47 protein-coding genes and 2 pseudogenes are annotated in these 57,296 nt (G+C 71.3%); 16 read left to right on the plus strand and 33 right to left on the minus strand.

Annotation, left to right across the window (positions count from 1 at the left end; all coding sequences use genetic code 11):
- The first annotated feature begins 278 nt into the window (after positions 1-278).
- Positions 279-2,354: a family 43 glycosylhydrolase gene (locus ABZU32_RS35105; protein ID WP_354929436.1), complete on the plus strand. Its 2,076-nt coding sequence runs from the start codon at positions 279-281 to the stop codon at positions 2,352-2,354.
- 69 nt (positions 2,355-2,423) lie between these two features.
- Positions 2,424-4,763 carry a beta-L-arabinofuranosidase domain-containing protein gene (locus tag ABZU32_RS35110; RefSeq protein ID WP_354929439.1) on the plus strand — a complete coding sequence of 780 codons (2,340 nt, stop codon included), beginning with the start codon at positions 2,424-2,426 and terminating at the stop codon, positions 4,761-4,763.
- A gap of 248 nt (positions 4,764-5,011) precedes the next feature.
- On the opposite strand, the pseudogene ABZU32_RS35115 reads toward ABZU32_RS35110, so the two are convergent.
- A pseudogene (locus ABZU32_RS35115) lies at positions 5,012-7,936 on the minus strand (cellulose-binding domain-containing protein).
- A 446-nt stretch (positions 7,937-8,382) separates the two neighbouring features.
- Between ABZU32_RS35115 and ABZU32_RS35120 the strand changes: the two are divergent.
- Complete coding sequence (locus ABZU32_RS35120) at positions 8,383-9,453, plus strand: LacI family DNA-binding transcriptional regulator (RefSeq protein WP_354929442.1); 1,071 nt, start codon at positions 8,383-8,385, stop codon at positions 9,451-9,453.
- On the opposite strand, the gene ABZU32_RS35125 is transcribed toward ABZU32_RS35120, so the two are convergent.
- From ABZU32_RS35125 to ABZU32_RS35135, 3 genes are all read right to left on the minus strand, one after another.
- Positions 9,443-10,285 (minus strand): carbohydrate ABC transporter permease, encoded by an 843-nt coding sequence (locus ABZU32_RS35125; RefSeq protein ID WP_354842952.1) that lies wholly within the window; start codon positions 10,283-10,285, stop codon positions 9,443-9,445. The two genes, ABZU32_RS35120 and ABZU32_RS35125, sit on opposite strands and share 11 nt — an antisense overlap.
- 10 nt (positions 10,286-10,295) lie before the next feature.
- A complete protein-coding gene (locus ABZU32_RS35130) occupies positions 10,296-11,255 on the minus strand; it encodes a sugar ABC transporter permease (RefSeq protein ID WP_354842954.1) in 960 nt (319 codons plus the stop codon).
- A 76-nt stretch (positions 11,256-11,331) separates the two neighbouring features.
- On the minus strand, positions 11,332-12,612 hold the full coding sequence (locus ABZU32_RS35135) for an extracellular solute-binding protein (RefSeq protein WP_354842957.1): 1,281 nt from the start codon (positions 12,610-12,612) through the stop codon (positions 11,332-11,334).
- 414 nt (positions 12,613-13,026) lie between these two features.
- On the opposite strand from ABZU32_RS35135, the gene ABZU32_RS35140 reads away from it, so the two are divergent.
- Entirely contained in the window at positions 13,027-14,067 is a 1,041-nt protein-coding gene (locus tag ABZU32_RS35140; protein ID WP_354842960.1) for a LacI family DNA-binding transcriptional regulator, read from the plus strand.
- A 50-nt stretch (positions 14,068-14,117) separates the two neighbouring features.
- Here the strand turns inward: ABZU32_RS35140 and ABZU32_RS35145 are convergent, their stop codons facing one another.
- From ABZU32_RS35145 to ABZU32_RS35165, 5 genes are read right to left on the minus strand one after another with little or no spacing between them, the layout of a single operon-like run.
- Positions 14,118-14,834: a hypothetical protein gene (locus tag ABZU32_RS35145; RefSeq protein WP_354929445.1), complete on the minus strand. Its 717-nt coding sequence runs from the start codon at positions 14,832-14,834 to the stop codon at positions 14,118-14,120.
- Positions 14,831-16,471 carry an extracellular solute-binding protein gene (locus ABZU32_RS35150; RefSeq protein WP_354929448.1) on the minus strand — a complete coding sequence of 547 codons (1,641 nt, stop codon included), beginning with the start codon at positions 16,469-16,471 and terminating at the stop codon, positions 14,831-14,833. The genes ABZU32_RS35145 and ABZU32_RS35150 overlap by 4 nt, the downstream gene beginning before the upstream one ends.
- Positions 16,472-16,508: 37 nt before the next feature.
- Positions 16,509-17,387, minus strand: a complete 879-nt coding sequence (locus ABZU32_RS35155; protein ID WP_354929451.1) for a carbohydrate ABC transporter permease — start codon at positions 17,385-17,387, stop codon at positions 16,509-16,511.
- Positions 17,381-18,361 carry an ABC transporter permease subunit gene (locus ABZU32_RS35160; RefSeq protein WP_354929454.1) on the minus strand — a complete coding sequence of 327 codons (981 nt, stop codon included), beginning with the start codon at positions 18,359-18,361 and terminating at the stop codon, positions 17,381-17,383. Before ABZU32_RS35160 ends, ABZU32_RS35155 begins: the two co-directional genes overlap by 7 nt.
- Positions 18,361-18,492 carry a hypothetical protein gene (locus tag ABZU32_RS35165; RefSeq protein WP_354929457.1) on the minus strand — a complete coding sequence of 44 codons (132 nt, stop codon included), beginning with the start codon at positions 18,490-18,492 and terminating at the stop codon, positions 18,361-18,363. The genes ABZU32_RS35160 and ABZU32_RS35165 overlap by 1 nt, the downstream gene beginning before the upstream one ends.
- 345 nt (positions 18,493-18,837) lie before the next feature.
- Between ABZU32_RS35165 and ABZU32_RS35170 the strand changes: the two genes are divergently transcribed.
- Positions 18,838-19,848 carry a LacI family DNA-binding transcriptional regulator gene (locus ABZU32_RS35170; RefSeq protein ID WP_354842976.1) on the plus strand — a complete coding sequence of 337 codons (1,011 nt, stop codon included), beginning with the start codon at positions 18,838-18,840 and terminating at the stop codon, positions 19,846-19,848.
- A 53-nt stretch (positions 19,849-19,901) separates the two neighbouring features.
- Here the strand turns inward: ABZU32_RS35170 and ABZU32_RS35175 are convergent, their stop codons facing one another.
- The 4 genes from ABZU32_RS35175 to ABZU32_RS35190 form a co-directional block, all read right to left on the minus strand.
- Positions 19,902-20,810 carry a PmoA family protein gene (locus ABZU32_RS35175; RefSeq protein ID WP_354929460.1) on the minus strand — a complete coding sequence of 303 codons (909 nt, stop codon included), beginning with the start codon at positions 20,808-20,810 and terminating at the stop codon, positions 19,902-19,904.
- Positions 20,803-21,936, minus strand: coding sequence for a Gfo/Idh/MocA family oxidoreductase (locus tag ABZU32_RS35180; protein WP_354929463.1), 1,134 nt, complete (start codon positions 21,934-21,936; stop codon positions 20,803-20,805). The genes ABZU32_RS35175 and ABZU32_RS35180 overlap by 8 nt, the downstream gene beginning before the upstream one ends.
- 162 nt (positions 21,937-22,098) lie before the next feature.
- A complete protein-coding gene (locus ABZU32_RS35185) occupies positions 22,099-23,235 on the minus strand; it encodes a LacI family DNA-binding transcriptional regulator (RefSeq protein ID WP_354929465.1) in 1,137 nt (378 codons plus the stop codon).
- A gap of 195 nt (positions 23,236-23,430) precedes the next feature.
- Positions 23,431-25,824, minus strand: coding sequence for an alpha-glucuronidase (locus ABZU32_RS35190; RefSeq protein ID WP_354929468.1), 2,394 nt, complete (start codon positions 25,822-25,824; stop codon positions 23,431-23,433).
- A gap of 426 nt (positions 25,825-26,250) precedes the next feature.
- Here ABZU32_RS35190 and ABZU32_RS35195 point away from each other — a divergent pair, with 426 nt between their 5' ends.
- Positions 26,251-28,317, plus strand: coding sequence for a beta-galactosidase (locus ABZU32_RS35195; RefSeq protein WP_354929471.1), 2,067 nt, complete (start codon positions 26,251-26,253; stop codon positions 28,315-28,317).
- A gap of 19 nt (positions 28,318-28,336) precedes the next feature.
- On the opposite strand, the gene ABZU32_RS35200 is transcribed toward ABZU32_RS35195, so the two are convergent.
- Together ABZU32_RS35200 and ABZU32_RS35205 are read right to left on the minus strand one after the other, a co-directional pair.
- Positions 28,337-29,446: an aldo/keto reductase gene (locus tag ABZU32_RS35200; RefSeq protein WP_354929474.1), complete on the minus strand. Its 1,110-nt coding sequence runs from the start codon at positions 29,444-29,446 to the stop codon at positions 28,337-28,339.
- Positions 29,447-29,668: 222 nt separating this feature from the next.
- Entirely contained in the window at positions 29,669-30,274 is a 606-nt protein-coding gene (locus ABZU32_RS35205; RefSeq protein WP_354929477.1) for a TetR/AcrR family transcriptional regulator, read from the minus strand.
- Between the two features lie 242 nt (positions 30,275-30,516).
- On the opposite strand from ABZU32_RS35205, the gene ABZU32_RS35210 reads away from it, so the two are divergent.
- Positions 30,517-31,743 carry an MFS transporter gene (locus tag ABZU32_RS35210; RefSeq protein WP_354929480.1) on the plus strand — a complete coding sequence of 409 codons (1,227 nt, stop codon included), beginning with the start codon at positions 30,517-30,519 and terminating at the stop codon, positions 31,741-31,743.
- Here ABZU32_RS35210 and ABZU32_RS35215 read toward each other — a convergent pair.
- Positions 31,714-32,964 carry an anhydro-N-acetylmuramic acid kinase gene (locus ABZU32_RS35215; protein ID WP_354929483.1) on the minus strand — a complete coding sequence of 417 codons (1,251 nt, stop codon included), beginning with the start codon at positions 32,962-32,964 and terminating at the stop codon, positions 31,714-31,716. The genes ABZU32_RS35210 and ABZU32_RS35215 overlap by 30 nt on opposite strands.
- Before the next feature lie 298 nt (positions 32,965-33,262).
- Here ABZU32_RS35215 and ABZU32_RS35220 point away from each other — a divergent pair, with 298 nt between their 5' ends.
- Positions 33,263-33,919: a glycosyltransferase family 2 protein gene (locus ABZU32_RS35220; RefSeq protein WP_354929486.1), complete on the plus strand. Its 657-nt coding sequence runs from the start codon at positions 33,263-33,265 to the stop codon at positions 33,917-33,919.
- Positions 33,916-34,647 carry a TIGR04282 family arsenosugar biosynthesis glycosyltransferase gene (locus ABZU32_RS35225; protein WP_354929489.1) on the plus strand — a complete coding sequence of 244 codons (732 nt, stop codon included), beginning with the start codon at positions 33,916-33,918 and terminating at the stop codon, positions 34,645-34,647. Before ABZU32_RS35220 ends, ABZU32_RS35225 begins: the two co-directional genes overlap by 4 nt.
- Positions 34,648-34,752: 105 nt before the next feature.
- Here ABZU32_RS35225 and ABZU32_RS35230 read toward each other — a convergent pair whose 3' ends face one another.
- The 9 genes from ABZU32_RS35230 to ABZU32_RS35270 all read right to left on the minus strand — a co-directional run bounded on the left by ABZU32_RS35230 (position 34,753) and on the right by ABZU32_RS35270 (position 43,494).
- Positions 34,753-35,316, minus strand: a complete 564-nt coding sequence (locus ABZU32_RS35230) for a hypothetical protein (protein ID WP_354929492.1) — start codon at positions 35,314-35,316, stop codon at positions 34,753-34,755.
- Complete coding sequence (locus tag ABZU32_RS35235; protein ID WP_354929495.1) at positions 35,313-36,479, minus strand: molybdopterin-dependent oxidoreductase; 1,167 nt, start codon at positions 36,477-36,479, stop codon at positions 35,313-35,315. The genes ABZU32_RS35230 and ABZU32_RS35235 overlap by 4 nt, the downstream gene beginning before the upstream one ends.
- A gap of 378 nt (positions 36,480-36,857) precedes the next feature.
- Positions 36,858-38,096: a hypothetical protein gene (locus ABZU32_RS35240; protein WP_354929498.1), complete on the minus strand. Its 1,239-nt coding sequence runs from the start codon at positions 38,094-38,096 to the stop codon at positions 36,858-36,860.
- A complete protein-coding gene (locus tag ABZU32_RS35245) occupies positions 38,084-39,193 on the minus strand; it encodes a ThiF family adenylyltransferase (RefSeq protein WP_354843019.1) in 1,110 nt (369 codons plus the stop codon). Before ABZU32_RS35245 ends, ABZU32_RS35240 begins: the two co-directional genes overlap by 13 nt.
- A gap of 97 nt (positions 39,194-39,290) precedes the next feature.
- Complete coding sequence (locus ABZU32_RS35250) at positions 39,291-39,434, minus strand: hypothetical protein (protein WP_354843022.1); 144 nt, start codon at positions 39,432-39,434, stop codon at positions 39,291-39,293.
- A gap of 243 nt (positions 39,435-39,677) precedes the next feature.
- Entirely contained in the window at positions 39,678-40,916 is a 1,239-nt protein-coding gene (locus ABZU32_RS35255; protein ID WP_354929501.1) for an MFS transporter, read from the minus strand.
- A 297-nt stretch (positions 40,917-41,213) separates the two neighbouring features.
- Positions 41,214-42,236 carry a hypothetical protein gene (locus tag ABZU32_RS35260; protein ID WP_354929504.1) on the minus strand — a complete coding sequence of 341 codons (1,023 nt, stop codon included), beginning with the start codon at positions 42,234-42,236 and terminating at the stop codon, positions 41,214-41,216.
- Complete coding sequence (locus ABZU32_RS35265; RefSeq protein ID WP_354929507.1) at positions 42,229-42,789, minus strand: hypothetical protein; 561 nt, start codon at positions 42,787-42,789, stop codon at positions 42,229-42,231. Before ABZU32_RS35265 ends, ABZU32_RS35260 begins: the two co-directional genes overlap by 8 nt.
- A gap of 228 nt (positions 42,790-43,017) precedes the next feature.
- Positions 43,018-43,494 carry a MarR family transcriptional regulator gene (locus tag ABZU32_RS35270; RefSeq protein WP_354843040.1) on the minus strand — a complete coding sequence of 159 codons (477 nt, stop codon included), beginning with the start codon at positions 43,492-43,494 and terminating at the stop codon, positions 43,018-43,020.
- A gap of 62 nt (positions 43,495-43,556) precedes the next feature.
- Here ABZU32_RS35270 and ABZU32_RS35275 point away from each other — a divergent pair, with 62 nt between their 5' ends.
- Entirely contained in the window at positions 43,557-44,315 is a 759-nt protein-coding gene (locus ABZU32_RS35275; RefSeq protein WP_354929509.1) for an SDR family NAD(P)-dependent oxidoreductase, read from the plus strand.
- 54 nt (positions 44,316-44,369) lie between these two features.
- Here the strand turns inward: ABZU32_RS35275 and ABZU32_RS35280 are convergent, their stop codons facing one another.
- Together ABZU32_RS35280 and ABZU32_RS35285 are read right to left on the minus strand one after the other, a co-directional pair.
- On the minus strand, positions 44,370-44,771 hold the full coding sequence (locus ABZU32_RS35280; protein WP_354929512.1) for an NUDIX domain-containing protein: 402 nt from the start codon (positions 44,769-44,771) through the stop codon (positions 44,370-44,372).
- 34 nt (positions 44,772-44,805) lie between these two features.
- Positions 44,806-45,021 (minus strand): annotated as a pseudogene (locus ABZU32_RS35285) (IS256 family transposase); the annotation flags it as partial.
- 350 nt (positions 45,022-45,371) lie between these two features.
- Here ABZU32_RS35285 and ABZU32_RS35290 point away from each other — a divergent pair.
- From ABZU32_RS35290 to ABZU32_RS35300, 3 genes are all read left to right on the plus strand, one after another.
- Positions 45,372-45,734, plus strand: a complete 363-nt coding sequence (locus ABZU32_RS35290; protein ID WP_354929515.1) for a nuclear transport factor 2 family protein — start codon at positions 45,372-45,374, stop codon at positions 45,732-45,734.
- A gap of 302 nt (positions 45,735-46,036) precedes the next feature.
- Positions 46,037-46,510 carry a hypothetical protein gene (locus tag ABZU32_RS35295; protein WP_354929518.1) on the plus strand — a complete coding sequence of 158 codons (474 nt, stop codon included), beginning with the start codon at positions 46,037-46,039 and terminating at the stop codon, positions 46,508-46,510.
- 355 nt (positions 46,511-46,865) lie between these two features.
- Positions 46,866-47,852, plus strand: a complete 987-nt coding sequence (locus tag ABZU32_RS35300; RefSeq protein ID WP_354929521.1) for an NAD-dependent epimerase/dehydratase family protein — start codon at positions 46,866-46,868, stop codon at positions 47,850-47,852.
- Between the two features lie 172 nt (positions 47,853-48,024).
- Here the strand turns inward: ABZU32_RS35300 and ABZU32_RS35305 are convergent, their stop codons facing one another.
- Positions 48,025-49,869 (minus strand): serine hydrolase domain-containing protein, encoded by a 1,845-nt coding sequence (locus ABZU32_RS35305; protein ID WP_354929524.1) that lies wholly within the window; start codon positions 49,867-49,869, stop codon positions 48,025-48,027.
- A 167-nt stretch (positions 49,870-50,036) separates the two neighbouring features.
- On the opposite strand from ABZU32_RS35305, the gene ABZU32_RS35310 reads away from it, so the two are divergent.
- Positions 50,037-51,188 (plus strand): histidine kinase, encoded by a 1,152-nt coding sequence (locus ABZU32_RS35310; protein ID WP_354929527.1) that lies wholly within the window; start codon positions 50,037-50,039, stop codon positions 51,186-51,188.
- Entirely contained in the window at positions 51,166-51,819 is a 654-nt protein-coding gene (locus tag ABZU32_RS35315) for a response regulator transcription factor (protein WP_354929530.1), read from the plus strand. Before ABZU32_RS35310 ends, ABZU32_RS35315 begins: the two co-directional genes overlap by 23 nt.
- 328 nt (positions 51,820-52,147) lie before the next feature.
- Here ABZU32_RS35315 and ABZU32_RS35320 read toward each other — a convergent pair whose 3' ends face one another.
- On the minus strand, positions 52,148-53,146 hold the full coding sequence (locus ABZU32_RS35320) for a pentapeptide repeat-containing protein (protein ID WP_354929533.1): 999 nt from the start codon (positions 53,144-53,146) through the stop codon (positions 52,148-52,150).
- 153 nt (positions 53,147-53,299) lie between these two features.
- Positions 53,300-53,983, minus strand: coding sequence for a hypothetical protein (locus tag ABZU32_RS35325; protein ID WP_354929536.1), 684 nt, complete (start codon positions 53,981-53,983; stop codon positions 53,300-53,302).
- A 286-nt stretch (positions 53,984-54,269) separates the two neighbouring features.
- Here ABZU32_RS35325 and ABZU32_RS35330 point away from each other — a divergent pair, with 286 nt between their 5' ends.
- Positions 54,270-54,614, plus strand: a complete 345-nt coding sequence (locus ABZU32_RS35330) for a hypothetical protein (RefSeq protein WP_354929539.1) — start codon at positions 54,270-54,272, stop codon at positions 54,612-54,614.
- Positions 54,615-54,708: 94 nt separating this feature from the next.
- On the opposite strand, the gene ABZU32_RS35335 is transcribed toward ABZU32_RS35330, so the two are convergent.
- The 3 genes from ABZU32_RS35335 to ABZU32_RS35345 all read right to left on the minus strand — a co-directional run bounded on the left by ABZU32_RS35335 (position 54,709) and on the right by ABZU32_RS35345 (position 56,679).
- Positions 54,709-54,999, minus strand: a complete 291-nt coding sequence (locus ABZU32_RS35335) for a hypothetical protein (protein WP_354853976.1) — start codon at positions 54,997-54,999, stop codon at positions 54,709-54,711.
- A 173-nt stretch (positions 55,000-55,172) separates the two neighbouring features.
- Complete coding sequence (locus ABZU32_RS35340; RefSeq protein WP_354929542.1) at positions 55,173-56,156, minus strand: helix-turn-helix domain-containing protein; 984 nt, start codon at positions 56,154-56,156, stop codon at positions 55,173-55,175.
- 70 nt (positions 56,157-56,226) lie between these two features.
- On the minus strand, positions 56,227-56,679 hold the full coding sequence (locus ABZU32_RS35345; protein WP_354929545.1) for a hypothetical protein: 453 nt from the start codon (positions 56,677-56,679) through the stop codon (positions 56,227-56,229).
- Positions 56,680-57,296 lie beyond the last annotated feature (617 nt).

Raw genomic sequence — 57,296 nt, forward strand, 5'->3', positions numbered from 1 at the left:
AGACCGTCGACCCCTGCAACCTGCAACTGCTCTACCAAGGCCGCAGCCCCAGCTCCAACGGCGTCGACTACGGCCTGCTGCCCTACCGCCCGGGCGTGCTGACCCTCCAGCGCTGAGCCCCGACGAGACCCGCCCCGGGTGCGGCGGACCTGACCCCGCCGCACCCGAGGCGCCGCCCGCCGGTGCCGCACCGCGGCCCGGCGGGCCGCAAGATCGCGGACGTCGAACCCCGCGGCGTCAGTGACTCCCGTCGATCCGAATCCCCCTGGAGGGCTTCCGTGCGTGCCAAACGATGGCGGCGCCTGCTCGTGGCCGCGACAGCCGTCTTTCTCAGCCTCGCCGGAGTCATGACCGCGGTCTCCGCCCAGGCCGCCGCGGGGTGCCGGGTCGGCTACACCGTGACCAACCAGTGGCAGGACGGCTTCGGCGCCAACGTCGAGATCACCAACCTGGGCGACGCGGTCGACGGCTGGCGGCTCACCTGGTCGTTCCCCGCCGGGCAGAGCATCACCCAGTTGTGGAACGGGACCTCCGCCCAGTCGGGCTCCCAGGTCACCGTGACCAACGCCGCCTACAACGCCGCCATCCCCGCGGGCGGCAGCGTCTCCTTCGGGTTCAACGGAAGCTGGACCGGATCCAACCCGGCGCCGACCGACTTCGCCCTCAACGGCACCACCTGCAACGGCCCCGCCACCCCGACGCCCACCCCCACGCCTACGCCGACCCCGACGCCGACCGTCACCCCGACGCCCACGCCCACGCCGACGGTCACCCCCACGCCGACGCCCACCCCGACTCCTACGCCGACCCCCACGCCGACCCCCACGCCGACGCCGACGGGCCCGTGGCCGCCGTCGTCGCAGTACGCCAACCCGGTGTTGTGGGAGGACCTGGCGGACATCGACGTCTTCCGGGTGGACGACACCTACTACTACTCGGCCTCGACGATGCACTACTCGCCGGGCGCGCCGATCCTGCGCTCCTACGACCTGGTCAACTGGGAGTACGCCGGCCACTCGGTGCCCAAGCTGGACTTCGGCTCCAAGTACGACCTCAACGGCGGGCGGGCCTACATCGACGGCGTCTGGGCGTCGTTCCTGAACTACCGCAAGAGCAACAAGACGTTCTACTGGGGCGGCTGCATCGACTTCAGCAAGACCTACATCTACACCGCGAGCTCGGTCGAAGGGCCGTGGAACCGGCACACCACGATCAACAAGTGCTACTACGACGCCGGCCTGCTGATCGACGACAACGACACGATGTACGTCTCCTACGGCAACACCAGCATCAGCGTGGCCCAGCTCTCGGCCGACGGGAAGTCCGAGGTGCGCTCCCAGCAGGTGTTCCAGACGCCCTCCAGCGTCGGCACCCTGGAAGGCTCCCGGATGTACAAGCGGAACGGGAACTACTACATCTTCCTCACCCGCCCGGCCAACGGCCAGTACGTCCTGAAGTCCTCCAGCCCGTTCGGACCGTACGAGATGCGCCAGGTGCTGCTGAACATGTCCGGGCCGATCTCCGGTGGCGGCGTGCCGCACCAGGGCGGGCTGGTGCAGACCCAGAACGGCGCCTGGTACTACATGGGCTTCCAGGACGCCTACCCCGGCGGCCGGGTGCCGGTGCTGGCCCCGATCACGTGGACCTCCGACGGCTGGCCCACCGTGCAGACGGTCAACGGCGCGTGGGGCACCAACTACCCCTACCCCAACGTCCCGCGCCCGCCGCGCCAGGTGAAGCCGCCCACCGGGACCGACACCTTCGCCGGGACCACGCTCGGCCCCGAGTGGGAATGGAACCACAACCCCGACACCACCAAGTACAGCGTGAACAACGGTCTGCGGCTGCAGACCGCCACCGTGACCAACGACCTGTACGCCGCCCGTAACACCCTGACCCATCGCATCCTCGGCCCCACCTCGACGGCGACGATCGAGCTGGACTACTCGGCGATGCGGGACGGGGACCGGAGCGGCCTGGCGATGCTGCGCGACTCGTCGGCCTGGATCGGCGTCAGACGCGACAACGGGCAGATCCGGGTGGTCATGACCAACGGCCTGAGCATGGACTCCAACTGGAACACCACCGGCACCGGCACCGAAGCCGCGAGCGCGGCGGTCTCCGGCGGACGGATCTGGCTGCGCGTCAACGCCGACATCCGCCCCGGCACCGGCAGGCAGGCCCGCTTCTCCTACAGCACCGACGGAACCAACTTCACCACCCTCGGCCCGGCCTTCACCATGGGCAACGCCTGGCAGTTCTTCATGGGGTACCGCTACGCGATCTTCAACTACGCCACCCAGTCGCTCGGCGGAGCCGTCACCGTTCCCCGGTTCACCATGACCACCCCCTGACGGACCCCCACACCACGGGCCGGCGCGCGCCCGCGCCGGCCCCTCCTCCCTCGATGTCCTGGAGCAGAAGTGTCCCCCTCATCACTGAGCCGCCGTCAGCTCTTCCAGGCCGCGGGCGTCGCCGTCGCCGCCTCCGCCGTCTCCACTGCCGGGCAGGTCGCCGGCGCCTCGGCCGCCTCGGCCGCGGTCGCCCCGGCCCGGCCCGACATCGGCGTGTCGGCGTACATGTTCGACCTCGGGCAGGTGCGGCTGACCTCCGGCCGCTGGCTGGACAACCAGAACCGCACGCTGTCGTACCTGCGGTTCGTCGACGTGGACCGGATGCTGTACGTCTTCCGGGCCAACCACCGGCTGTCCACCAACGGCGCCGCCTCCAACGGAGGATGGGACGCGCCCTCGTTCCCGTTCCGCAGCCACATGCAGGGGCACCTGCTCACCGCGTGGTCCCAGGCCTGGGCCGTGCTGGGCGACACCACCTGCCGGGACAAGGCCACCTACATGGTCGCCGAGCTGGCCAAGTGCCAGGCGAACAACGGCGCGGCCGGGTTCGCCTCCGGATACCTGTCCGGCTTCCCCGAGTCCGACTTCAGCGCCCTGGAGGCGCGCACGCTGAGCAACGGCAACGTGCCGTACTACGTCATGCACAAGACCCTGGCCGGCCTGCTCGACGTATGGCGCCTCATCGGCAGCACCCAGGCCCGCGACGTGCTGCTCTCGCTCGCCGGCTGGGTGGACCAGCGCACATCCCGGCTCAGCTCCAGCCAGATGCAGAACATGCTGGGCACCGAGTTCGGCGGCATGAACGCGGTGCTGACCGACATCTACCAGCAGACCGGCGACGGGCGCTGGCTCACCACGGCGCAGCGCTTCGACCACGCCGCCGTGTTCAACCCGCTCGCCTCGAACCAGGACCAGCTCAACGGCCTGCACGCCAACACCCAGGTGCCGAAGTGGATCGGCGCGGCGCGGGAGTACAAGGCCACCGGCACCACCCGCTACCGGGACATCGCGAACAACGCCTGGAACATCACCGTCGGCGCGCACACCTACGCGATCGGCGGCAACAGCCAGGCGGAGCACTTCCGGGCGCCCAACGCGATCGCCGGGTACCTCACCAACGACACCTGCGAGCACTGCAACAGCTACAACATGCTCAAGCTGACCCGCGAGCTGTGGCTGCTGAACCCCAACCAGGCGTCCTACATGGACTTCTACGAGCGGGCGCTGTTCAACCACATCCTCGGCGCGCAGAACCCCGCTGACAGCCACGGGCACGTCACCTACTTCACCCCGCTCAAGCCCGGCGGCCGCCGCGGGGTGGGCCCGGCGTGGGGCGGCGGCACGTGGAGCACCGACTACAACTCGTTCTGGTGCTGCCAGGGCACGGGCGTCGAGGTCAACACGGCCCTGATGGACTCCATCTACTCCTACAACGGCACCACGCTGTTCGTGAACATGTTCCAGCCCTCCACCCTGAACTGGTCACAGCGCGGGATCACGGTCACCCAGACCACCTCCTACCCGGCGAGCGACACCACGACCCTGCAGGTCACCGGCGGCGCGGGCGACTCCTGGACGATGCGCGTGCGCATCCCGTCCTGGACCACGGGCGCCACGATCAGCGTCAACGGCACCCAGCAGAGCGTGGACACCACCCCCGGCTCCTACGCCACCCTCACCCGCTCGTGGACCTCCGGCGACACCGTGACGGTGCGCCTGCCCATGCGGGTGGTCATGAAGGCCGCCAACGACAACCAGAACGTCTCGGCGATCACCTACGGGCCGCTCGTCCTGTCGGGGAACTACGGCAACACCTCGCTGTCGTCGCTGCCGAGCCTGAACACCTCCTCGATCACCCGGACCAGCACCACGGCGCTCACCTTCACGGCGACCGCCAACAACGCGACGGTCAACCTGATCCCCTTCTACGACGCGCAGGGGCACAACTACACCGTCTACTGGAACGCCAACGGGCAGAGCGGAGGCGGGACGACGAGCTACCGGCTGGTCAACGCCGCCAGCGGTCTGGTCCTCGGCATCCAGAACATGTCCACCGCGGACGGCGGCCTCGCGCTGCAGTGGACCGACAGCGGCACCGCCGACCACAACTGGGTGATGGTCACCGACGGTGACGCGGTGCGGTTCCGCAACGTCAACAGCGGCAAGGTGCTGGGCGTGGAGAACATGTCCACCGCCGACAACGCCCGCGTCCTGCAGTGGTCCGACAACGGCACCGCCGACCACCGGTGGACCATGGTCAACAACGGCGACGGAACCTACAAGATCCGCAACGTGAACAGCGGCAAGCTGCTCGCCATCCAGAACAACTCCACCGCCAACGGGGCCCAGGCCGTCCAGGACTCCGACAACGGAACCGCCGACAACCGGTGGCGGCTGGTCGCCAACTAGACCCGCCGGCCGAACCGGGAGCCGGTCGCCTGGGCGAGAGGCACCGTTCAGGGGACCACACCGAGCGCCGGGCCGCGTTGGCGGCCCGGCGCTCTTCCATGCCGGACGCCCGGTGGCGGGGCGCTCGTCCGTCCCGGGCGTCCGGCGGTCCGGAGGTGCGGCGGTGCGACGGAGCGGCAGGGCCGCGGGCCGCGGGCCGCGGGGAAAGGCCCCGGCCGCCGGTGGGCGCCGGCGGCCGGGGCGGGGGGTCAGCGGACGCCGATGGTCCGGCTGCCCAGGACCTTGGGCGCGGTCGCCGGGGTGCCGGTGACCGGCCAGTAAGGCAGGGCGGTGGTGGGCGCCGAGGCCCGCTGGATCAGATAGGACGTGCCGGCCCGCGTGGGAACGGCGAAGGTCGTCCCGGTCTGATCGCTCAGCACGGTGGCGCCGGAGCCGTCCACGACCGTGACGTTCTGGCCGGGCCAGGGGTTGCGTACGGTGATGGCGCCGTCCGCTCCTGCCTGGACCGCGACGGTGACCAGGTTGCCGTTGCGGATCTGGACGTGCGCCTTGCCCTTGTGCTGGATGTACACCGTCCCGTCGGCGCTCCAGGTGCTCGGCCAGCCGGGCGCGACGCGCAGCGTGCCGTCATAGTCCTGGACCAGCGCCTCGCCGATCGCCGCGGCGGTGACGCCCATCTGCTCCAGGTACGGGTTGGTCGTCTTGCTGACATCCCAGCTGGCGAACCCGTTGGCGAAGACCTGGTACTTGTTGACGTTGGCGATGAGGGCGGTCCTCATGTCGTTGCCCAGGCCCAGCCGGGCCGCGTGCAGCGCGTCGTAGCTCCAGTCGGTCTCGGTGATGTAGCTGCGGTGGCTGAAGGTGCGCTTGGCCAGGTCCGACTGGTTGCCGCTGTCGCCGATCAGGTTGTAGGGCCACACCGCCTCCAGGCCGAGGTTCTCCACGTTGTGCCTGGCCGCCGTCGGCTGGGCGGACAGGGCGATCATGTCGTTGCCGCCCGCGTCGCTGGACGGGGTGAGCACCTGGGTCTGCCCGAAGTCGGTGCGGGGCAGCGGCCGGATCTTGGGGATCGCCGCCTGCAGCCGGCCGACCAGGTCCGAGTCGAGGCCGAGGGTCTGCGCCGCCGACACCGTGACCGGGAACAGCGCCTGCATCGCGGCCACGTCGGTGACCGGGTCGTTGACCGCCCACTGGGTCTCGTGGGCGTTGGAGGTGGTGTGCAGCAGGCCGTCGGATCCGGTCTTGGCGTGCGACAGCAGGAACTTGGCCGAGTCCCGCATGACGGGGTAGTTCGCCGACAGGAACGAGCGGTCGTCGGTGGCCAGGTAGGTCTGCCAGATCCACAGCCCGATCTCGGCGCCGCTGGTGACGGTCTGGGAGTTGTACGACGGGGCGATGCGCGACTCGCAGGACTCGTTGCCCGAGTACCAGGTGCCGTTGCCGTTGAACCGCATCGTCTCGGGCACGCAGATGCCCTCGTGACCCGGGTAGTGGGCGCTGGTCCAGGCCGTGATGTTGCTCAGGTTGGTGCGGTACAGGGTGAACATCGGCGAGTTCAGGGCGAAGGCGCCGGCCGAGAGGTTGGCCTGCATCATCATCCGCAGGTTCCAGAACCAGTACCCCGCCGGGTACCAGGGCTGGGTGTCCTGGCCGACGTTGAACAGGTTGGCCTCACCGGCCTGGGTGCCGGGGAGGGCGTCCCGGTTGCTCGCGGCGATGCTGAACAGGTACAGCGTCCGCATGTTCTCGAAGTACTCGCCGGACCCGTCGCTGGAGGTGATCTTGATCAGTCCGGTCGAGCTCCAGTAGTCGTGCCACCACGACAGGGTGCTCGCGGCCAGGTCCGCCGAGGCGCGGGTCAGGTCGCCTCCCAGCAGTGTGGTCGCGGTGGTGAGGGCGTTGCCGCCGGTCCAGCCCGGGGACACCACGATGACCCGGAACGAGCCGTCGCCGTTGGGCTGGAAGCTCACCTGCGCGGTCCGCGAGTCGGGGTTGGTCGCCCGGACGTTGCGCCCGCCCGCGCTGAGGCCCGCCATGGTCCCGAACGTCCTGCCGGAGGTGCCGTTGCCGCCGTTGCCGTCGGTCCAGGTCTCCGAGAGCGTCGCCACCGAGCCGGACGCCTGGGCGCTCGGGTTGCGCGGGCTCCACAGCTTCACCTGCGCCGTCTGGGAGCTGTTCGGGTCGGCGCCGGTGACGTCCACCACGAGCTGCGCGGTGTCGGCGCGCACGTAGGCCTTCAGCGTCATGCCGCCGCCGGACTCGTACAGCGTCCCGTCGTACATGTCCAGGTAGCCCTTGAAGTCCGAGGCGCCGGTGAGCCGGCTCAGCCCCGGGATGTACACCTGACCCGGCGACTTGCGGTCGGGGAAGGTGTCGTTGCGGTTCAGCTGCGCGGTGAACCCGTTGGCTCCCCACGCCGCCACTCCCAGAGTGCCGTTCCCCAGCGGGATGAACTGGGTGGAGCTGGTGTTGGCCCGGTTGAGCACGATGTTCGACCGGCGCACCACGTTCGGGGTGTCCACCACGAAGGCGCCGTTCTGCCACGCGGTCGTGGTGGCCCCCGGTGACGGAGAGACCGACGGGCTCGGCGTGGGGGTGGGGGTGACCGTCGGCGTCGGCGTCGGCGTCGGCGTGGGGGTGACGGTCGGGCTCGGCGTGGGGGTGGGGGTGGGGGTGGCGGGGCCGTTGCAGGTGGTGCCGTTGAGGGCGAAGTCGGTCGGCGCCGGGTTGGATCCGGTCCAGCTTCCGTTGAACCCGAAGGAGACGCTGCCGCCCGCGGGGATGGCGGCGTTGTAGGCGGCGTTGGTCACGGTGACCTGGGAGCCCGACTGGGCGGAGGCTCCGTTCCACAACTGGGTGATGCTCTGCCCGGCGGGGAACGACTAGGTCAGCCGCCAGCCGTCGACTGCGTCACCCAGGTTGTTAACGCTAACATTTGCTCCGAAGCCGCCGTCCCACTGGCTGGAAACGGTGTAGGTGACACGGCAGGCGACGGCCGCGACGGCGGAGGTCACCGGGGTGACCACGGCGGCGACGGCGGCGAGCGCGGCCACGATGGCCATCAGCGCCGACCGCGGCCGGTGGGGGATGACTCGCATGCGGGTTCCTCGGAGACGGTGGACGGATGCGCGGGACACGGGAGGGTGGTCACGAGCTGTTGTTAGCGCTAACATCCTTGTTCGGTCCGCACGGCGGCTCCGAGCGTGGAAGGCGCTGTGCGCGGAGCCAATCCGACGCCGCGAGGTACGTCAACGATCCGCGCTCGCACCCGTGCGGCGTTCGGGCCCGCACCAGGCCCCGACCTGCGGTTGAGGCCGCGTACACGGCCAAGGCCGTCGGGGCGCGGTCTGTAAGTTTCACTATCGCGGGCATCAACGTACGGATTCCCCGGCCCGGGGCCGGTGCCGCATAACCTGCGACGCCGCGATCGAGGATGTGCGGGCGTGGTCTGCTGCCGGTGACGGCCATCACCGGACAGCGGCCTGCGTGCCCGATGACGACAGAAAGCCTCGCCGCCATTTCGACACGTATTCACGCCGTGTCCGGTGAGCGCGTTTCATGGAGAAGCCGTAAGGGCGGAAATTGGCTGGTGCAAGTTGTTCGCTCTTAAACTACTGGCATGACCGCTTTGGAAGAGTCATCCGCGTTCGGCGCCGAACCGCTGACCATCGCGGAGCTCGCCCAGCTCGCCGGGGTGTCCACGGCGACGGTCTCCAAAGTGGTGAACGGCCGCTCGGCCGTCGCGCCGGAGACCCGCGCCCTGATCGAGGGCCTCATCCGCGAGCACGGCTACCGCAGGCAGCGGCGCCGGATCAACCCGGCCGCCCAGGTGGAGCTGCTGTTCCACGAACTGGCCGGCGACTATCCCACCCAGATCATCAAGGGGGTCGGGCGGGTGGCCCGCCAGCACCGCCTGGCCGTGACGGTCTCCGAGCTGCGCAGCGGCCACGGCAGCGGCGGCGACTGGGTCGAGGACGTGCTCAGCCGCCGCCCGACCGGCGTCATCGCGGTCTTCTCCAGCCTCACCGACCTGCAGCACGACCGGCTCGCCACCCGGGGCATCCCCCTGGTCCTGCTCGATCCCCTGGGCGACCCGGCCCAGCCGGTCCCCTCGGTGGGCGCGGGCAACTGGACCGGCGGGCTCGCGGCCACCCACCACCTGCTCGAACTCGGCCACCGGCGGATCGCCGTGATCACCGGTCCGCCCCACGCGCTGTCCAGCCGCGCGCGGCTCGACGGCTACCGCGCGGCCCTGGACACGGCCGGCGTGCCGGCGGACCCCGACCTGATCTGCCAGGGCGACTTCCAGATCCAGGACGGCGTGACCAACACCCACCGGCTGCTGCGCCTGGCCGACCCGCCCACCGCCGTCTTCGCCTGCAACGACGGCCAGGCCATAGGCGTCTACCGCGCGGCCTACGAGCTGGGGTTGCGCATCCCGGACGACCTGAGCGTCGTGGGGTTCGACGACATGCCCCAGACGCGATGGACGGTCCCGCCGCTGACCACGGTCCACCAGCCGCTCACCGAGATGGCCGCCGCCGCCGCCGACATGCTGCTGACGCTCGCCGGAGGCGAACCTCTGGCGCGCGACCGCATCGAGTTCGCCACCGACCTGGTCGTCCGCGACAGCACCGCTCCTCCCCGGCGCCAGGGCCCGGCGGGGCGACGCCAGGGGGTCAGCCCTTGAAGGCGCCGTCCATGATCCCGGCCACCATGCGCCGTCCGACGAAGACGAACAGGACGATCAGCGGCAGGGTGGCCAGGAAGGAGCCGGACATCGCCAGCCCGAGGTCGATGCTGAAGTTCGTCTGCAGCGCCTTGATCGCGATCTGGACGGTGTACATCTCCGGCGACTTCAGCACCACGAACGGCCACAGGAAGTCGTTCCAGGCGTAGACGAACCCGATCAGGCCGAGAACGAACGCGGCCGGGCGCACCAGCGGGAACGCGATGCGCCAGAAGATCTGCCAGGTGGTCGCCCCGTCGATGCGGGCCGCCTGGAGGATCTCGTCGCTGATGGCGTTGGCCATGTGCTGGCGCATCCAGAAGATCCCGAACGCGTTGGCCAGGCCCGGAACGATCAGCGCCTGCAGGGTGTCCACCCAGCCCAGCGAGGAGATGATCATGTACTGCGGGACGATGGCGAGCTGGGTGGGCACGGTCATCGTCAACACGACGAGCAGGAACAGCAGGTCGCGGCCGCGGAAGCGCAGTTTGGCGAACGCGAAGCCCGCCAGCGCGCAGAACAACGCCTGACCGATGGCGATCGTCCCGGCCACGACCAGGCTGTTGATGATCGACCGGACGAACGGCACGGTCGAGAAGACCAGGCCCGCGAGGTGGAAGAAGTTGCCGCCCGGGACGACTCTGGGGGGCAGCTCCGTGGCCGCCGCGGTGTCGGTGGTGGCGACGACGAACATCCAGTAGAGCGGGAACACGCAGGCGAACGCGGCCAGGACCAGCAGGGCGTAGACCCACCATCGCAGGCGGTCGCCGGACCGCGGTGTCGTCCTACTCATGATGGCTCCCTCATGCCCTCTCCGGGCGGGTCCGGGTGGACAGGAAGTAGTTGAGGCCGGCGAGCGCCACGACCATCACGAACAGCGCCACGCCGATGGCCGCCGCGTACCCGAACTTGAACTGGGTGAAGCCCTGCTCGAACAGGAAGAGGGTCAGCGTCTGGCACTGGCGGATCGGCCCGCAGGTGCTCGGCGCGCTCCGGGAGATGAGCAGGGGCTCGGTGAAGGTCTGCAGCCCGTAGATGGTCGAGGTCACGATGGTGAACACGATGACCGGCCGCAACGCCGGGATGGAGATGTGCAGGAACTGCCGCAGCGTGCCGGCGCCGTCGACGGCGGCCGCCTCGTAGATCGTCCGGGGGACGGCCTGCAGGGAGGCGAGGTAGAGCAGCGCCGTGTAGCCGAACCACCGCCAGGTGATCATCACGGCGATCAGCACGTGGCTGCCCGCCACCGACTGGATGAAGTCGATGTGCCCGATGCCCACCAGGCCGAGCAGCCAGTTCAGCAGCCCGTAGTCGCGGTCGAACATCTGGGCGAAGACGATCGCGGTGGCGGCCACCGAGGTGATGTACGGCACGAGCATCGACATGCGGAAGAGCGTCGCGAAGCGCAGCCGGACGTGGTTGAGCAGGTGCGCCAGCACGAGCGCCACCAGCAGTTGCGGCACGGTCGACAGCACCCAGATGCTGACGGTGTTGCGCGCCGCGTTCCAGAACCGCACGTCCTGGAACAGCCGCGTGAAGTTGTCCAGGCCGACGAACACGTGCTCGCCGATCGGGTTCCAGTCGAACAACGCCACGTAGAAGGTGAACAGCAGCGGGATGAGGCCGAAGATCGCGAAGAGCACGAAGAACGGGGCGATGTAGGCGTAGGGGGCCACCAACTCGGTGAGGCCGCCCCGGGAGGTCTTGGTCACCGGCGCAGGTGGGGGCGGCGCCGCCTTGGCAGGGCTGATGCTCGTCGTCACGGATGTGGTCGCTTCCCCGCCGCCGGTGCCGGGCGTCCGGGACGCCCGGCGCCGGCGGCGCTCGTGGCAGGGGGTCCTAGCCGCCGATCGCGTTCTTGATGTTGGTGACCGCCGCGTCCCACGCCTTCGCGGGATCGCCCTTGCCCTGCTCGACGTTCTGCAGGGCGTTGCCGAACTCCGTGCCGATCGTCGTGCTGTCCGGCCCGATGAGGAAGGGCTTGAGGCCGAGCAGTGAGTCGGTGTAGATCTTGCCGAGGGGCGCGCCGGAGAAGAACGGGTCCTCGACCGAGGTGAGCTTCGGGTCCTTGTAGACCGACGGGGTCGCGGGCAGCGACCTGGCCTGGGCGAAGTGGTCGAGCTGGCCCTGCGGCGACTGCGTGGTGGAGATGTAGTCCCAGGCGGCCTTCGGGTTCTTGGCACCCTTGGGGATGGCGAGGAAGCTGCCGCCCCAGTTGCCCGAGCCGCCGGGGATGGTGGCGACGTCCCAGTCGCCCTTGGTGTCGGGGGCGTTGTCGCGGATGGCGCCGAGCATCCAGACCGGTGCGGCGATGGCGGCGAAGTCCCCCTTCTTCATCGCGGCGCTCCAGCCGTCGGTGAAGGTGCTCTGCTTGGCGGTGATCCCGGCGGCCATTGCCTTGAGCGCCTCGTCGAAGGCCGTCTTGACCTGCGGGCTCCGCTCGTACACCAGACCGCCGGAGGGGTCGTAGTACTTCTCCTGCCCCTGGTTGACCACCTGCGCGAACACGCTCGTGGCGGCGTTGTCGACGAACGCCTTGCCGGTCGCGGCGGTGTACTTCTTGCCGGTCTCGATGAAGGCGTCCCAGGTGGGCCAGAGCTTGCCCACCTCCTCGCGGCCGGTCGGCAGCCCGGCCTTCTTGAACAGGTCGGCGCGGTAGGCGATGGCCATGCCGCCGACGTCGGTCGGGATGCCGATGATCGAGCCGTCCTTGGCCGTGGGCTGGCTGATCACCCAGTCGAGGTAGTCGCCCTTGACCTTGTCGGCGCCCAGCGTGCGCAGGTCGACGAAGTTCTGCGGCTGCTGGACGAACTTGGGCAGGTCATCGCCCTGGATCAGCACCAGGTCGGGGACCTTGCCGCCGGCGAGCGCCGTCGTGAGCGCCTGCGCCGTCTCCTGCGCGTTCCCCACCTCGGTCAGCTTGATCTGGATGTCCGGCCTCTTCGCCTTGTACTCGGCGGCGGACCCCTTCGCGTTGATCCCGGTGAACGACCAGAACTCGAACGTCTTGGCGTCCGCCGCTCCTCCGGAGGCCGTCCCGGTCGATGAGCCGGAACAACCTGCCATGGCGAGAGTGGTGGCCGCGGCGATCGCGGCCACGGAGACGATGCGGGACTTCACGGCGACCTCTTTCACATGCTGTGGTCAGGGGGTTGGGGTCGTCAGAACCGGTACGAGGGGCTGCGGTGCGTTCAGCACCCTTGCGGGGGACGCGAGATCGGAGCGAAGGGGGTGCGGTGCATTTCTGCGCTCCTCACATTTCGGCCGCGAGACCGACCGAAACCAGGCCAGAGCTACACCGATCTATGCCGAGTTCCGCGTCGGCAGGCCTGTTCAGGCCCGCGACTGTGGCACCGGCTGGCTTCGGAGCTCGGCCCGAATAACGGCGGAAGGGTGGGCCGAAAACTGCCGAGCGCCATGCCGATCGTTAGTTCGGGACCCTAGGCCCGGGTCAAGGCGAGCGTCAATAATGTTCAGGCAACACCTCTGAAACAATCGGCTTGTAGCCGCAAGTTTCGGAACTACACTGCGGCCATGAGCGCGATGACAGAGCCCGCCTCTCCCGCAGATCCGCCCCATGCGCTCACCCTCGCGCAGATAGCCGAACTGGCGGGCGTGTCCACGGCCACGGTGTCGAAGGTCCTCAACGGCAGGACCGAGGTGGCCCCCGCGACCCGCACCCTGGTGGAGGGGCTGATCCGCCGGCACGGCTACCGGCGGCAGAAGAAGCGGCCGAAGGCGGCGGCCCTGATCGAGGTGGCCTTCCACGAGATGGACGGCCCGTGCGCCATCGAGATCATCAAAGGCGTCCAGCGCGTGGCGCGCGAGAACCACCTGGCCGTGGTGCTCTCGGAGATGCGCGAGCGGCCCACACCGCCCCGCGGCTGGGTCGAGGAGGTGCTCAGCCGCAGGTCATGCGGGGTGATCGCCATCTTCTGCGAGCTCACCGACGCCCAGCGCGCGCAGTTGCGCACGCGCGACATCCCCGTGGTGCTGGTCGATCCGGCCGGGGCCCCCAACCGCGTGCCGTCGGTCGGCGCCGGGAACTGGTCCGGCGGCCTCGCGGCCACGCGTCATCTCCTCGACCTCGGGCACCGGCGCATCGCCATCATCACCGGGGCGCCCCATGTCCTGTCGAGCCGGGCCCGGCTGGACGGATACCGGGCGGCGATGGACGCGGCCGGGGTGCCCGTCGATCCCGCCCTGGTCGTGGCGGGCGACTTCGACGTGGCCGAGGGCCTGGCCCACGCCCGCGCCCTGCTCGCCCTCCCCGATCCCCCCACCGCGGTCTTCGCCGGCAACGACGCCACGGCCGTGGGCGTCTACCAGGCGGCCGACCAGGCCGGCGTGCGCATCCCGCACGACCTCAGTGTGGTCGGCTTCGACGACCTGCCCATGGCGCAGTGGCTCGTCCCGCCGCTCACCACGATCCGCCAGCCCCTCACCGACATGGCCGCCGCCGCGACCGGCATGCTGGTCGCCCTCATGGACGGCGGCCGGCCGCCGCAGACCCGGCTGGAGTTCACCACCCAGTTGGTCACCCGCCGTAGCACCGCCCCGCCGGCGGCCGGCTGAGCCTGCGAAACATTTTCGCGGAGGTGACGGTTTCCGGCCCCGCGGCGCACTCAGATCTCCCCCGTGGGCGGGCCGGCGGCGGGCGCGGTGAACTCCCGCTCGACCTCCGCGACGACCGTGCGCGTGTTCCACAGCAGCGCCGCCGCCAGTACGGAGGCCAGTAGCGCCGTCACCGCCTCGGTGGCCACCAGTGTCACCCCGCCCGCCACGACCAGCAGGCAGGCGTTGGCGAGGGTCACCGCGGGGCGGCGCGAGAGGAAGTACGCCGCGAGCCGGGCGACGTCCGCCGCCCGGAACGCGAACAACGAGGTGACGACCAGCGCGCCGGCGGCCCACAGGGTGGCCGCCACCGCCACCGCCGCCAGCAGCGCCGCCCACCACCCGGGCACGCCCGCCGCGCCGAGGTTCGCCAGGGTCGTGGCGACGATGGCCATCCAGACCAGGTACGGGATCCACAGCTTCAGCACGCCGCCGAGGTTGGCCCGGTACCCCCGCCAGAACGCCGCCGCGGGCCGCAGATCGGCGAGGTCCCGGCCGCGGCGGTGCAGGGCGTACAGGGCGGCGGAGAGCGCGGGACCGACGGGCAGGGCGCAGGCGACCGCCAGCGGCAGGTTGCCGGCCGACCGGTCGAGCAGGACGAGCCCGGCCAGGCCGGGCAGGGCGGCGGCCAGGAACGACAGCTCGACGACCAGCAGGGTGTACACCAGCGCCGAGATCCTCGACAGAGGGCCCTCGCCGAATCGGCGCCCGGCCGCCGCCTCGCTCACCCGTGGTCCTTCTTGAACCGCTCGTAGGCGGTGGTGACCAGGGTCATGTAGGTGGTCATGTTCTTGCCCTCGAGCTCCTTGACGTAGGCGTCCCACTCGCCCAGGTCACGCTCGCCGAGGATGAACTTCAGCGTGTTCTGGGTGACGTGGTCCTTCAGCGGCGTCTCCCACAGGGAGGCCTGCTCGCGCTCCTCGTCGGTGAACGGGTGCGGCGGCTCCACCGGCCACGGCTTGCGGGCGTTCATCACGTTCTGGAAGGCGACCTCCTCCTCGGAGAAGGTGGAGTTCAGCAGCTTGGTGGTGCCGCCGTAGGCGAAGACGCCGTTGGAGAAGCCGAAGTCCTTCTGCAGGTGCTTGGGCGCCCCGGGGTTGAGGCCGACGAAGTCGACGTCCTTGGCGAGCTTGTAGGCGCCGGAGGAGTCCTTGGTGAAGGTCGTGCCCTCGACGCCCCACTTGGCGAACTCCTGGCCCTGCTCGGAGTACCACAGCCAGTCGATGAACTGCATCATGGCGACGAAGTTCGGGTTCTGCAGCGCCTTCTTGGAGATCATCACGCCGTTCTCCAGCCGGCTGCCGATCTTGTACTCCCCGACCGGGCCGATGGGCACCGGGATCTTGGCGATCTTGGCGCCCTCGACGGTCTTGTACAGCGTCGGGCGGTAGTCGTTGATCAGCGACTGCGCGTTGGTGCTGATGACGAATGACTTGCCGGAGTTGAACTTCTGCTCGGCCTGCTCGTCTTGCTGGGTGAAGCTCTCGGGGTCGAGCAGCTTCTCGTCCACCAGCTTGCGCAGGTACTCGATCATCTGCTTGTACTGCGGCATGGCGCCGGTGTAGACGAACTTCCCGGCGGTCGCGTCCCAGGTCGCGTGCTGGTACTCCCACCCGCCCTTGGCTCCGTAGGCCTGGGCGATGAGCTTGAGCAGGTTGCCGCCCGGGTTCGGGACGCTCCATCGGTCGGTCATCGGGTACAGATCGGGGTACTCCTTCTTCATCGCCTTGAGCATGGCGTAGAAGTCGTCCAGGGTCTTGGGCACCTCCAGCTTCAGCTTGTCCAGGATGTCGGTCCGGACGGCGAAGGTGTAGTCGGCCCAGATCTCCTCGTGCATCCCGGGCAGCAGGTAGAAGCGGCCGTCGGACTGCCGCAGGGTGTCCAGCTCGGGCTCCATCCGCCACTTGGCGACCGCGGCCTTGAAGTTCGGCATCAGGTCCAGGTAGTCGCTGACCGGCAGGACGGCGCCGGAGGCGACGAACGCCTCCTCCTGCGGGTGGTAGGTCTTGGGGATGATGAGCGGTGCCTGACCCGAGCCCACCAGCAGGCCGCGCTTCTTCTCGTAGTCGCTCAGCGGCACCGCGACGGGCTTGATCGTCACGTTGGTCCGCTTGGTGAGCTCCTGCCAGAACAGCCAGTCGTTCTTGAGCGGGTAGAACGGGTGGTTGTTGTAGAGCACGTCGAACGAGACCGGCTGCGTGGCCTTGAACTGCTGGCCCACGCCGTAGCTCGCCATCGCGCCCGCCTTGTTCCCGGACTGGCCGGCGGCGCCCTTCTTCGGAGCCTCTTCCTCACTGCAACCGGCGAGCACGAGAGTGAACGCGCCCAGACCGATGATCGCCTGACGTCGTGAGATGTCGCGCATTTGGGGGGTTCCTTTGCCGTGGGGACTGGACCGGGGACTAGCCCTTGACCGCGCCGAGCAGCACTCCGGAGACGAAGTACCTCTGGACGAAGGGGTAGACCGCGAGGATGGGAAGCACGGTGAGCATGATCGTCACCGACTGGATGTTGGAGGCGGCCTGCGTCATCTCCGACAGCCCCGCGCCGGTGGACTCGGCGCCGGTGGCCCCCGCGATGAGGTTGCGCAGGTAGATGGTCACCGGGAACAGCTCCTGCTCGTTGAGGTACAGGAAGGCCGTGAACCAGGAGTTCCAGAACGAGACGGTGTAGAACAGCACCATGGTGGCTACGACCGCCTTGGACAGCGGCAGCACCACCCGCCACAGGACGCCGTAGGTGTTCAGCCCGTCGATCGCGGCGGCCTCTTCCAGCTCGCTCGGCAGGCCCTCGAAGAACGACTTCATGACCAGCAGGTTGAAGACGCTGATGGCGTTGGGCAGCGCGATCGCCCAGATGGAGTTCGTCAGCCCGAGATTGTTGACCAGCACGTACTGCGGGATCAGGCCGCCCGAGAAGATCATGGTGAAGATGGCCGCCCAGATCAGGACCTTACGGCCCCTGAGGTGCGGCTTGGACAGCACGTACGCGTAGGACGTGGTCAGCACCATCGCGATCGCCGTGGCGACGATCGTGTAGATCACGGTGTTGCCGTAGTTCCTCCAGAACATCGGGTCGGCGATGACGATGCGGTACGTCGTCAGGTTGAACCCGCGCGGGATGAGGTTGACCCCACCGGTGATGATGTAGCGCTCCGCGCTGAACGAGCGGGCGACGATGTTGACGAAGGGGTACAGCGTCACGATCACGACGCCGGTCAGGATGACGGCGTTGACCACCTGGAACACGCGGTAACCGCGGCTCTTCGCGATGGTCACCACAGGCCCGCTCCCACCATGCGACGGGAGATCAGGTTCGCCGAGGTGATCAGCACCACTCCGACCAGCGCCTCGAACAGGCCGATCGCGGCGGCGTAGCTGAGATTGCTGGACTCCACGCCCATCCGGTACAGGTAGGTCGAGATCACGTCCGCGGTCGGATAGGTCAGCGGGTTGTACAGCAGCAGGACCTTCTCGAAGCCCGTGGTCATGAACGTGCCCATGTTGAGGATCAGCAGCGTGACCGCCGTCGGGCGGATGCCGGGCAGGGTGACGTGCCAGGTCTGCCGCCACCGGCCGGCGCCGTCGATGCGCGCCGCGTCGTAGAGCTGCTCGTCGATGGTCGTCAGCGCGGCCAGGTAGAGGATGGTCCCCCAGCCGACGGTCTGCCAGACCTCCGAGGAGACGAAGATCGTGCGGAACCAGTCGGGCTTCTGCATGAACGCGGTGGGCTCCCCGCCGAGCGCCTTCACGATCTGGTTCACCGGCCCGTCGATGGCCAGCGTCTGCATGACGATGCCGGCCACGATGACCATCGACAGGAAGTGCGGCAGGTAGGACACCGACTGCAGGAACCGCTTGACGCGGCGGCTGCGCACCTCGTTGAGCAGCAGCGCCAGCACGATCGGCAGCGGCCAGCAGAACAGCAGGGTCAGCCCGCCGAGGACGAGCGTGTTGGTGAACACGTTCCAGAACGTCGGGTCGCCGAGGAACATTTTCACGTACCGCAGGCCCACCCAGGACTCGCCGAAGACGCTGCCGCCCGGCTCGAACCGCCGGAAGGCGATCACGTTGCCGATCATGGGGCCGTACCGGAAGACCAGGAAGAACAGCAGCGGCAGCACCGCCAGCGAGTACAGCTGCCAGTCGCGGCGGATCGAATGCCGCCAGGTGCCCGGCCGCGCGTGCCGGCGGCCGGGGTCCGGGCGCGCCGGACGGGTCTCCGGCGGGTCGTCGAGTGTGCTCGTCGTGCTCATTACGCGCCCTCCGAGGCGGCGCCCGTCGTCGCCGGCGGGAGCGGCGCCTTCGCCCGCTCGGTGGGAGACGGCCGGGTGTCCCGCCACCGCTCGGTCGCGGGGCTGGTGTCGTCCGGTGCGTGGCCCCTCATGTCACCCCTTCGGCCGAAAATTTCAACGAAGGTCTTTCAATATTTCGGCAACGTAAGGGGGAGCAAGGAAACATGTCAAGGGGGTCATCAACTGCTATTTCCTCGCCCGATCGGCCGCTGCCCATGGACTCGTTTCCATGGGTTCGACCTGGTTCTGCGGCGGTTTTCCTGAAACTTTCGAAGACCGGGCGGCCATCGGCGCGCCCACGACGTCCAGGGGCCGGACCCGATATGGAGTGATCGATCACCCTGCTTGCCGCCGTATGGTAGTGATCGATCACTATGGTGTCAACGGTGGTCCGTCCGCCACCGGCTAGGCTGTTCGGCGGAGCGAAGGAGGGTCCCGTGGGCCAGGCTGAGACGCCGCGCATCACCATCCACGAGGTGGCCCGGCGAGCCGGCGTCTCCCACCAGACCGTCTCCCGGTACTTCCGCCACAACGAGGGGTTGAAGCCCGAGACCCGCAAGAAGATCGACCTGGTCGTCGCCGAGCTCAACTACCGACCGAACCTGCTGGCGCGCTCCATGCGCACCCGCCGCACCAACCGGCTGGCGATCACCCTGCCCGCCTCCACCTACCTGTGGCCGGCGCGCCTGCTCAGCGCCGCCTCGGCGGCCGCGCACGCCGAGGGCTTCCAGCTGGAGGTCGTCAGCGTCGAGGGCGATCCCCGCGCCCGGGCCGAGCGCACGCTGGAGCTCGCGGGCTCGGGACAGGTCGAGGGCATCCTGTCCCTGACGCCGCTGGAGATCGCCCCCGCGGCGTCGCCGGTGCCCATCGTCGCCACCGGGGCCTACGACGACGACCTGCGCGGCGTCAACGAGCTCGCGGACGCGTCCCCGGTGCGCGAGATCATCGAGCATCTCGCGTCGCTGGGCCACAGGGTCTTCTTCCACATCGCGGGCGCGCAGAACTTCACCTCGGCGCGCAACCGCAAGCTGGTCTACGAGGAGACCATCCAGCGCCGCGGGCTCACCTCCTACGGCGTCGCCATCGGCAACTGGACCGCCCAGTCGGGCCACGACGCGGTCCGCCGCCTTCCCGAGGCGAGCGGCGTGACCGCCATCATCGCCGCGAACGACCACGTCGCCATGGGCGCCGTACGCGCCGCCCTCTCGCGCGGCTGGCGGGTGCCCGAGGACGTCAGCGTGTTCGGCTGGGACGACGAGGAGATGGGGCGCTTCGCCACTCCCTCGCTGTCCACGGTGGCCGTCGATCGCGAGGTCCAGGGACGGGAGGCCATGGCGAAGCTCATCGCGGAGGTCCGCGGCGAGCCCGCCCCGCCGCCGTCGGTACGGTCGATCAACCGCATCATCCTCCGCGAGACGGTGGGCCCGCCGCCGTCCGCCCGTCGATGACCGGCGGGAGGGGCGGCGGGCGAGAGGCGGGAAGGGCGGCGGGACGGGCGGGGTCACAGCGCGAACTCCGCGCCGAGGTCGTCGAGTTCGGCGCGCTCGCAGAGGCGGTCGATGAAGACATAGCGGTGCGCGAGCTCCAGGACCTCCCCGTCGGCCAGCGTGAACTCCTCGTCGAAGGCGGGAGACGGGCTGATCACGGCGAACGGCTCCCGGCGCACGAACCACTTGATCGGCACCGGCGCGCTGGACCGCCCGGCCACGGCGAGCACGGTGCCGCCTCCGTCGATCTCGTCGTGCCGGCCGGCCAGGGCCAGCCACGCGGCCTCGGCGCCCATCATTTCCTCCCCGCCCCGCCCGCCGGCGCCGATGATCGTGCCCTGCGTCCACGACCGGGGACCGCGCCAGAAGAACCCCGCGTAACCGGCCGCCGGCCGGCCGTGGGTGGTGGGGCTGCCGAACTCCAGGGCCGCGCCGCGGACGTTGCGCAGCCGCGTCGTGAAGTCCAGCGCCCAGATGCCGCGGGCGGCGTCCACGCCGTGGAACACCTGGCGGCGCCGCTCGGCGATCCACCGTTCGTCCGCCGCCGTGACCCAGTGCAGGGTCTCCTCGACCGTGACCCGCCGGCCGTCGCCGGAGACCTCGGTGAAGTCGACGTGGTCGATGTGACCTAGATTGTTCTGCCACTGGTAGCCGCTCTCCGCCGAGAAGCTGGGGCCGCCCCAGAAGTTCTGCCCGGACAGGTGGGCCCAGGTCATCTGCAGTCCCTTGTGCCAGCGGTGGTCCCACGGGCGGTAGACCGACATGGGCGCGCCGGTGAGGCCGCGGATCGGATGCAGGTAGGGCTTGGGCGCCTCGGCGCCGGGCGCGTCCGGGCGGTAGACGTAGTGCGCGATCCGCACGTCGCCGGCGGTGACGATCAGGGACGTGTCCGCGTCGCGGACGCTGAGGGTGGGCTCAGGCACGGCCGGTCTCCTCCTGCTGCAGGCGGTCGGTGGCGTTCGGCGGATCGCCGCCGTTGAGCGAGTGGTAGAAGGGGTTGCCCTCGTCGAGCTCGGCCCGGGTGACCGGGCGTCCGGTCAGGGCCGACTGGTACATCCCGGTGATCAGCTCGAGGACGCGCCTGCCGTCGGCGCCGGCGGCCGGCGGGCGTTCGCCGGCCGCCATGGCGGCCAGCAGCGCGGCGAGCTGGGCGCGGTGCGAGCTGGGCGTGTTCCCGGCCGGCGCCCAGCCGGCGATCCTGCCCGAGTCGGTGACGTGCGGCGCGGGCGTCCACCGCCAGTGGGAGTCGTCGTAGCCGTAGAGGTGCTCCACCTCGACGGTCGCGTCGGTGAAGTCCAGGCGCAGGTAGCTCGTCTCGCGGGGAGACAGGACGCTGTTGACGATCGAGCCGATGGCGCCGGAGGTGAAGCGGACGATCGCGAACGACACGTCTTCGGTCTGGACCCGCCGATCGAGTGTGGCCGCCACGGCGTGCACCTCGTGCCAGTCGCCGAGCAGGTGGAGCAGCAGGTCCATCTGGTGGATGCCGTGGCCCATGGTGGGCCCGCCGCCCTCGGTCTCCCACCTGCCGCGCCACGGCACTTCGAAGTAGTCGTGCCCGCGGTACCAGAGCGTGTTGCACACCGCGACCAGCGGCCGGCCGAGCTCGCCGTCGGCGATGTGCCGGCGCAGCCGCCGCGCGGCGCCGCCGAAGCGGTGCTGGAAGACGTAGGCGGCGTACGGCCCGCCGTCCCGCTCGCGGGAGGTGATCTCGTCGTACTCCGCCAGCGACAGCGTCGGCGGTTTCTCACACCACACCCACGCGCCGGCGTCCAGGCTCGCCAGCACGGCCTCGCGGTGCGCGACCGGCGGCGTGGCGACGACGACGAGATCAGGGCTCTCGCGGGCCAGCATGTCCGCCAGGACGGTGTACCGGCCCGGGACGCCGTGGGCTTCGGCCAGCTCGTCCGCCCGGCCGGAGTCGACGTCGCACACGGCGACGACCTGTACGGCGTCGCCCGCCGCGGCCAGGGCGGGCAGGTGGGCGACGCGGGCGATGCCGCCCGCGCCGACGACGGCGACGCGAACCGGGGGCGACGACTCCGACACGGATGCTCCCTCAGGAGACGGGAAAGTGATCGATCACTTTTTTGGTTCAACATAGTTACGAGCGCTTTGAAGTGTCAACGCCGATCTGAACGTTTCATCCCGGCGACGGCCCGAAACCGGCGCATGGACCTGATCGGCCGGTCGGAGGCGGCGCTCGGGCGCCTACCCCGCCGAGGCGTGCGGCACGTCACCGGCCAGGGGCATCCCATGACCGGTGAGGCCGGCCACGGACGCCTCCGGCCGCAGGTCGGCGCCGGGCCGGGCATCGGGCGTGCGCGGCGCCGACAGCAGGGGAACGGTGGTCGACTCGCGGATGACCAGGTCGCAGGGGTACAGATGGCGGCCGGGCGAGGGATTGCCGTTGATGCCGGCGAGCAGGATGTGGGCCGCCGAGCGACCGAGCCCCGTGAGGTTCATGTCGATGCTGGTCAGCGGCGGCTGGGAGTACTCGGCCATGATGTCCCAGTTGTCGAACCCCAGGATCGCCACGTCCTCGGGCACGCGGCGCCCCGCGGCGCGCAACGCGTCGGCGGCTCCGCGGCCGATCTGGTCGTTGCCGCAGAACACCGCGTCGAACTCGATGCGGCTGGACAGCAGGATGCCGACGGCCTGGCGTCCCCAGGTCTCGGTCCAGGCGCCGAACATCGGGGGCGTCACCAGTTCCAGGCCCTCCTCCGCCAGCCGGTCGGCCGCCGCGGCGCTGCGCAGCCGGGAGGAGTTGTGCTGCTCCGGGCCGGCGATGTGCGCGATGCGCGTGCGGCCGATGGCCAGCAGGTGCTCGATGCCCTTGCGGACGCCCCCGGCCTCGTCGGGCTCGACGGTGCAGTCGCGCGGATCGGTGGAGCCGATGTAGGCGTACACGACGGGCACGGGGAGGTTCGCGCCGATGGGCGCCCGCGGCCGGGTGCGCCGCCCGGTGACGATGATCCCGTCGACGCGACGGCTCAGCAAGGTCTTGAGGTAGTACTGCTCGCGGATGGGGTCGTCGCGCCCGTCGCACAGGAAGACCGACATCTGCCCGGCGCCCAGCGCGTCCTCGGCGCCCATCAGGACCGGGAGGCTGATGCGGCCCATGCGGTCGGTGGTGATCATGCCGACGGTGTAGGTGCGGCCGGAGGCGACGCCGCGGCCGGCCGGGCCGACCAGCACGTTCAGCTGCCGGGCGGCCTCCTTGACCCGCGTGCGGGTCTCCTCCCGCAACGACCCGCGCCCGTTGAGCGCCTTGGAAGCGGTGCCCACCGACACCCCGGCCAGTGCGGCGACGTCGGCGACCGTGGCACGACGCTCCCGTCCACCCACAGCACTTCCTCCCTTGTCCGCTTCGCGAACCTCGGATCTCACACGACCGGAAGCCTTTATTGAACGCCCCGTAAACATGCTATATAGCCTTTCGGCGGGGTCTACGGGAAGACGGTCGCGGCTATTCACCGGGCCTCACGCCGGTGACCCGCGTTTTCGGCGCCGCCGCGAGGTTTCCCCGCCAGGCCTTTGGCGTCAGTGGATGCGGCGCCCCCGGGCGTCCGGCACTCCCGACTTGCGGAAGAAATAGGCGTTGATCTGGTCGCGCCACTCCTCCGCGCACCGGAGCTGCTCGTCGAACAGCTCGCGCACCCGGGCGTGCAGGCCGGCGGGCACCGACCCGGCGCCGGCCAGACCGGCCCACAGCGACCGGGCCTCGGCGACCTGTTCCACCCCGGCGAAGTGGGTGTCGTAGATGTGCTGGACGACGGTGGACCCGTCCTGCAGCACATGCCCGTAGGGCACATGGTGGAAGAACAGCAGCAGCTCGTCCGGGCACCGCTCGGCCGACTCGTACACCTGCGACCAGGGCTCCGGATACTGGCCGGTGAAGCCGGTGCCGGTGGCACGGGTGCGGTCCACGCCGACGCCGTCGCGGTCGGCGAAGTGGTAGGTGCCCCACGGCGTGTACTCGTACCCGTCCACGTCAGGGCCGTAGTGATGCCCGGGACGCACCATGAAGCCGACGCCGAGCGGCGCGGCGTACCGCTCGTAGGTGCGCCACGAGCCGTCCATGATCGCGTGCAGCGTGCGCCGCAGCCGCGCGGCCTCACCGGTCTCGCGCGCGTCGCCGCTCTCGCCCGCGTCGCCGGTCTCGCCGGTCTCACCGGTCTTCGATGGCGCGAAGGTCAGGTCGATCCACTCGTCCAGGATGGCGACCGGGTCCGCCCAGGGCGCCCACGCGAGCCGGCCGAAGGCGTACAGGTTGGCCTGCGCGAGCGGGTGGCCGGTCCAGAAGTGGTCGTCGCCCACGTTGGACACCCCGACGAGGCCGCCGCCCTCCCGCGCCGCCCACCGGTCGCGCCCCTCCCCGTCCGGACTCTCGCCGTCCCGCCTCTCGTCCTCCGACGTACGCCCGTCCAGCCGCTCCCCGTCCAGCCGCGCCCCGTCCGGCGTCTCCCCGTCCTGCGTCTCCTCGTCCGGCGGTTCCGGGGCGTCGTCCGCCGTCGCGCCGGTGACGATGTTCGCCACGGCGGGGCCCGCGGTCCCCCAGGGGCGGAACGCCAGCACCTCGCTCCACATGGGGGCGAGGTAGCACACGTGCCGCTGCTGGCCGGTGTACTCCTGGGTCACCTGGACTTCCACGGCCAGGCGGGTGCCCGGCATGGCCGCGAGGAGGGGAGAGACCGGCTCGCGCGGCTGGAAGTCCATCGGGCCGTGCTTCACCTGGAGGATCACGTTGTCGCGGAACAGTCCGTCGAGGGGGGCGAAGTGGTCGCGCGCCGCGCGGGCCCGGTCGGTCGACCGGTCGCGCCAGTCCTGCCGGTGGTCGTACACGAAGGCGCGCCAGTGGACCACCCCGCCGAACGGCGCCAGGGCGTCGGCGAGCGTGTTCGCGCCGTCGGCGTGGCTGCGCCCGTAGGCGAACGGGCCCGGCTGTCCCTCCGAGTCGGCCTTGACCACGAATCCCCCCAGGTCGGGGATCGCCTGGTAGGCCCGTTCCGCGGCCCGCGCCCACCACGTACGCACGTCGTGGTCCAGCGGGTCGGCGGTCGGCAGCCCGGCCAGGACGACGGGCGAGGCGAACCCGGCCGACAGGTGCACCCGGACGCCGTAGGGCCGCAACCGGTCGGCGATCGCGGCGACGTCGCCGAGCCGGTCGGTCAGCAGGCGGGCCTCGGCGGCGTGCACGTTGACGTTGTTCACCGTGACGGCGTTCACCCCGCACGCGGCCAGCAGCCGCGCGTACGCCCCCACCCGGGCGAGGTCGCCGGTCAGGGCGCCGTCCCGCCAGAAGATCGATCCACCCGCGTAGCCGCGCTCGACCTGGCCCATCACCGGATGCACCTCGACGTTGTCCCAGTGGTCGAGCATGCGCCGCCGCGTCGCGGGCCGGTGAAGCTCCCGCGGCCGGGCGGCGCCGAAGGCCCGCTCGCCGAGTCGCACGAGGTGGAACAGGCCGTAGAGCAGACCGGCCGGCTCGTCGGCGAGCACGACCGTGACGCCGTCGTGGCGGGCGACGACGAACCCCTCCTCCCCGGTCGGCCGGTCGTCGTCCCCGTGGGCGGGCCACTCCGTCCGCAGTTTCCGCACGGCGTCCGGCACGGGCTCGGCCCCGGTGAGCGCGAGGACCAGATCGAAAGGCCCCTCTTCCGCGCCGCCCGGAACGTCCGCGTCGCCCCCGACGTCGGCGCACGGGGATCGGTCGCCCGTCGTGCCGGGCGCCGAGTGCCGCACACCGCCGCCGTACCGGGCGCAGGCCCGCGCCACCTCGTCGTGCACGGTCTCGGCGAGCGGGCCGCCGCCGCACACGAGGGTGCGGCGCGAGCCGATCGGCCGGAACGCCTCCGGCGGCAGCCACGCCGGGTGGACCGGGGGCGGATCGTCATGAGCTGCCGGGTGGACTTCGAAACTTTCGGGATGATCCATCGACACCGCGGAAACCTAAGCGCTCGGTCGCTCCGGGTCAAGGGCGTTGTCAGACGGCGATGACCGGCATCGCTCCCCCGTGGGAGTTCCCGCCGATCCCTCCAGCCCGCGGGCGGCGCGGGCGAGGGCGCCCCGAAAGTTTCGGAAGCGACGCTCCTCGACGGCGGCCGTACACGGTGAGCGGCCGGTTCGTCCGGTCGTTGTTGACGCTCCACGTGGCCCTGCCTAGCATCCAGGCAGCGAAGCGGTGCCTCACTTGCGGTCCACCGCGGTTGTGGCGAACATTCCCCCTGTCAGGCCTGCCCATCGCCGTTCCCGGGATCCCACCACGGCAGCACGGAGCCTTTCATGTCCCGCATGCAGGAAGAATCCCACCGCCCTCATGGCGGTCGCCGCGGCGGGAGCGCTCAGGCGAGCGACGCCCGCATGCGCGCCTTCAGCCGGCGCGTCGGCGGCCTGGCGTTCGGCGGCGACTACAACCCCGAGCAGTGGGACCCTTCCGTCTGGCGGGAGGACGTCCGGCTCATGCGCGAGGCCGGGGTGAACCTCGTCTCGCTCGGCGTCTTCGCGTGGGCCTCGCTGGAACCCGAGCCCGGCAAGTACGAGTTCGGCTGGATGGACGAGGTCATGGACCTGCTCCACCAGGCCGGCATCGGCGTCGACCTCGCCACCCCCACCGCCGCGCCGCCCGTCTGGCTGACCCGCGAGCACCCGGAGGTCTTCCCGGTCATGGCCGACGGCGAGTCGTTCGGCTTCGGGAACCGCCTGCACTACGACCCCTCCTCACCGATCTACCGCGAGCACGCGGCCGCCATCACCACCCAGCTCGCCCGGCGCTACTCCTTCCACCCGGCGCTCGCCATGTGGCACATCGGCAACGAGTACGGCCCCACGGCCTACAACGAGGCGGCCTCGGTCAACTTCCGGCGGTGGCTCCGGCAGCGGTACGGCGACCTCGGCACGCTCAACGACGCCTGGACCACCCGCTTCTGGGGGCAGGTCTACACCGACTGGGACCAGATCGAGGTCCCGAGCATCCCGCGCGCCTGGATGAACCCGAGCCGCATCCTCGACTTCAAGCGCTTCACCTCAGACGCGCTGCTCGAGTGCTACATCGCCGAACGCAACATCGTCCGCTCCTTCCGCGCCGACATCCCGGTCGTGACCAACTTCATGTCCTTCTACCGGCACGCCGACTACTGGAGGTGGGCGCGCGAGGAGGACGCGGCGGCCCTGGACATCTACCCCGACCCCGCCCGGTCCGACTCGCACGTGTCGGCGGCCTTCCAGTTCGACCTGTTCCGCTCGCTCAAGGGCGGCCGGCCCTGGGTGCTGATGGAGCAGGCCGCGAGCGCGGTCAGCCAGTGGCGGCTGAACGTGGTCAAGGAGCCGGGGCGGATGCGGCTCGGGTCGCTCCAGGCGGTGTCGCGCGGCGCCGACGCGGTGATGTTCTTCCAGTGGCGCGCTGGCCGGGGCGGGCAGGAACGCTTCCACTCGGCGATGCTGCCCCACTCTGGGCCGGGCTCGCGCACCTTCCGCGAGGTCACCGGTCTCGGCGGCGAGATCAAGCTGCTCGCGCCGGTGGCGGGCGCCGCCACCCGCGCCGACATCGCCGTCCTGTTCGACTGGAACGGCTGGTGGGGCCTTGAGGAGGTCGGCGGGCTGCCCCGCAACGACTTCGGCTACGCCGACACCGTGATGCGCCACTACACGCCCCTGTGGGAGCACCACCATGCCGTCGACGTGGTGCCACCCGGCGGCGACCTCGGCGCGTACAAGGTGCTGGTCGTGCCCAACGCCTACCTCATCGACGACCAGGGCGTCCAGGCCGTCACCGCCTTCGCCCGCTCCGGCGGCACCGTCGTGATGTCCTTGTTCTCCGGCGTCGTGGACGAGTCCAACCGCGTGCGCTCGAACGGCTATCCGGGCGCGTTCCGCGACCTCATCGGCGCCAAGATCGACGAGTACTGGCCGGCGCGTCCCGGCGAGGAGTTCGCCGTCCGCTTCGCCGACGGCCGCACGACGACCGCGACGTGGTGGCGCGAGGACCTCTATCTGGAGACCGGGACGGCGTTGGCGACCTACACCGACGGGCTGCTCAAGGGCCGGGCCGCGGTCGTCGCGAACGCCTACGGCGCCGGGCGGGTGGTCTACGTCGCGACCCTGCTGGAACAGGACGCCTTCGCGGGCGTGCTGCTCGCGGAGGTGGAGGCGGCGGGCGTGGAGAGCCGCTTCCGCGACGTCCCGGCCCATGTCGAGTGCGCGGTGCGCGAGGACGAGCGGCACGAGTACCTGTTCCTGCTCAACCACGGCGCCGACGCCGCCACCGTCCCGCTCCCCCGTCCCGGAACCGACCTGCTGACGGGAGCCCCGGTCGCCGGCGACGTCGAGCTCGCGCCGCTCGGCGTGGCGGTGATCCAGTGCCGGCGGCCGTCCGCGCTGACGGGGGCCGGCGCGGACGCTTCCCGGCGCCCGTCCGCCCCGGCCGGGTGATCGAGGCGCATCTGGTGGATCAAGCGGTCGCGTCGGCCGTCCAGTTCCGCACCACGGGGGCGTATTCGGCGGGCTTGTCGGCGACCTTGGCCCCGGGAGTGACCAGCCAGCTCTGGTAGGCGGGCGTGAACATCTGGTAGAGCGACCGCGGCGGCACCGCGCTCGCCTCGTCCAGCTCGGCGCGGAGCTCGGCCGGCAGCTCGAAGTCGAGCGCGGCGAGGTTGGCGTCGAGCTGGGCCGCGCTGCTCGCCCCGACGATCGCCGAGGCGATGCCGGGCTGGGTGGCGACCCAGTTGACCGCCACCTGGGCCATCGTCACCCCGAGCTTGGCGGCCACGCCTTCGAGCGTCGCCAGGAGCCGCCATTCCTGGTCGGTGTAGGAGCGTCCGGACGAGCCGGTCTCGCCCAGCCTGCCCTCCCCGGCCAGTCCCTGGTCGGCCTGGCGGTACTTGCCGGTGAGGAAGCCGCCGCCGAGCGGGCTCCACGCGGTGAGGCCCAGTCCGAGCTCGCGCCCCATCGGGACGTGCTCCACTTCGATCGTCCGGTCGATGAGCGAGTAGGGCAGCTGGAGGCCGACCATCGGCACGAGGGAGTTGGCCTCCGCGTGGCTCTGGGCCCGCGCGGCGTACCAGGCCGGCACGTCCGACAGGCCCGCGTAACGGATCTTCCCCGCCCTGGTGAGGTCGTCGAAGGTCCGCACCACCTCTTCGACGGGGGTGATCCGGTCCCAGGTGTGCAGCAGGAACAGGTCGATGTAGTCGGTGCGCAGCCGGCGCAGCGACGCCTCGACCGCGCGGATCATGTGCTTGCGGCCGTTGCCGCCCGCGTTCGGGTCCCCGGGGTCGACGCTGTTGGTGAACTTGGTGGTGAGCACGACCCGGTCGCGCACCTTGGCCTCGGCCATGAGGTCGCCGAGGATGGTCTCGCTCTGGCCGGCGGTGTAGAAGTCGGCGGTGTCGACGAAGTTCCCGCCCGCTTCGAGGTAGCGGCGGAAGATGGCGCGCGCCTCCTCCTCGGTCTTGCCGTAGGCGGCGTGGAAGCCGGCGGTGCCGAAGTTCATCGTGCCGAGTGCCAGCCGGCTGACGCGGAGCCCGGAGCGTCCGAGCAGGTAGTAGTGGTTCATGGACATGAGAGCTGTCACTCCGTTCGGGTGCGGGCTCGCGGGTGCCGGCGGTTTCCGGCTCGCGGTACCGGCCCCTTTTCCGGCTCGTGCGAGCGGCCGGGATTCCTCGCGTGCCTCCCGGTGCGGGACCGATACGGTCCACAGCTTGCGCACCCGAAAATGGACTGTCAAGTCCAAAACTGCAGGTCGGAGCGCCTGCGACGTTCCGTCAGGCGGGCCCGCGACCCGTCAGGCCGGCCCGCGGTCGCCGGCGCCGAGGTGGGCGATGCCGATGTCCAGGGCGGCCTCCAGGTGCGCGGTCGAACCGGTGGACATCTGGATCAGGACGCCCCCCTGGACGCCCGCGAGCAGGGCCGCCGCCGCACGGTCGGCGTCCAGGGCCCGGTCGATCTCGCCGGCCTGCTGCATGTGGCGCACGCCGGCGGCGATCTCGGCCTGCCAACTGCGCATCAGCTCCGTGACCACGGCCTGGGCCCCGGGCGTGACGCCGCCGAGTTGCGACATGACGGCGTTGAGCGGGCACAGCGTGCCCTGGGCGCGGTAGCGCTCGATCACCCTGTCGCGCCACCGCCACCAGGCGGGCCAGGACGACAGGTCACCCAGCTGGGGTTGCTGGTCCTCCAGCACGCGGTCGGCCTCGAGGCGGGCCACGGCCAGCAGCAGCTCCTCCCGGCCGCCCGGGAAGTAGTGGAACAGCTGGCTCTTGCTCGTCGTGGTCCTGGCGAGCACGTCGTCGAGGGTGGTCGCGACCACCCCGTGCTCGCGGATCTGCGCGGCCGCGCCCTGGAGTATCCGCTCCCGCGTCGCGGCGCCCTTGCGGGTCAGCGCAGGCATGACACCTCTCCCGGACTGGATGTTCCGGTCCATTTTATCCGGTCACGAGGCGTCCGCAGGTATGGCGCGGCGCCGCCCGGGCGGTGATGATCGGACCGGGGAGGGTGCGGCGGCGTCCGATCGGAGGGGAATGTGCCGGGCGCGCGGCGTCCTTCCGCAGTCGGAAAACCGTCCGGTAAGCCCGCCGGCCGTCGCGACATGGCGCGTCCGGCCGTCGCGATGTCGCGCGAAGGAGAACCCTCATGAACCCCCGGCCAACGACGGACCGATCACGGCGACCCGAGGATTCCGAAGGACGCACGCGATGGGCGACGATCGCCGTCGTCTACCTCGCCGGGGTGGTCACGGCGATGAGCCTGGGCAAGTTCGCCTCGGTCGGGCCGGCGGTGGCGGCCCAGCTCGGGCTGTCACTGCCGCAGCTCGGCTGGGTGATCTCGGCCGTCGTGGGCGTGGGGGCCGTCGCCGGCCTGCCCGCCGGATACCTGGTCCGCCGCCTGGGCGCCGAGAGGTCGCTGGTCGGCGGCCTGGCGCTGGTCGCGGTGGCGGGCGCGGCGAACGTGGCGGCGGGCGACTTCGCCTGGTTGCTGGCCGCCCGGGGCGTCGAAGGCATCGGGTACATCCTGGTCACCGTCGCCTGCCCGGCACTGATCCTGCGGCTGGCCCACGAGCGGGACCGCGGCGTCGTCCTGTCCATCTGGGCGACGTTCGTCCCGGTGGGCATCGGGGTGAGCACACTGGCCGGAGGCGCGATCGGCTCCGCTCTTGGCTGGCGCGGCTGGATCGGGCTGATCGCCGGGCTGACCCTCCTCGCCGCACCCGCCGTCTGGCTGCGCCTGCCGCGCGGGGCGGAGCGGCGCGCGGCGTCCGGGCCCGTCCCCGGGGCGAGGGCGCTGGCGCGACCGGTCGCCCTGGCGGGAGCCTTCTGCCTGATCGTGCTGGTGACCATGCCGGTTGTCGTGCTCCTGCCGACGCTGCTGATCCAGCAGTACGGGCGCTCGGCCGCCGCCGCCGGCGCCATGACCTCGGTGATCTCGATGCTCGGGGTGGCCGGCGGGCTGGCGGTGGGCGTGCTGCTGCGCCGGGGCACGCCTGTCGGCGTCCTGGCGCTGACCGGGCTACTGGTGGTACCGGCCGCCTGGCTCATCTACGGCGGCGGCAGTTCGCCGGCCGGCGCGCTGGCCGGCGCGGGAGGCGTCTCGGTGCTGAACGGGCTGCTGGGCGCGCTCGCCATCGCGGCACTCCCTCTCACGCTGGAGCGTCTGGACCACGCCGACGTCGGCAACGGCGTGATCGCCCAGGCGGGCAGCCTCGGATCGCTGCTCGGCCCCCCGTTGTTCGGCCTGGTGGCCACCGGGTTCGGGTACCCGGCCCTGGTGCCGGTCATCGCCGTCGGGGTGGTCGTCTCGGTCGGCTCGTTGCTGCTGCTCAGCGTCCGGAAGTCACCCCGGCCCGTGCCGGCCGCCGACTGAGCCCCCGTGCCGGCCGGTGCCCCGGGTACCGGCCTCGGGCCCGTGGCGCCGCGGGGTCAGGGTGAGGGCGCGCGGCGCCTCGCGGGCCGGGGACGGGAGGACGAGCGGCGCCGCGCCCGGGGTGACGGTGCCCAGGACGCGGGCGGCGCGCGCTCCGGTGCCCGCGGGGACCGATCCCGGCAGGCCGTGCGCGGTGTGCCAGCCGATGAGGGCGAAGGCGATCGCCTCCTTGCCGTCGGCGGGGGCGCCGTAGGCGTCGCTCAGCCGGACGGTCACGCCGGGGAGCGCGCGGCGCAGGCCGTCCATGAGCACGGGGTTGCGGCAACCGCCGCCCGAGACGACGAGCAGGCCGGCGCCGCTCGCGGCCACCTCCCGGACGACCGTGCGGACGGTGAGCTCGGTGAGGGTCGCCACGAGGTCGGCCGAACCCGGCCGGGCGCCCGCCCTGGCCATCGCCTCTTCGACGTGGCCCAGGTGGAACAGTTCCTTGCCGGTGCTCTTGGGGAGGGGCAGCCGGTAGTACGGGTGGTCGAGCAGGACCGCGAGAAGGCCTTCGTCGACCGTGCCGGAGGCGGCGACGCGCCCGTCCTCGTCGAAGCCGCGCTCGTTCAGCCCCCGGTTCACCACGACCGCGTCGATCAGCGCGTTCGCCGGGCCGATGTCGTAGGCGGCGACGTCGCCGGGGCCGCGCACCACCGTCAGGTTCGCGATGCCGCCCAGGTTGAGCGCGGCGGCCGTGCCGCGATGCCCGGCCAGCAGCAGGACGTCGAGCAGGCACACGAGCGGGGCGCCCTGCCCGCCGGCCGCGACGTCGCGGGAGCGCAGGTCGGAAAGGACGGGCGTGCCCGTGCGCTCGGCGATCCACGCGGGCTGGCCGATCTGCAGGGTGCCGAGAGCGTGCGCGCCCTCGACCCAGTGGAACACGGTCTGCCCGTGGGAGACGACCAGGTCGACCGGCCCTGCCCGTCCGATCGCCTCGGCGGCGGCCCCGGCGAAGCTCTGGCCGATGAGGGTGTCCAGCGCGCACACCTCGGCCAGGGTGGTCGCCGCCGGGGGCAGCGCGTTCATCAGCCGGGCGCGCAGCCGGTCCGGGTAGGGCGTGGCGGCGGTGAGCTCGACGACTCCGCTGAGCGTGCCGCCGTCGTAGGCCGGGTCGAAGTCGACCAGCGCCACGTCGATGCCGTCGTGGGAGGTGCCGGAGATCATGCCCAGAACCCTCACGGCGCCCCCTCCGAGTACGATGTCGGGCCGGCCACCGCCCCGCGCGAGGCTGGAGCGACGGCGGCGGCGCGAGGCCGGAGAACGGCGGCGGGCCCGCCCCTGTTCCGGCCGAACGCGCCCTTCCCCTGAACGCCCCCCTTCCCTGACGGTAGTACCCGCAACGCCTGACCCGACCCGGGCCGCCGGTCGGCCCGATCCAGCCGCCACTCGCACCGGCGCGGCGTGACCAGCGGTTATTTTGGGGCGACGTCACCACACCGTAAGAATCTCCGGGCCGCGCCTGCCTTAGCGTCGGCCCATGGAGATCGACGTGGTGCTGCCGTGCCTGGACGAGGAGGCCGCCCTCCCCTGGGTGCTGGAGCGCATGCCGGCCGGCTGCCGGCCCATCGTGGTGGACAACGGCTCGACGGACGGCTCGGTGAAGGTCGCCGCCGGGTTCGGGGCACAGGTGGTCGTCGAGCCGCGGCGCGGGTTCGGCGCCGCCTGCCATGCCGGGCTGCTGGCCGCGACCGGCGACATCGTCGCCTTCATGGACGCCGACGCCTCCCTCGATCCGCGGCAACTGCCGCGCGTCACCGAGCCGGTAGCGGCCGGGGACGCCGACCTGGTGCTCGGCCGGCGGATCACCCGCTCGGCCGGGGCCTGGCCGCCGCACGCGCGGGCCGCCAACGCCCTGCTGGCTCGCCGCCTGCGCCGCCGCACCGGAGCCGGGGTGCACGACCTCGGCCCGATGCGCGCGGCCCGCCGCGACGCGCTGCTCGCCCTGGGGCTGAGCGACCGCAGGTTCGGCTACCCGCTGGAGATGGTGCTGCGCGCCGCCGCGGCCGGCTGGCGGATCGCCGAGGCCGAGGTGGACTACCTCCCGCGCGCGGGACGCTCCAAGGTGACGGGCACGGTGCGCGGGACGGTGCGCGCCATCGGCGACATGCGGCGGGTCATGCGGGAGAACGCGTGACCCAGGTCCTGGTCATCGCCAAGGAACCGCTGCCGGGCCGGGTCAAGACCCGGCTCTGCCCGCCGTGCACGGCCGAGCAGGCCGCCCGGCTCGCGGCCGCCGCCCTGGAGGACACCCTGCGCACGGTGGCGGCGACCCGGACGCCGCGCCGGGTGCTCGCCCTGCAGGGGATGCCGGGCCCCTGGCTGCCCCGTGGGTTCACGGTCATCCCGCAACGCGGGGCCGGGCTGGACGAGCGGCTGGCGGCGGCCTTCACCGACGCCGGCCGGCCGCACGCGATGCCCACCGTCCTGGTCGGCATGGACACCCCGCAGCTCACCGCACCCCTGCTGGAGGCCGCCCGCGCCGCGCTGGCCTCACACGACGCGGTGTACGGGCCCGCCGCGGACGGCGGGTTCTGGCTGCTCGGCCTGCGCCGCCCCGACCCGGCGCTGGTGCTCGGCGTGCCCATGTCGCAGCCCCACACCGGAGCGGCCCAGCTACGGCGCCTGCGCCAGGCCGGGCTGAGCCTGGCCGTGCTGCCCGAACTGCGCGACGTCGACACCTTCGCCGACGCCTGCGACGTCGCGGCGTCGGCGCCCGGCACCCGGTTCGCCGCGACGCTGGCCACCGTGCGCGAAGCCCTCGGCCACCAGGTGGCGCCGGCCGCGTCCCCGGGGTCGTCCCGCGACCGGCGGAGTGTTCGTCAGCGCGACGTGCGGGACGGACGTCCGGTTCGCGGCCACTGAACCGAACATCGTCCCCGCCGTCTCCGCGAATCGGAGACCGTCTGCACCGTCTTCACCGGGCGAGATCGTCCCCACCGTATGGACTGAGCCGGGGACGGCCCGCTCTCAGTGCGTCCGCCGCCGGAAGGGCCGCGCCCGTCCGGCTCTCCGGGCTCGCAGCCGGGCGGCGGCCATCGCCGCCGCGGCGGCGACCGCGACCACGGCCAGCACGAGGAGCAGGTTGCGCCCGTAGTCCAGCGGGAGCAGCGACGGGTTGTCGGCCCTGCGGCCGATGCCCAGCACCATCGGCAACGCGAGCAGGCCGAGCACGCCGGCCACGGCCAGCGCGGCGCGCACCCAGAACCGGTACGGCTCGCGCACCGCCCCGGTCAGCACGGCGACCGCCGCGACCAGCGGCGCCAGGACGCCGTCGTGCGCGGCGACCAGCCCGCCGAACCACAGGGCCCAGCCGAGGGGGTCGGTGTGGTGGGCGTCCGCCGCGAGACCCGCCAGCCCGACGACGACCAGCGCGCCGCCGGCGCCGTACCCCGCCCACCGCCACCGGCCCGAGCCGGCGCGCGAAGCGTCGTCCCGCCCGTGCACGGCGCCGTCGGGCCCTGTCGTCGCGGCGAGGGAGGAGTCGCCCGGTTCGGTGCGGGCGTCGGGAGAGGTGCCGTCCGGCCGGTTCATGTGACCACCACCTCGGTGACCCACTTGGTCTGCAGCACGCCGGGCCGGTTCGGCGCGATGAGACGCAGGGGGAAGCCGTGGTCGGGGGCGAGCGGGGCGCCGTTGAGGCGCAGGGCCAGCAAGGTGAGCGGGTCGCCCCAGTGCGGCGAGCGCACCTCGCTGGACCGGTAGGCCCCGCCGCGCTCCAGCGACTCGACCGTGACCACGGCGTCCGGGGCCGCACCCGCCCGGGCGAGCAGGTCGCGCAGGCGGATCCCGGCCCACTCCGCCTCCGCGCTCCAGCCCTCCACGCACGAGATCGGCAGCCGGGCGGTGTGCTGCGGCCACCGCAGCAGGTCGGCGTAGGTGAGGGACAGGGGAGTGCGCACCGCCCCGGTGACCGTGAGCCGGTATCCCGCGTCCGCGGCGACCGCGCTCACCCCGGCCGCGGCCGCGGTCTTGTTCACCGGGACGCCCTGCGGGCCGATGCGCGGGCCGCGCGGCGCGAGCACGGCCCACCGGGCGAGGGGCGGGTAGGTCTCGCCCACCGTGACCAGGACGGTGACGCCCGAGGCCGCCGCCACCGTGGCGAGGAACCGCCGCCGGGCCATGTCGCCTGGTCCGACCGGTTCCCGCGTCCAGAACCGGGCGCGGACCTTGGCCCACTCGTTAACCACATGGATGACCAGCGCGCCGTAGACCAGGTAGGCCGTCCAGTAGTGCGCCGCGGTGAAGGAGAACGGCCACAGGTACGCGTAAGAGATGTTCAGCAGCCCCGTGACGAGCTGGAACAGCGATCCGCCCACCAGCGCGAGCACCAGCGCGCGTTCCACCGCCTGCGGCGCCGAACGGAAGGGCGGCCACTGGAACAGCCGTGGGTAGACCGTCCACAGCTTGGCCAGCAGCAACGGGATGGTCGCCAGCCCGCCGATGACGTGCGCTCCCTGCGTGACCCGGTACAGGTTCACCGGCCGGGACGGCCACAGCAGCCAGGCCGGCGGATGCTGCATGAAGTGGCTCACCAGCCCGGTGACGAAGGCCACCGTGAAGCTCAGGCCGAGCCACACGCCGAGCTGAGCGGCCGTCCGCTCGGAGTGCAGCCCGCTGCTGAAGCGCCCGGACACGCCGCGCGCGAATTCCTCCGCCCGGCGCTCCAGGCTTTTCCCGTCACTACGGCGAACCATCGTCCCGCCTCGCTCCGGTGTTCTCGCGCGCCCGCATTCCGGCGTCGGCCATTTCCACCGGCCGGCCGCGCGCGCCGCACTGTTCGATCACTTCTGCGACCTTACAGCGGAAGGCATTCACCGATTCTTACGAACCTGTGACGCGATCGGGGCCTTGACCAGCCTGTGAGCCGCTGACCTGGACTTCGGCGCCGGCACGGACATGAAGCGGCCTCTCGGGAGGCAACGGCCGAAATGGCGGGCCGGTCGTGGGATAACGGCTTCTGAATACGCTCGCGCCGGCGATCGAGAGGTCGATTCACTGGAGGATGGAATCATGTCGCCAAGGGGAGATACGGAGCACGCTGTGCCCGCGAAAGGAATCGGCCCGGCAGAGAGTCAGCCGTGCCGCCGGATGGGCGTCAGGGCCGCCGCGGCGGCCGCGCACCATCGGCGGACCTTCGGCCCGTGCCGGCGCCACCACGTCCAGGCCCACAGGCCCTGGACGCCGGCCAGCACCGCCACCACCGCCACCGCGTCCACGACGGCCGGCGCCTCGCCGCCGTTGACCAGCGTGCCGATCGCGGGCCCCGCGATGGCGGCGAGCGCGGGGAGCATGAGCGTCGCGACCACGGTCAGGCAGGCCGCCGTGCCCACCACCAGCAGCACCGTGTAGAGGCGCACCGCGACGCGCTCGCGTCGCGGGAAGCCCGCGAGCGGGTTCGCCCCACCCCTTCTCGCCAGGCGGCCGATCAGGAACCGCCCGTACGCCACGCCGTCGCCGTACAGGTTGCGGCACCCGGCGAGGTCCTGGGCGACGAAGTAGAGGTCGGTCCGCATGAACACCAGGAACTGGAAGCTCAGCGCGTCGATCTGGGTCAGGACGACGATGGCGACAATGGTGTGCGGGCCGCCCTTGCCCGGCCAGACGGCGAGCACCGTCAGCCCGGCCGCCATGACGGCCGCGTCCAGCGCCATGCCGGCGAGGTAGGCGCTCATCCGGACGCGCCTGTCCTCGCCCCAGACCCCCGACACGTCGGTCTGCACGACGAGGAACTGCAGGCGCGAGCCGAGGGTGATCCGCCCGGGCACCCCGGCCGCCCGGGCCGTGCCGAGATGGGCGAGCTCGTGCAGCAGCACCAGCCCCCAGGTGATGGCGACCTGGGTGAGCAGCGAGACGGTGCCGAACCGGCTCCAGGCCATGATGCCGGGACTCGGCATGACCTCCGGGCGGACGGCCAGGACCACCAGCCCGCACAGGACCACCAACCCCACCCCGGCGTGGACGGCCGGACTCAGCGTCCACCGGACGTGGCGCGGCTTCAGCCAGGGGAGCGAGGGCCTTCGCCGCCCGGTGTCCGCGACCGGCCGGCCGTCCATGCCCGCCACGAACCCCAGGTCGGTCAGCGCCGCGCAGAAGTCGGCCACGTCGACTCTCGTCCCGGTCTCGGCGGTGACCCGCGCCGCGACCTCGTCCACCGTCCGGCCCTCGGCCAGCAGGTCGATCACCGTCCGGCCGATGTCGGGGAAGGAGGCGAACGTGCCGGTCTCGACCCGCCCGATGATCCAGCCGGAACCGTCGCGACGCGTTCTGAGCCGGTGGAGCCGTACGCGGGAGGCTCCCGTCACCGCGTGCATACGGCGCACCCCGGCTCGCCGTGCGGGAACTCGCCGAAGATCGGCTGCTCCGGGGCGACGAGGTTGGTGCCTTGGATGTAGCAGGCCGTGACCGGCGGGACCTCGGTGATGAGCCGGATGACCCCATGGGCGACCATGTGGCCGCACATCCCGGCCGAGGTGGCGATCACGCCGGGACCGCCGAGGTGGACGGGACGGCCCGCGGCCCCTGGCGGGCCGTGACCGGGGCCCGCGCGCCTGCGGTCCTCGATGCGCTGCATGCACTCGTAGCAGGCTCCGCGGCCGGGGGCGAAGACGCCCGTGGTCACCAGCGGGCCGCTGTAGCCGCCGCCCACCCAGGGGATCCCCGCGGCGAAACAGGCCCGGCCGGCCCACACGCGGATGCCGTCCTCTCCTTTGGGCTCGTCGGCGCACATGGCCAGCACGTCGAACCCCGGCAGCAGGGCCGCGAGATCCTGCTCGCTCCGGACGCGCAGGACGGCGCCCGACACCTCGATGTCGGAGTTCAGCCTGCTCAGCCGCTCGACGGCGGCCTCCACCTTGGGACGGCCGATGTCGGCCTCGGTGAACAGGAGCTGGCGGTTGAGATTGGCCAACTCGACCCGGTCGTCGTCGACCAGGCGCAGCACCCCCGCCCCGGAGGCCGCGAGGGCCTGCGCCGCGCAGGCACCCACGCCGCCGACGCCGATCACCAGGACGCGCGAGCGGCGCAGCCGGAGCTGGGCGTCCCAGCCGTGCTCCCGCGGGGTGAGATCCGCCCAGCGGAAGAACGCCTGACCGCGGCCGTACCGGTCGCGCTCGCGCGGAGTCAGTTCGGGCGCCTCCGCCGTTCCCGCGTCCTCGATGTGGCCGGAACCGAGCAACTGGGCGACGATCGACTCCGCGTCGCGCCGGGTCAGCCCGGGGAAGCCGGCCAGGAGCAGGGCGGTGACATCGGCGCAGGTCCGCGTGCCGTTCATCGCCTCGAGGGCGGTCCACACCCAGCCGTTCGGGTCCTTGATCTCGTGGGCCAGCCCGTAGACGTCGCCGCCGATGCGGACCAGGCCGCCGCCGAGACGGTAGGGCGCGTGCTCGGGCTTCACTCTCGGCAACCGCAACGCGGCCTCCCCGGTGAAGGCGTGGACGCCAAGGGGGGCGCGGAGCCGCGGTCGGGCGCGTGCGAGGCCCGGTCGCGGCTCCGCCGGTAGGGGCCGGTCAGGACCCGGAGGGGTTGCTGAGGCGTTCGGTGGTCTCGAGGCGGTCCAGCCTGCGGATCTCGATCTTCACGGCGTCGGTGGAGCAGGGGTCCTCTGCGGCCTTGTTCTCGTGGTTCTCGTCGAAGTCTCTGATGTCGCTCACGAGTTGCCTCTTCTCGTCGACACGCTCGGCTGACTCGCCGACTTGCTGACTTGCTGACTCTTTGACCTGATCGACGGCCGTCCGACCGCCCCTCAGAATAGATCGCCGGCAATCGGAGCGATAGATCCTTTCTTGTCGAGGTTTCGCAATATGGCGGGCCGGCACGAATTCCGGCCGCATTCCGGTCCCGGCGTAATTCGGAAAACGTCACGGGTTCTGAGAACGCGGGCGCCGCCGGGAAAGTCAGGGCGTTCCGAGCGGGGCGGGCGCCGCCTCCGCGGAAATGCGCTCCGCGCCGGCCGGGGGCAGGTCGCTGTTGAAGCGCGGCATTCCGCGCAGGAAGAGGGTGGCGAGCGGCACGGCGAACGCGGCCAGCGCGCTCAGCCCCAGCAGCGTCGACCGGCCGACCGCCGCGCTCGCCGGGCCGGTCACCATGAGGCCGAGGGGCGTCATCATCGAGGAGACCAGCCAGTCGACGGAGGTCACCCTGGCCAGGCGTTCCGGCGGGATCTCCCGCTGGAGGTTCACCGCCCACTGCACGCCGTAGATCTCCAGCCCCACACCGGCGGCGATGTAGCACGCGTACAGCAGCAGCGGCGACGCCGGCCAGGTCAGCGCGAGCGGCACGGCGCCGTACATGGCGACCCCGCAGATCGCGGCCACCCCGGGCCGGCTCGGTCTCCACCTCATGCTGATCAGCCCGCCCACCAGGCCGCCGACCGACAGCAGGGCGAGGGCGGCTCCGTAGACGGCGTCGCCGCCGAAGGCCTCGCGGGAGACCAGGGGCAGCATGACCTGCGCCGGAGCGATGGCGAGCATGTGCTGGAACGCCATGGCGAGGGTGCCTCCCAGCACCCACGGCCGTCGTGACACCTCCGACAGGCCGTCGGCGATCTCCCGGACGGCCGAGGACCGCCGCGCCGGCGCGACGGCCGGTTCGCGCAGCGGAATCTGGAGGAGCAGGGCGAGCAGGTAGGCCGTCATCACGGCGAGAAACCCGATGCCGGGAGACCAGGCGGTCACGATGTACGCGCCGAGGCCGGGTCCGACGATGGCGCCGAGCCGCCAGGAGACCGCCATCAGCGCCGCCGCCGCCGGGCGCTGCGCGGGGGTGAGCACCGACGACAGGCATGCCTGGTAGGCGGGCCGGTGGAACGCCTCCGCCGCCCCGACGAGGAAGACCAGGGACGCCAGCAGCCACGGGGGGCCGCCGCCGTGCAGGCCCACCGCGACCACGCAGCACTGGAAGGCCAGCGAGGCCATCATGACCGTCCGGCGCGGCAGCCGGTCCGCCCACAGCCCGCCCAGGAGGGAGAACACGATCAGCGCGACCCACCGGCCGGTGAAGATCGCGCCGACGGTCGAGGCGGTGCCCCCGGCGTTGAGGGCCACGATGGTCACCGTGACCGGGAAGATCTGGTCGGCCGCCACCGACATGGTGAAGCTCAGCCACAGCAGACGGAACTCCCGATTTCTCGTCACAGAACCATCTACGGGACGAGCAGGACGATTTACTTTCCCCACACGAGTGCGCATGCCACGAAATCAACCTCGATGAGTCAGAACCCGCAAGGGAGGTTGTTTCGGCTTTCTCCGGCGGCTCGCCTCATTCTCGCGCACCTTTCCGCGTTCCGGCCATGCCAGGCGGCGCCGTCGCCGGGCCTAGGCCACGACCGCGGTACCGGTCGCCGGACACCGATCGCCTCGGTCGCGGGAACCGGCCTCAGACGGCCATCGCGTGGGTCGTCAGACGGCCATCACGCGGCCGTCACCCGGCCATCACCCGGCCTGGCGGCCGGACACGCGTTCGCGCACGCGGCGGTGCACGATGGCCGCGAGCAGGGTCAGCGCGGCGCAGCCCAGGCCGGCGAGCAGCAGGGGAAGCAGCGCGAGCGCCCGGTGGGGGGCGGCCGGCCCGCGCGACAGGGTCAGCGTGCCGGTCGCGGTCCGGCTGACCCGGCCGCTCTGCACGGTGAGCCGGTACTTCCACCGTCCGTCGGGCACGCCGCGACCGAGCGGCACGGTGACCTCCGCCTCCTCGCCGGGGGCCAGGGTCGTGCCCCGGGCGATGGGATACGGACCGGCCTCCTTCAGTCGGCCGGGGCCCTCCAACAGGTACAGCCGGCCCTGCACATCGATGGCACGATGTCCGGTATTGGTCACGGTCGCCACGACCCGGTAGTCGCCGTCCGCCCCGAGGCGGGGGTGCACCTGGCCGATCTCGAAGTCCGTGGCCGGTTCGCCGCCCGGGCCCACGTGCAGGTAGGCGCGGACGCCAACCAGGTTGACCAGGGCGATGTTGGTCCCCGGTCCGGGTTTGGGCGAGGCGACCCTCGCCCAGATCACGGCGTACCGCTCTCCCTCGCTCGCCCAGGCCGGCACGGCGATGGTCGCCCTCACCAGCGCGCCGGCGCCAGGACGCAGGTCGAGCTTGGTCCGGTTCAGGCGGATCCAGGAGGTCAGCTCATTGCCCGCCGGGGGCGACGCGAAGGTGAAGCGATGGTTCCTGATGGCCGCGCCGCCGGCGTGCAGCGTGATGTGCCAGGTCTTCGCCGAGAAGTTGAAGACCTTCAGGGCCCTTGTGAAGGTGGTTCCGGGGTTGACGTGGTCGTCGATGTAGACCCGCGCACGCGGGTCGTCCAGCCGGCTGGCCGGGATCTCGGCCACCCCGATGCCGATCCGCCCGCCCGGGGCGGGTGGATCGGCGGTCGTGGTGCCGGCGTGCGCGGCGATCGGCGCGCAGGCCGCGAAGATGAGCATGAGCAGCGACGCGCGGGCGCGCCGGGACAGCTGATCAGGCAACGAGGTGGCTCACCGTGCCCGTGTAGGTGCCGGCCACGGCCTGGGCGGGGATGTTGACGATCACGGTGGGGTTCCAGGTGGCGGAGTTGCTGCCCGAGCCGGTGGTCTTGCTGAACGCGGTGCGCGGCTGGTCCAGCGTCACCGCCGCCGCGGCGCTCGCCTGGCCGGGGACGAACGTTCCGGTGCCGGTGGTGGCGGTGGCGAGCCCCGACCAATATTGGACGGAGGTGGTGGGGATGGTCTCGGCGGCGGTGCCGCCTCCGGTGGTGAAGGCGGTGGCCGAGACGGTCGCGGTCCAGGTGGCCGTCAACGAGGCCCGCTGGTCGGAGACCGTGATCAGGCCGAGCTGCCCGGTGACCGGGTTGCCCGGGGTGTTGCCGCCGATGGGGACCGGGCCGTCCGGCACCGTGATGGTCAGCGAGTCCGGCGCCGTCACCGTGAACGTCACGGTGGTCGGACAGGTGGTCGAGGCGGCGCAGGTGCCGGCCACCGCCGGAGTGGCGGAGGGCGCCACCATCAGGGCGGCCCCGATGGCGACGGCAGCGGCCGGCATGGCACTACGACGGAATGTTCCAGGCAACTCGCCGTCGTCACACCCTGACCCGGTGGTCCCGGCGGCCGCCGCCCCCGTCGCTGCGGCCGCCGGCCGTTCCGTCTTCTCTCGGCCTGCCGTCCTGTGGTCCTGCCGTCCTGCCGTCCTGCCGTCCTGCCGTACGAGAGTTGTCCACAGTTTCCACAGACTCGTACACAGGTTCGAATATGATCTCCAGGGAGTGGGGGCTTACTCGTCGGCCAGGACGGCCTGGGCCTGATCCTCGCCCCCGACGAGGCCGCGCAGCCGGTCGTTGGCGTCCTCGATCGCGCTCAGCACGATCTCGCGCTGCTCGCCGCTCGCCTCCCCCAGCGTCTGCTCGGCCAGCTCCGTCCACACGCGTTCGATGGCGGGCACCAGCTCGTGGCCGGCCTCGGTGACCACGATGCGCACCTGGCGGCGATCGGTGGGTACCGGCTCACGACGGAACCACCCGCCCGACTCCAGGCGGGCCAGGCTGCGAGTGGCGGTCGGCGGCTCGATGCCGAGCCGTGCCGCCAGTTCGGAGATCGTCATGCCGTCACGTTCCTGGACCAGCAGCCACAGCAGCACGTCCTGCCCCGGGTGCAGCCCGAGCGCCGCCAGCTTGCGCGCCTTCGCGGCGCGGTAGAGCTTGCTCATCTTGTTCAGCGCCCGGTTGACGCGCATGACCTCACTGCTATCCATGCCCCCATCCTATCGATGTATAGTCGGCTAATAGATAGCCGACTATCTATTAGGGAGCAGCCATGGATCTCGGGCTCAACGGTCGCGTCGTGCTGGTCACCGGGGCGTCCGGCGCAATCGGCGCCGCGATCGCCGCGACGTACGCGCAGGAGGGCGCTCTGGTCGCCGCGGGCTGGCACGGCAACGAGGAGAACGCGCGCGCCGTGGTCGAGTCGATCACCCAGGCGGGCGGGAAGGCGATCGCGGTGCGCATCGACCAGCGCGACCGCGACTCCGCCCGGGCGGTGACCGACCAGGTCGAACGCGAACTCGGCGACATCGCGATCCTGGTGGCGAACGCCGTCGCCTGGCCGCCGATGGCGCCCGACACCTGGGACATCCTCAGCGAGGGCCTGATCGCGAACGTGACCGGGACGATGGCCCTGGTCGACGCCGTCCTTCCCCGCATGCGTGATACCGGGTGGGGACGGCTGGTGCTGATCTCCTCCGACGTGGTCGAGCAGCCGATGCCGGCGGCCGTGACCTATCCCGCGGTCAAGGGGGCGATCGAGACGGCCGCGAAGGTGCTCGCCGCCCGCGAGGCACGGCACGGCGTCCTCACCAACGTCGTCCGGCCCGGCTTCACCCTGACCGACCGGGCGCTGAACTGGCCCGGCATGGGACGGCAGGCCGTCGACGCCGAGGGGGCGAGAACACCAACAGGACGCATCTGCACCCCCGAGGACGTCGCCAGCGCCGTCGCCTACCTGGGCTCAGCCGCCAACGGCCACATCAACGGCGAAACCCTCTCCATAGCCGGCGGCCGACAACTGACCCGCTGACCCCACACCTCGAGCAGTAGTCAATACCTGTGGATCGGTTTGGGTGTCGCCGAGTCAGTGAAGTCGTCCGGTCTGGTGTAGGTGATCGAAGATGATCTGGTCGACCGGGGACACGCGGCCGCGGTCGGCGTAGCTCAGCCAGGTGATTTCTTCGATCTCGCTGCTGGGCGTCGGAATCCCGTGATGGTCGGCGGTGTAGCAGGTCATCTGGACGGTGATGCCCTCGGCGTGGCCGTGTGCTTGGGCGTGGTAGGTGCCCACGTGGGTGGCGGTGGCGGGGATGATGGCGATGGAGAGTTCCTCGTCGATCTCGCGAATGAGGGTGTCGAGGTCGGTTTCGCCGGGTTCGCGTTTGCCGCCGGGGACGTAGTAGGCGTTCTTGCCTCGTGACCGGGTGCTGAGGATCTTGCCGTTGTCCAGGTGGATCCAGGCGATCTTGTCGATGGTGTTGTTCACCGTGTGCTCCTGTGGTCGGGGGCAGAGGGGTGGGTCAGGCGGCCAGGTCGTCGGGGCGTTCGAGGAGTTTCCCATTGGTGAAGACCGCTCCGGCGCGGGCGAGGGCGTCCAGGTGGGGTGCGTTGACCGCGCGCCGGCGGGCTTGGGCGGATTCGATCAGCTTGCGGGCCATGGCCAGCCCGGCAGCGCGGGAACCCGGCCCTTTGGTGACCTTGATCCGATGCCGGACCGTGGCGAAGGTCGATTCGACAACCCACCACGCGCGGCCCCCCGCCCCCAACACCTCCACCGGCCGCAACTCCGCCACCCCGGACGCCTTCACCCCGCACAGCTCCACACCAACACCCCCACCCAGCACACCTCCACACCCAGCGCAGCTCCACACCCAACACCCCCACCCAGCGCAGCTCTCACCCCGGTATGTGCTGGATGTAATCGGCGCCGGGTCGGCGAGTCGCAGTACGGCGATGCCGGCGCCGACTACGGCGCCCGACCCCGGCGAACGTTCCTGGACAGCACACCAGCCATTCCCTGGCGCCCTCGGCACCCCGGCCGACCGGGCGAATGCCGGCACCACAGTCACCGTGTTTGAATCGCGCCATGGACCTCGATCGCGCGCAGGCGTTCGCCGACGCCTGGGTGGCCGACTGGAACTCCCACGACCTCGACCGCATCATGACGCGCTACGCCGACGACGTGGTGTTCCGCTCCCCCTTGGCGGCCCGGCTCGTCGAGGGTTCGCACGGCGTCATCCGCGGCAGCGCGGCGCTGCGGGCGTACTGGGCGGAGGGCTTGCGGCGCAACCCCGGGCTGCACTTCGACCTGCTCGGGGTCTACGCCGGCGTCGACTGCGTCGTCATCAACTTCCGCCACCAGGACGGGCGACGGTCCTGCGAAGTCCTCGTCCTGGACGGCGACCTCGTCGTCTCAGGATGGGGCACACACGCCCCGCCCCCGACCTGAGCACCCCGCCACACGGACTCCGGACCGCGGCCTTCCCCCGACACCGACACCGGCACCGGCACCGGCACCGGCACCGGCACCGGCACGACCGTGACCATCCAGTTCGGCCCCCCGGGATCCGTACCGGCACCGTCCCCGGCCGGGCCCCGCGCCCTCGGCATGACCGTGACCATGCGGCTCCCCCCTGGGGGTTCGGGTCGCGCCGATGCATCGTCCCACCCAGTGGCCGGCGCCCCCTGCCCCGGCCCGCCCGGCCCAGCGGCCGGTCGTTTCCTCGCCGAGGAGGGGGGTACGGGCCGCGTATGGCTCTGGGCATCCTGGCCGGCGCGGCCGCCGGCGCCGCCGGAACGACAGCGCTGAACGCCGCCACCTACCTCGACATGTCGGTGCGCGGCCGACCGACGAGCGACGCACCGGACAAGCTCGTGGAGACGGTTGCCGAGCACACCACACTCGCCGTCCCCGGTGAGGGGGAGACCCGGGACAACCGGGTCAGCGGACTGGGCGCCCTGTCAGGCATCGTGACGGGGGTCGGCGTCGGCGCGGCGTTCGGCCTGCTGCGCCACCTCGGCGTACGGACGCACCCGTCGTTCACCGCGGTCCTGATGGGGGTGTCGGCCATGGCGGCGACGGACGTGTCCCTGGCCGCTCTGCGCGTGTCCGACCCGCGCACCTGGAAGAGCACCGACTGGCTCAGCGACCTGCTCCCCCACCTCGCTTACGGCGCCGTGGCCGCGGCCACCCTCCACCACCTGGACCGCGACCGGCGCACCTGAGACCGATCACCGATCAACATTAGAGGCGCGACCCGCCCGGCTCCCGTGCCGCCGACCGCTCACCACCACCGGCCGCGCCGGACTGCCCCGCTCCCCGTGACACCGGGCCCGCACCGCCACCGGCCACACGATCCACCCGGCTCCCTGTGCCGCCGGGCCCGCACCGCCACACGGTCCACCCGGCTCCCCATGCCGACGGGCCCGCACCGCCACCGGCCGGCTGAGCCCGACCGCCATTGGGAATCCGAAGCGGGCCGCCACGGTGTCCCGGCGTCGGACAGGACTTCTTACGGTGTGCGAACAGCTTAGGATCGCCGACGCCGCAGCAGGCGGGCTTCGGCCTACGCTCGGCCGGGTGAGGGTACTCGTGACCGGTTCGGCCGGGTTCATCGGAAGTCATGTCGTCGAGGCGCTGGCGGAGTCCGGGCACGACGTGGCGGGTCTCGACCTGCGGAGCGGGCAGGACGTGCGCGACGACGCCGTCCTCGACCGCCTGCTCCCCGGGGTGGAGGCGGTGGTCCACCAGGCGGCCAAGGTCGGGCTCGGCGTGGACGTCGCCGACCTGCCCGACTACACCTCGGTCAACGCCTACGGCACCGCCGTCCTGCTGGCGGCCATGGCCAGGCATGACGTGCGCCGCCTGGTGCTGGCCTCCTCGATGGTCGTCTACGGAGAGGGCGCCTACGACTGCCCGCGGCACGGGCGGGTGCGACCGGGCCCGCGCCTCGCCGGCGACCTGGCCCGAGGGCTGTTCGAACCGCGCTGCCCTGGGTGCGACTCCCCGGTGACCTCCGCGACGATCAGCGAGGACGCCCCGCTCGACCCGCGCAACGCCTACGCCACCACCAAGCTCGCCCAGGAGCACCTGGCAGCCAACTGGGCCCGCGAGACCGGCGGCACGGCGGTCGCCCTGCGCTACCACAACGTGTACGGGCCGCGGATGCCCAGGGACACCCCCTACTCCGGCGTCGCGGCGATCTTCCGCTCCGCCCTCGAGGCTGGACGCGCGCCGAAGGTGTTCGAGGACGGCCGGCAACGGCGCGACTTCGTGCATGTCCGGGACGTCGCCCGGGCGAACCTCGCCGCCCTGGCCGGTGGCACGCCGGGATCGGTGACGACGTACAACGTCGCCAGCGGCGAGCCCCACACAATCGGCGAGATGGCCACCGCGCTCGCCGCCGCTCGGGGCGGCCCCGAGCCGGTCGTCACCGGCGACCACCGACTCGGCGACGTCCGGCACATCGTGGCCTCCCCCGACCGAGCCGCCGAGAAGCTCGGCTTCCAGGCCGCCATACCCTTCACCGAGGGCATGAAGGAATTCGCCAACGCCCCCCTCGCCTGATCAGTCACTACCCCCAACCTGGTCATGACGCCGCCCGCCGGGTAACCGCGCGCCGGTCCCGACGAGCGTGCATCCATGTGACTCATGCAGGCAGCTGCGATCTACTGCCGGATCGGCCAGGACCGTGCGAGAGATCTCCTACCGGAGCCTGCTGAGCCAGGCGGTCGAGTGATCACAGGTGCCAGCCGAGCAAGTTCCAGTGCCGGCAGAACCAGAGGAGGGCGAGCAGTCCCGCCAGCACGACCACCTGGTGGCCGCGGGCCAGGACGCCCGCGCGCCGCCAGGACCTCACGGTGGCGGCGATCGCGGCGGCGGTGAGTGCGAGGACCAGCAGCGGCAGCACCAGGAGGACCTGGACGTTGGTCGGCACGCCGTACAGGATGCTCGTGTCGCCGGTCAGGACCAGCGTGAACAGCACCACGAACACCAGTCCGACCGCGGCGGCGAGCCCGGTCAGGACACGCCCGGCGCGCCAGACACGCGGAACGGGACACTTCTTGACCCGGCGGACCACAGCGGCCACCGGCAGGCCGAGCACGGCGGTCAGGGCGGTGACGGCGAACAGCAGGACGATGACGACATTGACCGGCGGGGTATCCCACCAGGGGACGCGTTGGTAGGCGGGGCCGTCCGTGGCCACGTACGCGACACCGCTCCCCCCGGTCACCAGCGCCAGCCGCTGAGTGCCGCCGTTCTGCTGATACAGCCCGGGTCCCAGCGGGCTCCACGTCGAGCCCCTGAAGCTGAGCTTCCCGCCCTCCACCCGCAGCGAGGTGGAATCGGTCAGGGCGACCACCTTCTCGATGCTGGACTCGGCGGACCGAGTGAGCTTGTAGAAGCCTTCAACAGGCATGACGGAAGCACCGCCGTCGGGCACGGCGCGCTTTCCGGGCAGGAAGCGGTCGAAGAAGGCAGGAATGATCTTGGTGAAGGCGTCGGCCCCGCCCAGACCGTTCGTGGACACGAACAGGCCGAGGTCGGCGTCGGGCACCAGCAGCAACGCGCTCTGGAAGCCCTCCCAGCCGCCGTCGTGCATGATCACGCGATGCCCGTTGAACGTCTGCTCCTTGAACCCGTGGGCGTACCCGTCGATGCGCGGATCGGCCGCGAACGTCCGCCGATGCATGAGCCGGGCCGTCGGCCCGTCGAGGATGCGCTGGTCGCCGAAGCGTCCGTCCCGCAGGTGGGCGATCATGAAGTGGGCCATGTCGTTAGCGGTGGCACTGATCGACCCGTCGGGGGCGAGGTTGTCGAAGACGAACGGCTTGCGCCGATACGCCCCGCCCTCGTAGTCGTAGCTGCGCGCCAGATCAGTGGCCAAGGGGGCGGGGACGGGCTCGGCGGCCGTGCTGTGCCGCATCGCGAGCGGGTCGAGGATGTGGTCGCGCACGTACTGGTCATACGGCTGCCCGCTCACCCGCGACACGATGTATCCGGCCAGCGCCGCCCCATAGTTCGAGTACGCCGACACCTCGCCGGGCGGGCGCACCCGCGCGGGCATGTTGCCGGCGAGATAGTTCCCCAAGGGCGGCACGTCGTCCTCGCTCCGCGCCCCCACGCCGATCGTGCGGTCCTCGAACCCGGCCGTGTGGTCCATCAGGTCCTGCAGCGTGATCGGCCGGGGGTAGGTCGCGGGGATACGGAACGCGGTGAGGTAGCGGTTCACGTCCGACTTCAGGTCCAGCTTGCCCTGTTCAACCTGCTGCATCACCGCGGTCCAGGTGAACAGCTTGGTGATCGAGGCGATCCGGACCATTGAGGTGCCCGGGTCAAAGGGCCTGCGGTTCTCGACGTCGGCCAGTCCGTACCCCTTGCTGAAGAGCATCTTCCCACCGCCCACCACCGAGACGACCGCGCCCGGCACGTGGCCGGCCGTCAGCCCGTCCGTCATCGCGGCGTCGAAGAAATCTGCCAGAGCACGTTCCTCCGGAATGTCGATGGCTGCCACGGCGGGACGCGGCACGAGGAACACCAGCGCCGCGCACACCGCGACGAGCAGCGAACGGAAGACATACACGGGACGGCTCCTGACCTTGTCGAGGCCATCCACGATGCGGCCGGCGAGAGTGCGGCCGCATCGCCATCGCGGCCACAGGCGCCTCCGACGAAAGTCGGAGACCGCCCGGCGTCCGGCACCGACCCCGGTCTGAGGTGGCGCGCCGCCGCCCTGGCTACGCTGGACCGATGCTGTCGTACCGCGCGGCGCTGCGGCGGATGGCCGCGCTCGAGCCATACGCGATCAGCGCGGCCTCCGTGGCGCTCTGCCTGTTCCTCACCGTCCTGGCGGTCAAGACGCCGTGGGCGCCGCTGCCGCGACCCGTCATCGCCGCCGCCGGGCTGGCAGGCACGGGTGCGGTCTGGTTCCGGGGCCGGTGGCCGGTCGCGGTGGCCGTCGTCGGAGCGGGCGCGTACGTGCTGTCGGGCAATCCGGGGCCGCTGCTGATCAGCCTGTTCTCCGGCGCGGGCACGCGTTTCCTGGCGCTGGCGGCGATCGGCATGGCGGGGTTCCTCACCCAGCAGTGGGTGGACGGCGGCCGGTTGGGCACGGACGCGCTGATCTCAGCGGTGACCGCCACCGGGGCCACGCTGGCGGCCGGGGCTTACGTCACCACCCGCCGCGAGCTGACCCGATCGCTGCGCGAGCGCGCCGAACGCGCCGAGACCGAGCAGCGTCTGCGTGACGAGCAGGCGAGGTCCGCTGAGCGCGGCCGGATCGCCCGGGAGATGCACGACGTGCTCGCGCACAAGATGACGCTCATCTCGCTGCACGCCGGCGGCCTGGAGGTGAACGCGAGCGCAGGGCCGGAGCGCGTCGAGCGGGAGGCGGCGCTGATCAGGCTCAGCGCGCGGGAGGCGCTCGAAGAGCTGCGCAAGATTCTTGGCGTGCTGCACGCCGGGCCCGACGATGACGACGACGGCTTCCCCGACCTGCGGCGGCTGGTGGACTCCTGGGTATCGGCCGGCGGGACCGTCACCCTGCACGGCGATATCGGCACGTGGCCACCGGAAACGGCCAGGGCCGCGCATCGCCTCGTCCAGGAGGGCCTGACCAATGCGCACAAGCACGCCCACGGGGCCCCGGTCACGGTCACGGCGACCGGGAGCAGGGAAGCCGGCGTCACGATCGCGGTCGCCAACGGACGATCGCCCCAGCCGAGTCCGGAGACCGGCGCCGGGGTCGGTCTGGTGGGCCTGGCGGAGCGGTTCGGGCTGATCGGCGGAACGGTGCGCGGCGGGCCGGACGATGCGGGAGGCTGGCGTCTTGAGGGCCGACTGCCGTGGCACGCCGCAGACGCATCCCCAAGGGAATCACATGATCAGGACACTGCTGGTTGACGACGAGTCGCTGATCCGCGCGGGGCTGCGGTTCATCATCGAGTCCGCACCCGACGTGGAGGTCGTGGGCGAGGCCGAGGACGGCAACCAGGCCGTCGACGCGGTCCGCCGCCTGAGGCCCGACGTCGTCCTGATGGACGTCAGGATGCCCCGGTACGACGGCCTGGCCGCCACCGGTGCCATCCGCCGGCTCGCCCGGGCACCCGCGGTGATCATCCTTACCACGTTCGACAGCGACGAGCACATCCTCACCGCCCTGGAGGCGGGAGCCTGCGGGTTCCTACTCAAGGACACCTCGCCGCACGACCTGATCCGGGCGATCCGTCTCGCGCACGGCGGCGACTCGATGCTGTCCCCGCGGGTCACTCGGCGGCTGATCCACCGGCTCACCACCGACCAGCCGATTCGGCGCCGCCGTGACGCGCTCGCCCGGCTGGAGGCCCTGACCGGTCGCGAGCGCGAGGTACTCACCGAGATCGGGCTCGGCCACTCCAACACCGAGATCGCAACCCGCCTGAACATGAGCGAGGCCACGGTCAAGAGCCACATCTCCCACCTGTTCGACAAGCTCGCCGTCACGAACCGCGTACAGGTGGCCATCGCCGCCTACCGCGCCGGCCTGGTCGACTGATTTTCGGCCCAGCCCTCGCGACAACAGGGTCGGGGGACGCAGGACAGTCATCGGCGGTGAGATGGATCATGGTGAGCATGGTCACCGCGACGTGGAGAAAGATCAAAGATGGTGTCGTCGCGCCGGACTGTCCCGCCATGTACGGGCCGAAGAGCTGACTCCACACGGGTTGCGCACGCACCGCTCTGACCTGCCCGAACGGCCCGTACCGCCAATGACTGTCCCGTTGTTCCTCGCCACCGTGGACCGCGGGTAGGCGGACTTGGCATTCTCGTGAGCGATCTCCGAGGCCCCGCGAGACCGGTATGTCACCCGCGGCCAGCCGCCGTCATCCCTCCGACTCCGCAGCGGAAACCGCCCCACCCCCCGGCAACTCGGTCAGCTTCGCGCCGGTCAGCTTCGCGTAGGACAGGTCCGCGCCGGTTAGTTTCGCGTGGGACAGGTCCGCGTCGGTCAGGTCCGCGCCGGCAAGGTACGCGCTGGTGAGGTCCGCCTCGTTGAGATACGCGCCGGTGAGCTTCGCGCCCATGAGGTTCGCCCTGGTGAGGTCCGCGCTGCTGAGGTTCGCGTTGGCGAGATCGGCGTTGGTTAGGCGCGCGTGGGTGAGGTTCGCGCCGCCGAGGTTTGCGCGAGTTAGGTTCGCGTTGGTGAGGTGCGCGCGGCCGAGGTTCGCGAGGAGGAGGTTCGCGCGGGTGAGGTGCGTGCCGGTCAGGTCCGCGCGGGTGAGGTTCGCGCTGGTGAGGTCCGCCTCGTTGAGATACGCGCCGGTGAGCTTAATTCGCCTCATCGGTAGGTCATGGGTGAGGGTTCGTCGACCGATGACGGTGAGCGCAGCCTGCACGTCTGTGCGCAGTTTCGCGGGCGGCGGCTCGCCGGCGCCTTCCGGACCGTCTGGGGCGGGGAGTGGGGAGTTCTCGCGGATGAACGCAGCCAGTACCTCGATGACGGTGGGGTGGTCGCGGGCGGAGTCGCGGGCGATCCGCTCCAGGGCGTAGATGCCGCCCAGCCGGATGTCGAGCTTGTCGGAGCCGAGTTGTTCGATCGCCTTGGTGTACCGGTCGGTGATGTGCCCCTGGCGGGCGGTGTCGGCGTTGCGGGCGGTGTAGTACACCGCCACCAGCGCGATCAGCCCGGTGGCGATGGTCAGCGCCCGCCCGCGGATCGCATCCAGGGCTGCGGCCAGGTCCTTGCCGGCGAGCCCGGTTACGCCGTCGAAGTGCGCCAGCACCCACGCCGCCCCCGGGCCCAGCACCCACACCAGGCCACCCAACAAAACGACGCCCGCCGCCACCAGAACGATCCGGGGCAACCCTCGCCAACGTCTCATCCCTCAACGCTGCCGCCAGCCCCGCCGCCAGCAACCGGCCTAAGCCACAGTGATAGCTGATCGTGACCGGCAGGTGACGGCGCCGGAGGCGCTACTGATGAGAAACGCGCCCGGATTTCCCTGGGCGATCTTTGGCGGCCCTTTGTGCCCGACTCACTCCGCTGCGGCCGCCGCCTCCGGAGGGGCCCCGCCCGCACCAGACCACCCTGGATCCGGCTTCGGCACCGCGATGGGCACCGCAGGCAACAGCAGACCCGCCGGCGCCGCATCCGGCAACCCGACCGGCGCAACCTCCCACCGGGCAGGACTGCTCAGGTCGACCGTGCCGCCGGAGAACCCCGCGCCGCCGAAGTCCACCGTGCCGCCGGAGAACCCCGCGCGGCGGAAGTGGACCTCGCCGCCGGAGAACCCCGCGCGGTTGAAGTTGACCGTGCCGCCAGAGAACTCCGCGCCGCGGAAGTGGACCGTGCCGCCGGAGAACCCCGCGCGGTTGAAGTCGACCGTGCCGCCAGAGAACCCCGCGCCGCCGAAGTCCACCGTGCCGCCAGAGAACCCCGCGCCGCCGAAGTCCACCGTGCCGCCGGAGAACCACGCGCCGCCGAAGTCCACCGTGCCGCCGGAGAACCACGCGCGGTTGAAGTCGACCGTGCCGCCAGAGAACCCCGCGCCGCGGAAGTGGACCGTGGCGCCGGAGAACCACGCGCGGTCGAAGTCGACCGTGGTGCCGGAGAAATCCGCGCCGTCGGCCGCCGATGGTTCGCCTCGGCACGTCGCACCTTGCCCGTGTGGGCCCGGTGCTGGCCATTGGTGTACGAGGCGTGCGCGAAGGCCGGCCATCGTCCGTCGTGGCCGAGCACGATGGGGTCGGCCAGCAGCGTGTGCAGCGCGTACAGCTCCCACTTCGGCAGTCCTTCCGCGCGGGCGTCGTCGAGCACGGCCTGGCGGATGTCCTCGTGGGGGAGTCCGGCGCGTTGGGCACGGCGGACTAGGCGGATCGCCGCCGAGCACACGCGACGCCAGTCCCCGCCGTGGTACCAGCAGCCAACAGCTTCATGCCGCTGACCCACTCCGCGCTCGACGTGCTGAGAACGAGGGCTGGTTCGAGCTGCACCCCTACCACCGCGTGGCCAGCGAGCACGTCCTGAACTTCCCCGAGGGCGCCGTGCGCGCGGCCGGGTCGGGTGACGTGCCGCTGTCGGAGGGCGCGCAGTTCGGTGACTTCGCTGGCAACCAGGACGTCATGACCCGCGCCATGGGCGACGTGCTCGCCTGCGGCGCCGATCCGCTCACCCGGTTCGCCGAGGCGACGGTCGAGGCGCAGAAGCTGCTGGACGACCACCACGCCGACCGCCTGGACGGCGGGCCGATCAAGCCCACCAGCCTGCGCGTCGAGCACTTCGCCGAGGCCGCCGCCGGCCGCGACTACTCCGCCGCCGACCTGGAGAAGATCGTCAAACTTGGCCGCTGACCGGCTCGCCGCCGGCCACCCCTCGGGGCCCCGACGCCGTCCCATCAGGCGCGGGGCCCCTGACCGCTGTCGCGGTCGACACAATGAGGACTCGTCAGCAGGTGACGACCTTGTCGTACGAGGCGAACGGCTGGTTGAAGGCGTTCACGTCCTTCGAGCTCCCGGCGCCGACCGTGAAGCACCCGGAGTCCCGGGCGTTCTTCCAGACGACCTTCAGGCGCTGGCTCGTCGAGCAGTTGTTGTGCATCGTGATGCTGTTGAAGCTGTGCACCTCGACCGACACGCATGACGGCTTCGTGCCGGCGGACGCCGGTGACACCACCCCGACGATCGCGGCTCCGGAGAAGGCCACGAGCATCGCGGCCCGGGTGACGTTCTTTCTCATTGTTTTCCCTCCGATTTTCTGGATTAGACCGGGTGCGCTCCGCACCGAGATCCGGGCGGCAGTGCCTCACACGCTCGACCGTGCTCTCGCCTCGATCGCTCGCGTGTGATCCCCTCCATGAGACTCACAGACGTCCGCGCGGGTGTCGTTGCACCCGAGCGCCAACGCGTTGACTACGCGTGCCAATCGAGAATTCGATCCAGATCGTGCCGGCTCCGGTACTCCTGGGGAGTGACTCCGTAGGCGGCGCTGAAGGCGCGGGTGAAGTGCGCGGGGGCGGGGAAGCCCCATCGGGTCGCGACGGCGTGGATCGGCCGGTCGCCGAGGGCGGGGTCGGAGAGGTCGCGCCGGCAGTGCTCCAGCCGCTGGGCGCGGATCCATTCGGCGACCGTGGCGTCCTCGGTCTGGAAGAGCCGGTGCAGGGTGCGGACGGAGATGCCGTGGGCGGCGGCGATCGTGGCCGGGGACAGGTCCGGGTCGGTCAGGTGCCGCTGGATGAACTCATGAACCCGCAGCAGGAGGACCCGTTGGCGGGTGGTCGGCTGCAGAGCCGCGTCGGCGTCGAGACGGTGGGCGAGCAGCGCGGTGAGCAGGTCGGTCAGGACGCCCCCGAGGCGGGAGCGGTCCGCCGGCCCGTACTGGTCGGCGCCGTCGACCAGACGGGTGAGGAATTCCGGGATCAGAGCACCGATCCCCTCGCGGCCTGACAGCGGCGTGGCGGTCAGCCGTTCCACTTTGCGCGCGGGCAGCGGCAGCAGCTGGGCTGGAAACACCACCATCACGCCGTGGGTGGCATTCCTCCCGAACCCAGTCTGTATCTGATGGGGACGTGAGGTGTGGTAGAGCACCAGATCCGACGGGTGCGACAGAGCGCATCTGCGGTCCTGCGTGATCGAGGTCTCCCCGCGTAGGTTGACCGCGACCTGGAACATCTCCGGATCGGACTGGCGGATCATGCGAGACGTCCGGTACGCCCCACAGGGAGAGGCCTCCACCGCGGAGACATGGACGGCGCCCAGATCCATCGAGTCGATGCTTCCCCTGAACCCCGCCGGATCGTCACAGGCGATTCTCATGGGTGCGACCACCTGCCGGAACAGGTGGTCGCGCCAGAAGTCGAACCGCTCCTCCACCGGCAGATCGTCCGTATGGATCACTGTTCTCAACGGTCACCCCCCGCTGCGAATCGGTTGAACCCCGTCTGAAGTTCTGAAATCTGTACAGGCCCTAGCCGAGTTCCTTGTCGACGCTGCGCACACCCGGCAGGCCGCCGACCACGCGCTTGACGCGTTCGGCGGCGTCGGGGGCGTCGAGGACCAGGTGGAAGGACTCCGGGACGTACCGGTCGCGCTTGGCGACGTCCTCCGACGAGCCGGACGTCACCCACAAGGCGTCCTTGACGGCGTGTGCGTGTTCCTCTAGGTAGATGTCGCCGACCCCCTCCATGGTTCGGAGGGCTTGGAAAACGGCGGCCTTTTCCTCCGCGATCGCGGCGCCCCGCTCGGCGCATCGGGAGCCCTCGTCCACCGGCCTCTGCCCGCAGAGCCGGACCGCCACGTCGGTCCTGCCGGCCCAGAAGCTCGTCCCGCGCACGTGGACGTCCGAGACCCCGGGCACCGCCTCCGCCTTCTGCCGGAAGTCCCCCACCGTGGTCAGGGTCACCTCGAGCGACTCCGGCATATCGGATTCCCGGACCGTGTCGCGGAGGGTGACGCTGAGAGTCTTGTTCCCCCTTGAAGTCCAGGAGCGCCTGCGCCTGGGACTTGAACCGTACGGCGGACACCTCGGGCAGGCTCCGCAGCGCGCGTTCGATCTCCGCGTGCCGCGCCCCCGATTCCGCCGCACCCCCACGGCAGTCGTCCAGCAGGCCGGTCCGGCACAGGAAGACCGACGCCTCCCCCGACCTCGGCCACGGGGCGTCCGGCGGCGGCAACGGCCCGGCCGGCGGGCGGCGCAGCGCCCACACCCCCGCTCCGGCCAAGGCCAGGAGAACGACCACGGTCCACGGCCGCCACCGCACACCGGGTTGCTCAAGGATCTCTTCAGCGGACACGCGCACGACTGTGGCGCGGCGCGCGCCCCAAGGTCAACTTCGGACGCCACCCCCGCTGTGACGGTCACCAGATGGTAATGACCAGCGAGCCCTATCCTGCTCATCACCGGCGAGGTCATGGCGAACGCGGTGAAGCACTCTCGGGCCGGGGGTCTGTCCAGCCAACGGTGTAACTCGGTTGTTGGTTATCGGGTGGTCGGGGTGAGGCGGTCTTCGAAGGTGATGGCGAAGGCGTTGAGGGCGG

It is taken from the genome of Sphaerisporangium sp. NPDC005288, from assembly GCF_040607475.1.
GTDB classification, from domain to species: Bacteria; Actinomycetota; Actinomycetes; order Streptosporangiales; family Streptosporangiaceae; genus Sphaerisporangium; species Sphaerisporangium rhizosphaerae.

Coding starts and splice junctions, on each gene's coding strand:
- ABZU32_RS35290 (WP_354929515.1), top strand. CDS start 45,372: ATGGACCTCGATCGCGCGCAGGCGTTCGCCGACGCCTGGGTGGCCGAC.
- ABZU32_RS35345 (WP_354929545.1), bottom strand. CDS start 56,679: ATGCCGGAGTCGCTCGAGGTGACCCTGACCACGGTGGGGGACTTCCGG.
- ABZU32_RS35200 (WP_354929474.1), bottom strand. CDS start 29,446: ATGTCCATGAACCACTACTACCTGCTCGGACGCTCCGGGCTCCGCGTC.
- ABZU32_RS35120 (WP_354929442.1), top strand. CDS start 8,383: ATGACCGCTTTGGAAGAGTCATCCGCGTTCGGCGCCGAACCGCTGACC.
- ABZU32_RS35325 (WP_354929536.1), bottom strand. CDS start 53,983: ATGGCCGGCCTTCGCGCACGCCTCGTACACCAATGGCCAGCACCGGGC.
- ABZU32_RS35240 (WP_354929498.1), bottom strand. CDS start 38,096: ATGCACGCGGTGACGGGAGCCTCCCGCGTACGGCTCCACCGGCTCAGA.
- ABZU32_RS35165 (WP_354929457.1), bottom strand. CDS start 18,492: ATGAGGGGCCACGCACCGGACGACACCAGCCCCGCGACCGAGCGGTGG.
- ABZU32_RS35220 (WP_354929486.1), top strand. CDS start 33,263: ATGGAGATCGACGTGGTGCTGCCGTGCCTGGACGAGGAGGCCGCCCTC.
- ABZU32_RS35190 (WP_354929468.1), bottom strand. CDS start 25,824: ATGGATCATCCCGAAAGTTTCGAAGTCCACCCGGCAGCTCATGACGAT.
- ABZU32_RS35205 (WP_354929477.1), bottom strand. CDS start 30,274: ATGCCTGCGCTGACCCGCAAGGGCGCCGCGACGCGGGAGCGGATACTC.
- ABZU32_RS35210 (WP_354929480.1), top strand. CDS start 30,517: ATGAACCCCCGGCCAACGACGGACCGATCACGGCGACCCGAGGATTCC.
- ABZU32_RS35125 (WP_354842952.1), bottom strand. CDS start 10,285: ATGAGTAGGACGACACCGCGGTCCGGCGACCGCCTGCGATGGTGGGTC.
- ABZU32_RS35140 (WP_354842960.1), top strand. CDS start 13,027: ATGAGCGCGATGACAGAGCCCGCCTCTCCCGCAGATCCGCCCCATGCG.
- ABZU32_RS35320 (WP_354929533.1), bottom strand. CDS start 53,146: ATGAGACGTTGGCGAGGGTTGCCCCGGATCGTTCTGGTGGCGGCGGGC.
- ABZU32_RS35195 (WP_354929471.1), top strand. CDS start 26,251: ATGCGCGCCTTCAGCCGGCGCGTCGGCGGCCTGGCGTTCGGCGGCGAC.
- ABZU32_RS35315 (WP_354929530.1), top strand. CDS start 51,166: ATGATCAGGACACTGCTGGTTGACGACGAGTCGCTGATCCGCGCGGGG.
- ABZU32_RS35295 (WP_354929518.1), top strand. CDS start 46,037: ATGGCTCTGGGCATCCTGGCCGGCGCGGCCGCCGGCGCCGCCGGAACG.
- ABZU32_RS35335 (WP_354853976.1), bottom strand. CDS start 54,999: ATGAGAAAGAACGTCACCCGGGCCGCGATGCTCGTGGCCTTCTCCGGA.
- ABZU32_RS35265 (WP_354929507.1), bottom strand. CDS start 42,789: ATGCCGGCCGCTGCCGTCGCCATCGGGGCCGCCCTGATGGTGGCGCCC.
- ABZU32_RS35310 (WP_354929527.1), top strand. CDS start 50,037: ATGCTGTCGTACCGCGCGGCGCTGCGGCGGATGGCCGCGCTCGAGCCA.
- ABZU32_RS35275 (WP_354929509.1), top strand. CDS start 43,557: ATGGATCTCGGGCTCAACGGTCGCGTCGTGCTGGTCACCGGGGCGTCC.
- ABZU32_RS35270 (WP_354843040.1), bottom strand. CDS start 43,494: ATGGATAGCAGTGAGGTCATGCGCGTCAACCGGGCGCTGAACAAGATG.
- ABZU32_RS35235 (WP_354929495.1), bottom strand. CDS start 36,479: ATGGTTCGCCGTAGTGACGGGAAAAGCCTGGAGCGCCGGGCGGAGGAA.
- ABZU32_RS35230 (WP_354929492.1), bottom strand. CDS start 35,316: ATGAACCGGCCGGACGGCACCTCTCCCGACGCCCGCACCGAACCGGGC.
- ABZU32_RS35150 (WP_354929448.1), bottom strand. CDS start 16,471: ATGCGCGACATCTCACGACGTCAGGCGATCATCGGTCTGGGCGCGTTC.
- ABZU32_RS35160 (WP_354929454.1), bottom strand. CDS start 18,361: ATGAGCACGACGAGCACACTCGACGACCCGCCGGAGACCCGTCCGGCG.